This is a genomic window from Yoonia sp. JB2-21 (genome assembly GCF_055693545.1).
Map to the genome: position 1 here is coordinate 3,597,268 of NZ_JBVFUC010000001.1, position 55,656 is coordinate 3,652,923.

Below are 55,656 nucleotides of genomic sequence, written 5' to 3' on the forward strand. Positions count from 1 at the left end.
ACATGGACTTTGGGCCGCATCTATTGTCGACGCTTGCCGCCAAACGACAGGGCGGCGTGCATGTGATCTATCACGCGCCTGTCAAAGTGGCCGACTATGCGGGCCGCAAAGTGTTGGCGAAAGCAATGGAAGACCAAGTGCGGGCGGGGTTAATCCAGCATGGCGCGGCGTAGATCACCAAGCGCAGCCGCTGGGTTGTCGGCATTCCAAATCTCATCACCGATGCCGAAAAAGTCGGTATGTGGCGAGAGACTTTTGATGAGGACAGCATCCAGCGCGCCCTCTGCAACAACCGGCACCTCAATCATCATCGACCACCACTCAAAAAGCTCCAGTTCAGCTTGTCGTCCATCGCCAAGGGTCGTCTGTCCAACAGGACCGAAACTGACGTAGTCGGCCCCCAATTCCCCCGCCGTCATGCCATCATGGCGGGAGTTGGTGCAATAGCTGCCCACAATAGATTCATCGCCCAAATCCTTGCGCACTTGTCGGATCGAACGCGCACCATCAGCCAGATGCACGCCGTCGAGCCCCAACCGTTCAACCAGTTGGATATGGTTGTCGATGACCAATGCGACATCGCGCGCATGGGTTACTTCGCGCAATGCGTCTGCAGCTTTGGAAATCCGTCCCTCATCCGTTGTGCCAAGTGACAGGCGCACGCACCCTACCTCTGTGCTATCAAGGCAGGCCGCCAATTGGTCAGGGAAACTGGACAAGTCGAACTCTGACGGGCTGATCAGGTAGATTTGCGGGTGATCTTGGGCGTCCGACATGGGGGCGTTCCGGTCTGCTATAAGTGTTTGCGCGCTTTTAGCCGGGAAAATCCGGCTTGGCTATGGGGTTGCGGTTCTTGCCTTGCCAAATCACCCGGCGTATCAGGCAGCGACTTTGCAAAGGATTGCCCATGCCCAGCGCTCATCTTCAACCCGCATTTGTTTTGATCCGTCCACAGATGGGCGAAAACATTGGTGCGGCGGCGCGGGGGATGTGGAACTTTGGTTTGGATCGGATGCGAATTATCGCGCCACGCGATGGCTGGCCGAACCAGAAGGCCGTTGCGATGGCAAGCGGCGCGGGCAGGCTGTTGGACGAGGCCCAGATTTTTGATGATACGCCAAGTGCCATTGCTGATTGTGACTATGTCTATGCGACAACGGCGCGTCCACGTGGTCTGACAAAGCTTGTACAGACGCCAGAGGCCGCGATGCAGGATGCGCGTCGCCGCATTGCCGAGGGTCAGAAAGTCGCTGTGCTGTTTGGACCCGAACGGTCCGGCATGGAAAACGATGATATTGCCCGCGCCAACGCCATTATCTCGGTGCCTGTGAACCCGGAATTTCCGTCGCTGAACCTCGCGCAATGTGTTTTGTTGACCGGGTACGAGTGGCAGCGCGAGGCGGTTGAGGCGGCGTTATCGCGTGTCGATGCTGTTGGCGATTGGGCCACACAGGTCGAAGTGGAAAAGCTCAGCGATCACTATGAAGAGCGTTTGCAGAGCGCAGGTTTTTTCTATCCCGAGCATAAGGCCGAGACTATGAAAATGAACCTGCGCAATATGTGGTCGCGCATGCCAATGACCCGCGCGGATGTGCAGATGCTACATGGGATGCTGCGCCAGATGGTCCGCTGGAAAGAGCGGGGCTAGATAGGCGTAAGGTGGATTATGATCCACCTTACATGTGGCACCCTGACGCTTGCGGATCATGGCTCTGAGTTCTAGGTAAATGCCAAGATCCAAGTGGAGGCCATCATGGCGACCAAACGCAGTATTTTCGAAGACGTAGGCGATAGCCCAAAGCAGGTTGCAGCCCCCGGCGGGATTGATCGCGCGGGGCAGGGTGCGCGCGGTTTGATCCGTGGCTGGTTGATGGTGCTCTTTGCTCTTGTTGTCGTGATGATTGTGGTTGGTGGACTTACCCGTCTGACTGACAGCGGGTTGTCGATTACAGAATGGAAACCCGTGACCGGGGCGATGCCACCGATGTCGGCGGCCGCTTGGACCGAAGAGTTCGACAAATATCGTGCGATCCCCGAATACCAATTGCAGAATAAGGGCATGACGATGGCCGAATTCAAGGTGATCTATTGGTGGGAATGGGGGCACCGGCAGTTGGGTCGGTTTATTGGTCTGGTTTGGGCGGTTGGCTTTGTTTTCTTCGCGGCGACCCACAAGATACCAACGGGTTGGACACTCAAACTGTTGTTCATTGGTGCCTTGGGCGGACTGCAAGGGTTTATTGGTTGGTGGATGGTGTCGTCTGGTCTGGAAGAGGGGATGCTGGACGTTGCCTCTTATCGGTTGGCCACGCATTTGGGACTGGCCTTCGTCATCTTTGGTTTTATCGCCTGGTACGTTTATCAGTTGGGGCGCATTCAGGCGGATTTGTTGCAAGCGCGACGCAGCGGCGATCCTCGGCTCGCCCGTATGGGCACGGTTCTGATCGGCTTTGCCTTTCTTCAAATTATACTGGGCGCCTTAGTGGCAGGCATTGACGCGGGTCGCGCCTTTCCTGATTGGCCGCTGATGGCCGGTGGGTTCTTCCCGCCAGAGCCGTTGTCGCTTAACCCTGTCTGGAGGAACTTCTTTGAGGATGCCGGGCTGGTTCAGTTCATGCACAGAATTGCGGGGTATCTCCTGCTCGTCTTTACTGTCTTCGTCTGGGCCCGCGCGCGACGCTCGGCCAATGAACACACGCGGTTTACGTTTAATGCGGTTATGGCGGTGATGCTGGTGCAGGTCGTTTTGGGGATCGTCACTGTTATCTATTCCGCGCCTTGGCAGATTGCGATTGTACACCAACTGGTTGCCGTCATCCTCTGGGCGCTCATCCTGCGTAGCCGTTTCGTGGCGCAATACCCAATCGCGCAAACCATCAAGGGGGCCTGATCCAATGACCGCATACGATGACCTTATGGCATTCCAGCGCGAGACCGAAGCCTTGGGACAGGTTGCAGGTCGCCTGGGCTGGGATCAGGAAACAATGATGCCGGAAGGTGCGACACCGCAGCGCGCCGAAGAGCATGGCGCGATGGCCAACGTCCTTCATGCGCGCCGGATTGATCCCCGTGTCGGTGAGTGGTTGGCAAAGGCAGAAGCCAACGATCCGGTTGCCGCCGCCAATCTACGCCACATCAAACGCAGCTATGAACGCACCGCAAAGGTACCTGCTGCTTTGGCGGCTGAGCTGGCCAAGACCACATCGCTGGCGCATCGTGTGTGGGCGCAGTCGCGCGCGGATGAGGATGTCGCGGGTTTCCTGCCCATGCTGCAAAAAGTCGTTGATCTGCGGCGCGAGGAAGCCGCGGTCATTGCAGGCGATGCGGATCCCTATGATGCATTATTAGATGACTACGAACCCGGTGCGACGGGTGAAAGCCTGAGCGCGATGTTTGCGGCTTTGCGCCCGCGTCTTGTGGCCTTGCGCACCGCGATCCTTGCGCGCCCAGCGCCCGCGATACTCACGCAATCGTTTGATGAGGCGGGGCAACTGGTCCTGTCACAAAAACTCGCCTTGGCCTTTGGGTACACGTTGGCCAACGGCCGTATCGACAAGGCCGTGCATCCTTTTTCATCCGGTTCCGGCCTTGATGTAAGGATCACCACGCGCACAAACCCTGAAGACCCGTTCAATTGCTTTTATTCAACCGTCCACGAGGTTGGCCATGCGGCTTATGAACAGGGGATCGATCCGCAACATTTGCTGACACCCCTTGGTTCTGGCGTTTCGATGGGCGTGCACGAGAGCCAAAGCCGGATTTACGAAAACCAGTTGGGCCGGAGCCGGGCATTTACCGGGTGGCTGTTTGGCCAAATGCGCGATCAGTTTGGCGATTTCGGGATCCCCGACGCGGAGGCATTCTATGCCACCGTCAACCGTGTCAGCGACGGGTTCATTCGCACTGAGGCTGACGAGGTCCAATATAACTTGCACGTCCTGCTGCGGTTCGATCTTGAGCGGGCGCTAATGTCTGGTGACCTCGCCGTGAACGACCTTGAGGCCGCCTGGAACGACCGCTTTGCCGCCGACTTTGGCTATGCTGTCGACAAACCATCAAATGGTGTGTTGCAGGACGTTCATTGGTCCGAAGGGCTGTTTGGCTACTTTCCGACATATACTTTGGGCAATGTCTATGCGGGCTGCCTGCACGAAGCGATGCGCGCGGCCTTGCCGACGCTTGATGATGATCTGGCGCGTGGCGTGACGTCGAAGGCAACGGGTTGGTTGCGCCAGAACGTCCAGCAGTTCGGTGGGTTGCGTAGCCCGGTTGAAACGATCGCGCATGCGACAGGCAGCACCCCGACAGAAGGGCCGCTTTTGGATTATCTCGAACACAAATTCAGCGGCATTTATCAGCTGTAAGGGTCGGATTGCCTCCGGCGGAAGTTTGATTGGACATAGAAAATCTAGGACCAGTCAGGCGGGCGTTTTTCCAAGAATGCACTGATCCCTTCGTTGGTGTCGTCCACGAGCATGTTTTGCACCATGACGTCGCCCGCATACGCATAGGCCTGAGCCGTGGTCATTTGCGCCTGATTGTAAAACGCCTGCTTGCCAATTTTCACAGCACTTGGCAACTTGTGGGCGATGGTGCGCGCCAGTTCGCTGGTTTCGCGCGCAAGCGCATCTGCATGTACAGACCGATTGATCAAACCAACGTCCTGCGCCTCGCGGGCGCTGATAAAGCGGCCGGTCGTCAGCATCTCAAACGCCGCTTTACGCGGTATGTTGCGGGTCAGCGCAACCATTGGTGTCGAGCAGAACAGGCCGATATTGACACCATTCACGCCGAAGCGGGTCTCATCATTCGCGATGGCAAGGTCGCAGGTGGCGACCAATTGGCAACCTGCTGCTGTGGCGATGCCGTGCACCTGCGCGATGACGGGTTGGGGCATGCATTGGATGCGTTGCATCATGGCGGCGCACCGATCGAAGAGATCTTTGAAATAGGCTGCTCCGCCGTCGGGTGATTGGCGCCCGGCTTGCATTTCCTTCAGATCATGACCGGCGCAAAACGCCTTGCCTATTCCGCGTAGGATCACGGCACGTACGGTATTGTCCTGTGCGATGCGGTCAAATGTGTCATGGAGTGCGGCCAACATCTCATCTGAAAGCGCGTTCAACCGTTCAGGCGCATTCATCGTCAGGGTCGCGATGTGATCGCTGTCTTCGCGAAGCAGGATTGTCATTTCGGCCCTTTCCGTGTTGCTTAGGTTCAAGCTAGTGCAGAGAGAGGCAAGATGAAACCAAAGATGGATATTGCCGGGCTGGAAGCCTTTGTTGCAAAGCATTTTCCACAGTTGGGAGATGACTTCTCGGTTGAGACGCTCAAGGCTGATGGTGTTTCGGTTCGACTGAATGTGCAGGATCGTCACTTACGGCCAGGCAACACCGTGTCAGGCCCGTCTATTTTTGCGCTTGCGGATGTCGGGATGTATTTAGCGATCCTGGCCCGTATCGGACCGGTTGCGTTAGCTGTCACAACGAATTGCTCCATTGATTTCATGCGCAAGCCTGCGGCTAGCAAGGATCTGCTGTGTGAGACACGGGTGCTAAAGTTGGGTCGTGTTTTGGCAGTTGGCGATGCGCTGATTTATAGCGAGGGACAGGATGATCCCGTTGCACGGGCGTCACTGACCTATTCTATTCCACCAACCTAAAAAGGGGCCGGAACAGGTCCGGCCCAGTCAGGAAGTGGCAGGAGGGGTCTAGTCCTGCCAGAACGGTTTGGCGGCTTCTGCTTGGGCAGAAAGACGGCTCAGACCGATATCGTCGAGCAAGTGCGGCTCGAGGTGTTTTAACGCGCGTCGGGTTTTGCGGCGCGTGTCCCAAAGTGTCACAGCGACTGCAAATTTGACGGCAAGACCTGCGGCGACAGGCAGCTTGACTTGGGCGTTCAGTGCATTGAGATGCGCGGTGTGGAGCGCGTGTGACATGGGACAACTCCTTAAATTGTATTGACACAATGTAGAAAAATGCTACCCTGTACTGGTACAATGAGAGCTGGAGAGCGTCTACAAAATGATTGTATCCGATACAATTTGGCAGCCAAACCTCTCCAATGTCGGTAAATCTAAATACAAGGCACTTGCGCAAGCGATCCGCGACGGCATCGCTTCTGGTGGTCTGGCGGCAGGGACAAAGCTGCCGACGGTGCGTGATCTGGCATATCGTGTTGGCGTGACGCCGGGCACGGTGGCCCGCGCCTATAGTTTACTGACTGAGGAGGGCAGGTTGATTGCGGAAGTCGGGCGGGGGACCTATGTGGCAGGGGCTGTGCGTCGAGAGCAGACACTAGAGCCCCCTTTGGTTCATTTGGTCGATGAAAGCACGGCCGACTTTCGCAGCAGCCGTGTGCCGGATGTGGGGCAGGGGTTGTTGATTGATGACGCGCTGATCCGATTGGGTCAGTCACATCGACGGCGGCATATAAACTATCCCACACCAATCACCGATATCGAGGCGCGTGAAGCAGTCGTCGACTGGATCGGTCCGGTGCGGATCGGCAATTTCGATGCCCATCACGTCGTGCTGGGAAATGGCGCACAGAATTGCGTGATCATGGCGCTTCAAGCAGAATTGCATGGCACGCGACCAGTGATCTTAACCGAAGAACTGGCCTATCCCGGGGTCCGTCATGCCGCCCGACTGCTGCGGGCCGATCTTGTGGGGGTCGCAATGGACGACGACGGGATTATCCCCGGCGCCTTGGCGGAAGCGTATCGCACCCATGGTGGGCAGGTCTTGCTAACCTCGCCCGAGGTGCACAGCCCGACCGCGATTAAAACCAGCTATGCCCGCAAGAAGGAAATTGCTGCACTGGCCGAACGCTTTAACCTGACAATTATCGAGGACGATTGCCACTGTATCGCCCCGACGGAGGTGCCGGGATATCGCGCGATACTGCCCAAACAATCTTATTATATCTCATCCCTGACCAAAGGCGTCAGCGGTGCCCTGCGCTTTGGCTTTTCAGTGGCACCCGCGGGCCGGTACCGTGAACTGCGACAGGTGGCGCAAAGTTCGTTCCACGGAATTGCACAGCCTATGCTGGATCTGTGCGCAGATCTGCTTAGTTCTGGTGATGCAGGTCGCGTGCGTGACAAGGTCGTCACCCATACCGCCGAACGGGTACGGTTGGCTGTGAACCGTTTAGGTGGATGGGATGTGCGCTGGCGCGAGGATGCACCGTTTCTTTGGCTGCAATTGCCGCAAGGATGGCGGGCGTCCAGCTTTGCGCTGGCTTGCGAGAGGAAGGGGATTTCAGTGCGTCCGGCCGATGAATTTGTATTGGCGGATCAACGTGCACCGAATGCCGTGCGTTTGGCGGTGACAACCTGCGTATCAGAGCCGCGATATTTGCAGGCACTTGATGATATGAACATATTGCTCGCAAATCCCGCTAGAACGATGGAAAGTTGATGGGGTATTTTAATACCTAAATCATAACACATTGTTTTTGTTGTTTTTATATCTCCTTATGGCGCTTGACTGCGTTTGAACCCCCTATATAACGCCCCAATCGAATGACACGTGGTGCAAACCACTCCAAACTTTTGGTGTAATATGAAAACCTTTACCGCAACTCCTGCGGATATCGACAAGAAATGGATCCTGATCGACGCTGAGGGCGTTGTTCTTGGTCGTCTTGCCTCGATCATCGCGATGCGCTTGCGCGGCAAGCACAAACCTTCTTTCACGCCGCACATGGACATGGGCGACAACGTGATTGTCATCAACTGCGAGAAAGTGCAGATGACCGGCAAGAAGCGTGAAGAAAAATACTATTGGCACACTGGTCACCCCGGTGGGATCAAAGAAAAAACCAAGGCTGACATTCTTGAGGGCAAGAACCCCGAGCGTGTTGTCATGAAGGCCGTTCAGCGCATGCTGCCTGGTGGCAAGCTGTCCCGCCAGCAAATGACCCACCTGCGTGTCTTCGCAGGCACAGAGCATGGCATGGAAGCCCAAAAGCCTGAAGTTCTGGATGTTGCATCCATGAACAAAAAGAACACGAGGACCGCATAATGGCCGATCAAGTAAACTCGCTCGAAGAGCTGGGCCAAGTCGCTGAAGGTGTGGAAGCTGCACCAGAGGCTGTGGTCGAAACTGTTATTACGCGCGAGCCCGTCCGTGACGAGCTGGGCCGGTCATACGCGACCGGTAAGCGCAAAGATGCAATCGCCCGCGTTTGGATCAAGCCGGGTTCCGGCAAGGTCACCGTGAACGGCAAGGACATGGACACGTATTTTGCGCGTCCCGTTCTGCAGATGATCCTACGCCAGCCGTTTCAGGTTGCAGGCGTTGTCGATCAGTTCGACGTCATGGCAACGGTTGCCGGTGGTGGCCTGTCTGGTCAGGCTGGTGCGGTCAAGCATGGTGTATCAAAGGCGTTGCAACTTTATGATCCAACATTGCGCGCTGCATTGAAAGCCGCTGGCTTCCTGACACGCGACAGCCGTGTTGTTGAACGTAAGAAGTACGGTAAGGCGAAAGCCCGTAAGAGCTTCCAGTTCTCCAAGCGTTAATCGCTGGCTTGCAGAAATTGAAAAGGGCGGTCCAAATGGTCCGCCCTTTGTCGTCCTTACTGTATTGAACAGGTATAAATGCGCTTAGTCCAGCGGAATGGCATACCTGATCCCCAGCGTTTCCAAACCGGGGTTCAGAGGCTGCGTATCCGCGTTGGAACGGTGATCGAACAGCATGCTTATCGTCGCGCCATTGTCCAGCACGACCCCGGCGCCAAGGGCCGAGCGGAATTGCAAAGCACCGCCAATGTCCGGTCCATCACCCCGCACCTGAAAACCGGGCATCACAGATACTTCCATAAAGTAATCGCTGGCGTAGTGATGACGCGTCGTCCATTTGGCACCGGCGCCGACCCAGACGTCACCGTCGGCGGTCACCGATGCCCCATATGAGGGCTGCAACGGGCCATAGCGTGTGTCAGCGTCGTAACCAAAATAGAGCTCTTCGCCTACAACTTCCTGTTTGAAGATAACTGCACTGGCCTGAAAGCTATAGCGTTCTTCAACGTCACGGGCAGCAAAACACCCCGTGGGGCAGTCGTTAAACGACATATCTGCCACGGCTGCCACAATGGCAATAATCGCAAGAGTTGGATCCATAGAATTACGTCCTGTCGATGCTATCGGGCGGGATAAGGCCCAGTCCCCGCAGATATATCCCGATACCTGTTTCAAGCAAATCTTCGGGCGGGAATGGGCTTTGCGTCCCCGGGTTTGACCGGGCAAAAAGCTCGACCACGCCGTGGCTCATCGCCCAGATATGGGCGCTGAACATTTGCGGGGGCGGACGCTGATCCGCGGGGATATGTTGCGAAAGCTCTTCTGCTGCTTTTTCCAGCACGCCCATCGCGCGGGTGGCGACTGCGTTCAGTTCCGGTGTGCGATTGATGGAAATACCGGACTCAAACATCGCGATGTAATAGCCTGGGTATTTGCGGGCGAAAGCCAGATAGGCGCGGCCCGTCGCCTCAAACGCGGCCAGGGCCGACGGCTGGCCGTCGCCGTAGGCGTGTTCCATCAAATCGCCAAACATCTCATAGCCTTGATGGGCGGCGGCAGCGATCAGGTCTTCGCGACCCTCAAAATGGCGATAAACGGCGGCAGGGGTTACCCCTGCCTCGCGCGCGGCCTCGGACAGGGTAAACCCGGTGGGCCCACGCTTTTCGATCAGCGTCAGACAGCCGTTAATCAGCGCCTCGCGCAGATTGCCGTGATGATAACCGCGTTTAGGCATGCCAGAGGTCAGGACCCCCCAATACTTTATCGTCGATAGGCGCCAGCGCCTTGGGGTCATGGTGGTCGTAATCCAACTGGCTTAGGACGTGACGGATCACCTGCACACGCGCGCGGCGTTTGTCGTCAGAGCGCACAATGGTCCATGGGGCGTGGTCGGTATGGGTGCGTTCCAGCGTTTCGCCAATAGCGTCGGTATAGGCATCCCATTTGCCCAAGCCCTCAACATCAATCCAGCTCAGCTTCCATTGCTTGAGCGGGTCTTTCTCGCGGTCCAGAAAGCGCTTTAGCTGCGTCGCTCGCCCTACGTTTAGCCAGATTTTGACCAGCTTGATCCCTTCATTCACCAACATGTCTTCAAACTCTGGCGTCTGGGCGAACCAGCGTTCACGTTGGTCCGGCGCGCAGAAGCCAAAAACATGCTCAACGACGCCGCGATTGTACCAACTGCGGTCAAAGATGGTGATTTCGCCCTTCGCAGGCAGATGCGCGATGTAGCGTTGGAAATACCATTGCGCAGCTTCGACATCCGTGGGTTTGGACAGCGCCACAAGTTTCGCGCCACGCGGATTAAGATTTTCACGCAACCGCTTGATTGTACCACCTTTTCCGGCGGCATCGCGGCCCTCGAAGACAATCGCGATGCGCTGGCCCGTTTCACGCGCCCACGCCTGCATGCGCACCAACTCAATCTGCAAGGCAGCCAGTGCCTCTTCGTATTCGCCGCGCTTCCAACGCGTATCGTAGGGATAGTCAGGATTGATAATATCGCTTTTGCCGGCCGATTTCACCAAAGCGCGTACGTCATCCGGGGCGTCCTCGTTGAAATAGCGGCTGATCCCGCCATCAAAGGGTAAATCCATGAAAACTCTCCCGAATGTCTTGGACAATATATGGGGGCTATTGGGGCAAAGCGCAATTCATATGCGGTTGGTGCTATTTGGTCGCTTGGAAGGCGCGGTCAATCGCATCAACGACAGCCTGAGGATCCGCATGATGCGGCATATGACCCACGCCCGGCAAACGGGTTGTATTTACTTGTGGGACGATCTTCTCGATCTCTTCGGCGTGCACGGTGATAGGGACGGTTGTATCGGCCTCACCGTGGACGATTTCAATTGGCAGTCTCAGTTCTGGATAGCGCTGCGAGAGTTCGACGACTTGCGGATATAAGGTGTTCACCTGCCGAATGTTTGCGCGCATGCTGTCCACCCGCAAGGTCAGCCCAATCCCGATGTAATCGGCATAACCGTCGGGCGGGCTTTGTGGGGCAAATGTCCCTTGCAGGCCGTCTTGAATGGCGCCATCTGGCGCAAAGGCAGAAATCAGCGGGATCGTCACAATTCCACCCAACAGGCTGCCATTTACTGTATAATATCCCCCTAGATCACCCGGCCAAGGCATGGTCACACCCGCCAAAGATACAACGGCGGATGCGTTGACGGGGCTGTCCTGATCAAGCCCCGCAACGGCCCAAGCATAGCTGACAATCCCACCAAAGCTGTGGCCAACAACAATCGGGGCTTCGATGCCGAGTTGTGTTGCCGCATCGCGCAGCATTGTCGCTTGATCTTGTGGGCTGTCGCCTTCGGTTGTGAATGGGCCGGTTGCCACACCGGGCACCCGGTCGCTGTAACCCAAACCGGGGCGATCAAAGGCGGTAACCGTATAGCGATCAGACAAGCGCCCAACCAGATCAAAGGTGAATTCACGCAGATTGCCGCCAGCGCCATGCAGCAGCACCACATCCGGTCCGCTGCCTTCTTGAACGTAATGCACCCTGCCGCCATCGACCTCGACAAATGCGCCCAAAGGCGGGTAGGCGGCCTCTGCCTTTTGGGCCAAGCGGCTTGTTGTGCAGCCGGTCAGGACTGCGCCCAGACCGATTGCGGCGGCGCAAAATGTAATTGCCTTAAGTGCCAATTTTATCCATCTCAAAATGTGTGGTCTGGTAAATTTCGTTTATCCAGTTGCCATATAGAAGGTGCGCGTGGCTTCGCCACCTGTTCTGAGGGTTTTGTGATGGATCGTCAGCGGGGTAGTAGTTCATCGGCACGTTAATCGGCGTGCCATTGCTGATATCGCGGTCATATTCCTGCTTGAGCGTGCCGCTGTCATATTCAAAGTGGTTAAAGATATAGAGCGCGCGATGCGCCTTATCCTCAACCAATGCGGGGCCCGCCTCATCGCTGGTGATCAACGTGGTCAGCCCGCCTGCGGCGTCAATTTCATCCTGTCGCATCTCGGTCCAGCGGCTGACAGGGATCACACAATCATCAGAGAAGCCACGCAGATAGGGCGAAGCCGGTGCGGTGTTCCGGTGCCGGAAACAGCCAAAGGCTTTGTGATCCAGCAGGTGTTTTTTGACGCCATGGAAATAGTTGATCATCGCCATCCCGCCCCAGCAAACCCCAAAGGTGGAATGCACATGGGTTTGGGTCCAGTCAAAAACCTGCGTCAACTCTTGCCAATAGGTGACATCTTCAAACGGCAGATGCTCAATCGGCGCACCGGTGATGATCAGACCGTCAAATTTCTCGTCCTTCACGTCCGAGAACGGGCGATAGAACTCCTCCATATGCGCGGCGGCAGTGTTTTTAGTCTGATGTTCGGACATGCGCACCAAAGACAGCTCAATCTGCAAAGGCGTGGCCCCGATCAGGCGCGCGAACTGGTTCTCGGTCTGGATCTTCTTGGGCATCAGGTTCAGCAAAGCGATCCGCAAGGGGCGGATATCCTGACGGGCGGCGGTATCTTCATCCAGCACCATGACGCCTTCGTTCGAAAGAACGTCAAATGCTGGTAGGGCGGCGGGTAGTTTGATGGGCATCGGTTTTATCCAGAGTAAGAGGGCAGAGATAGGCAGCTTAGCTGCGCATCTCAAGGGCGTCAGCGATCATGCTGACAAACCCTGCGGTATCTTTGACCTTCTCGACGGCCTTATGCGACACGGTAATGCCCCAGTTCTCGGCCATCGCCTTGTAGCGCGGTTGACGATGCGCCAGCGCCTTTGAAAATGCCCAGCGAATAAAGTTATCCGGGTTCACCTTGTCCGGTGCGACGTTGAATTCAGTCAAATAGGCATGCCAGGTTGCCACCAAAAAGGCTGGATCATACGACATCGGCTTTGGTTCCGCGTCAAAGCGGCGTATCAACTCGGCAGTATGTGTCTCTGAGCCTTCAATCCAAACCATCAGGGTCTTGGCGGATAGGTCAGTCAGGATCGGATCATTGGGATCATGGGCATCAACCCATTCACAGATTGACCCGCCCGTATCGCAGACGAAATGCGGATATTGATAGAGATCGACGGAACGGTCGATGAAGTAGCTTGTGTCGCGCAAGGCAGCGACTTCGGCCTGTTGGAATTCATCTTGGCGGCGGGTGTATTCATCCCATTCCAGACCACCCAATGCGGGATCCCCGGGTTTGCCCAGATATGACGACATCGGTTTTAGATCATCAAAAGAGATGTTCGAGCCAATATAGATTGAATTTGAGCGCAAAAGATCACGCAAGAATGGGACCTTCATCGCCTCACGCTTGGCGTTGTCAGCAATCTTTTCGCCCATGTAACGCGTGCCGATCCGATAATCGATTGAGTAGTGAAACCAGTCGCCACTGCTCCGCAGCATGTTGGACAGGTAGGTCTTACCCAAGCCCGACATGGCAAAAAACAGAACACGTTTTTGCGGCGCGTTGCGCCACTCTGATGCAGATGCGTAGATCATGGGACTTTGGGTAACGGGCCGTTTTGATTTGTGCCAGTGCTTTTTGCACCATCGGCTTTGTTGTGTGTCACTTGTGTGGAGACCTTTGAAGCCAGGCAAATGCCTGCGCGAGAATCGCCTTTCCATCGGCGCGGACCGGATCACCATGTGCCAGCAGAATGCGCTGCGTCGGCCAGTCAAAGACCTTTGCTAATTGCTCGCGCGCTTTTTTGCGATTGGCAAAGCCCAACCGAAACTTGCGCGGTACATTTGGCCGAGTTCCAATCATCAGATCAAGTTGCGCGATCACCTTGCGAAATCCGCGATGCCAGCCGTCGGGAAACTGCTAGATCAGGTCTGTAAATATGACGGTTCTGCTTGGCTTATGAAAGAAGACAACTTCGCGGGTGATAAGGTTGTCTATAGTCTGCTGGTCAAGGACATCCATCCAATCTGGGTTGGCCGCCGGCTCAAGCAATCCATCAAATTCAAGATCGGCGCGTTTGTCACGAAGTCCCGGCAAGCCAAACAGCTTTGCATTGGGGTATGCGATCTGCCACTGGTCAATAAACAGGTGGTGAAGATGATTTGGCGCGATCAAATGCGTTACCGGCCCTATTTCCGCGATCGCAACCTTGAGCGCGGACGAGAGCGTAACAGGCGACCAAATCAGCAGTCCACCATCTGACAATTTGATGACCGCACAGCGCGTAGCGTAACGAAAGCCAAGCACAAAAAGGTCAGTGCCATCGGCAGTCCAAATGTCTTCTGCAAAACGGGTGAGTGGCATAATGACACCAAAAATGGACTGACGCTGTTGTCGTATATCATATGCGCAGGATCAAGTCCGCAGCCATGCCAAAGCGGATTTAGGCCAATACACTTGGCCAGTTGGCGTCGCCGGCAGCGATATTGCCCGGTATGTCACGCTCCCAGCGGCGTTGCACCCGGCGCGAAAAGTTAAGGTACAGCTTGTCGTCTACGATGCTCCACGCCTCGGGAACAGTGGACGCCGTGTAGCCGCGGCTCACGGCAAATGCGCAATAGCCGCCGTATTGGGGCGCGTATGCCACAGGGTCTGCGGCAAAGAGATCGCGATTGTCTGCGGACGTAAAACGCCAAGTGGCACCCATATAGTCATATGTAATGGCTGCATCACCCGGCATGGGTGCGCCTTGTGTAAAGTAGGCCACTGCGTCTGTTCCATCAATCGCGATGCCACTCTCGGCATATATCTGAGGCGTTGCGGCCCGTGCGCTTGGGGCAAAAGCGATAGCGGCCGGGACCGAGGCCGCAATGGTCAGGAGATGGCGACGCGTGAGCTGCATGATGTCCTCCGAAAAGACGCGGGGTTAGACAAGTGTGCGGACGCCTTGTCAGAAGAAAGCCGTCCGCATGTTGTTTATGTTTAAGCCAAAACGCCCGGCCAGTTGGCGTCAGCACGTGCGATGTTGCCAGGAATATCCTGCTGCCAGGTTTGGCGCACATTCAACGAAAAATTGAGGTAGAGCTTGTCATCAACAATCGTCCATGCTTCTGGCGCGGTTGGTGCGGTTGCACCCTTGCTCACCGCAAATGCGCAATAGCCGCCATATTGCGGTGCATATGCTGCGGGATCGGCCGCAAAAAGATCGCGGTTTGCCTCTGACGTGAAACGCCAAGTGGCGCCCATATAATCAAACGTAATGGCTTCATCGCCCGGGATCGGGGCGCTTTGTGTGAAATAGGCCACTGCGTCGGTGCCGTCGATGGCAATGCCATCTTCGGCGTACACTTCTGGGGTGGCGGCCATTGCGCTTGGAGCAAAGGCAGCGACAGCAGGGGTCGCGACCGCGAGGGTCAAGAGGTGGCGGCGAGTGAGTTGCATGGTGTCCTCCGGGATCAGGTTGCGTGTGTCTGAAACCAAATGGGACAAGTCGTGGTGCAAAAGCTAGAGGTCACACAGACATGTGAGACTTGTTGCAAACAATATTATGCACCGCGCCAGATCCATCCCCCACCCAAAACACGGCTACTTTCAGTATCGTAGAAGACGCAGGCTTGCCCCGGTGATACACCCTGTTCAGCGACAAGCAGTTCGACTTCAGCTTCCGTATCTGAAATCGGCCGCAGGATCGCATCCGTGGGCGGACGCGTCGACCGCACACGAACAGCGATATGCCGTTCACCCTTGTCCATCAGCTTTCCGTCACCAATCCAATTGATCTCTCGGATCGGCACGCGGCGTGTGGCAAGCAGATGTTTTGGTCCAACAACAACCTGTTTGGTCGCCACATCCAGCTTCACAACATAAAGCGGATCGGCCAAACCACCGATTCCCAGTCCCCGGCGTTGACCGATCGTGTAGTGAATCACGCCCTTATGTGCGCCAAGAACTTGGCCGTCGGTATCGACAATGTCACCGGGTTCCGCCGCACCGGGGCGCAGTTTTTCGATCACGGCCGCATAGTCGCCATTGGGCACAAAGCAGATGTCTTGGCTGTCGGGCTTGTCCGCCACGCTCAAACCATATTTGCCAGCCAGGGCGCGTGTTTCTTCCTTGGATGCATGGTGCCCCAAGGGGAACCGCAAATATTCCAACTGTTCCTGTGTCGTTGAAAACAGAAAATAGCTTTGATCCTTCGCCGGATCAGCCGCCGAATGCAGCTCTGCGCCCTCTGCGCCAACTTTGCGCTGGATGTAATGGCCCGTCGCCATGCAGTCGGCGTCCAGATCTTTGGCCGTTTCCAAGAGATCCTTGAACTTTACACGCTCATTGCAGCGAATGCAGGGGACGGGCGTCGCACCGCCCAGATAGCTATCAGCGAATTCATCCATCACCGCTTCACGAAAGGTGTTTTCATAGTCGAGCACATAATGCGGAAAGCCCATTTCTTCTGCGACGCGGCGCGCGTCGTGGATATCGCGGCCTGCACAGCAGGCACCTTTCTTCGCCAGCGCTGCCCCATGATCATAGAGCTGCAAAGTCACGCCAACCACATCGTAACCTTCTTCTGCGAGCTTGGCCGCAACGACAGAACTGTCCACGCCGCCGGACATGGCCACGACGACACGCGTTTGCGCAGGTGGCTTTGCAAAGCCGAGTGAGTTCAGCGGCGTATCAAGTGACATGACGTTTCCAATTAGGAGGGTTTCGCCATGAAATATAGGAAAATGTTAGGTACTCTCAAGGGCCACTTATACCTCTCGTTAAATCCTGCGTCCCATAATCGGTGGTGGAGTGAAAGAGATGTACTTACGAAAAGTCGAAGGGCCAAGGTCGGTGACATTACCAGATGGATCAATCATGACGCGTGCCGATTTGCCGTGCCAGAAAACGCGTCGCTGGGTTGCGTCGCGCAAGGCTGCGGTTGTGCGGGCCGTGACCGCGGGGCTGATACTGCGAAAAGAAGCGTTGGAACGCTATGCATTGTCCGATGAAGAATTTTCCGAATGGGAAACTGCGGTCGGCTTGCATGGTGAGGCTGCACTGCGTGCGACATCCTTACAACGCTATAGACAACCCTAGGTAGAAATGCAATGTAGGTTGCGGGTGGTAACGTGTGGTTAACCTTTATTCGTATAGGTTGAACCCACCGAACTGAAAGCGGAGTGCCACAATGCGAGTCTTGCTAGTTGAAGACGACCCAACCACATCCAAAAGCATCGAACTGATGCTGACCCATGCGAACCTGAATGTTTATGCAACGGACATGGGGGAAGAGGGTATCGATCTGGCAAAACTCTATGATTACGATCTGATCTTACTCGATCTGAATCTACCTGACATGAACGGACATGAGGTGCTGCGACAGCTGCGCCTAAGCCGCATTGATACGCCTATATTGATCCTTTCAGGGGACGATGGGACAGAGAGCAAGCTAAAAGGCTTTGGTTTTGGTGCAGATGACTATCTGACGAAACCCTTCCACCGCGAAGAACTCGTGGCGCGTATTCATGCAATTATCAGGCGCTCCAAAGGGCATGCGCAATCGATAATCAAAACCGGGCAGATATCTGTGAATCTGGACGCGAAAACCGTGGATGTCGAAGGCAGTACCGTGCACCTGACTGGCAAAGAATATCAAATGCTTGAACTGCTTAGTCTGCGGAAGGGAACAACCCTGACCAAAGAGATGTTCTTGAACCACCTGTATGGTGGGATGGATGAACCTGAACTGAAAATCATTGATGTGTTTATCTGCAAACTGCGCAAGAAGCTGAGTGAGGCCACGCTGGGCGAGAATTACATCGAAACAGTTTGGGGACGAGGGTACGTTTTGCGTGACCCCGAGCCGGTGAGTGTTCCTGAAAAGATCGCGATTGGCGCGTAAGGGTTCCGGCGCGCGTCTATCCTATCGCGTGATGATATCAAACAACTCGACGCTGGACGCCGCGCAACAGCCCGCTTAATTATGACGACAATTCCCTCAGGGGCGTCAAAAAAGCGGGGCCACGGTGGTGCAAAATAGTGTAGCGGAACAGCCCGATAGCAGTGAACTGGCGGTTGATCGTCTAACGACTGACCAGGCGCAACGCGAACTCGCTTGGCTTGCCGCGCAGCTGAAGGCGGCGAACACCGCGTATCATACGGATGATGCACCAGATATCTCCGACGCTGCCTACGACAGCCTTAAACGACGTAATGCCGCGATAGAGGCACGTTTTCCCGCACTGAAGCGCAAAGATAGCCCGAGCGACGCGGTCGGCGGGGCAGTTGCAGAAGGCTTTGGCAAGGTGCAACATGTCGTGCGGATGCTATCGCTTAGCAACGCATTCAATGACGACGACGTCACCGAGTTTGACCAACGCATTCGCAAATATCTTGGAATGGATCCGTCTGCGTCGTTGGTCTACACGGCCGAACCAAAGATTGACGGCTTATCGCTTTCCTTGCGCTATGAGGCGGGAGCACTGGTTCAGGCGGCAACACGCGGAGATGGCGAAACCGGAGAGAACGTCACGGCGAATGCCCGGACGATCAAGGATATACCTCAACATATTGTCAATGCGCCGGATGTCTTGGAGGTGCGCGGCGAAGTCTATATGAGCCATGCGGATTTTACGGCCCTGAATGAACGTCAGGTTGCGACGGGTGGCAAAACCTTTGCCAATCCGCGCAACGCGGCAGCGGGATCACTGCGACAACTGGATGCGACAATCACAATGGCGCGACCGCTGCAGTTTTTTGCTTATGCGTGGGGTGATCTGTCAGCCCCATTGGCAGACACCCAATCAGGAGCGATTTCGCAGCTGGCCGCCTTTGGCTTTGCGACCAATCCACTGACACAGACGTGCGCGGGCCCAGCTGAGATGATCGCGCATTACAAGATGATCGAAGAACAACGTGCGACACTCGGCTACGACATTGACGGCGTAGTCTACAAAGTGGACGATCTGGCGCTGCAACGCCGTTTGGGGTTCCGCTCGACCACTCCGCGTTGGGCCATCGCCCACAAGTTTCCCGCAGAACTCGCGTGGACGGCGCTGGAGGCAATCGACATACAGGTCGGACGTACCGGCGCCCTCTCCCCAGTTGCACGCCTGCGCCCGGTCACCGTCGGTGGCGTCGTTGTGTCAAACGCCACGCTCCACAATGAAGACTATATCGCAGGTCGGGATGGTAATGGTGCACCAATCCGCGAAGGGCGCGACATACGTGTCGGCGATTGGGTCCAAGTGTATCGTGCCGGTGACGTCATTCCAAAAATAAGTGATGTTGATTTGGCGCGGCGTCCGGCAGGAACAGAAGCCTATGTGCTTCCTGACAAATGCCCAGAGTGTGGATCAGATGCCATCCGCGAAGAGGGCGACGCCATCCGCCGCTGTACCGGGGGGATCATTTGCCCGGCGCAGGCGGTTGAGAAGCTTAAGCATTTTGTGTCGCGCGCGGCATTCGACATTGAGGGCCTTGGCGCAAAACAGGTCGAACAGTTCTACGCAGACGAATGGATCGCGACGCCAGCGGACATTTTTACGCTGCGTGCGCGGTTTGGCGAAGGTTTGCAAAAGCTCAGGAACCGCGAAGGATGGGGTGAGAAAAGTGCGTCCAATCTATTTGATGCGATCGACGAGAAACGCAGCATTGGCCTCGCGCGGGTCATCTTTTCTTTGGGCATTCGTCACGTCGGTGAAAACAGCGCAACACTTCTGGCCAATCACTATACCTCTTGGGACGCATTTGAGACGGCAATGACAAGAGCGCGCGTCGGTGAAGGTGCAGCATGGGAGGAATTGACGAATATTGATGGCGTCGGTGCGGTGATGGCCACGTCATTGATTACAACGATGCAACAAGTCGCCGAGCGTGCATCAATTGATCGCCTTATCGCCGAGCTTGACGTGCAAGATGTAGAAGTTCGTGTCGACGATAGCCCCGTCGCAGGCAAAATCGTGGTCTTCACTGGCACATTGGAGCGTATGACGCGGGCAGAAGCCAAGGCGCGAGCCGAAAGTCTGGGCGCAAAAGTTTCTGGATCGGTCAGCACGAAAACAGATATTCTGGTGGCAGGCCCCGGTGCCGGATCCAAGGCCAAGAAAGCGGCAGACCTTGGCGTCGAAACGATGGACGAAGACGCCTGGTTGGCCCTGATCGGCGACGCATGAGCGGCCGACCCGAAGTTCTCTTTCCGCTTTTTGGTGCTTTGACCAAACTTGATGGTGTTGGACCAAAGTCGGCAGCAAACCTTGAATGCGTCGGGGTGGTCAAACCGTTGGACATGCTTATGACGCTGCCGTTGTCAGGCGTTGATCGCCATCGCCGGGCCAGTATTCGCGAAGTCGTAGCCCCCAGCGTGGCAACGGTCGAAGTGACAGTCGGCGATCATCACCCGCCCAAGGCAAGGGGGCGTCCGTATCGGGTGCATGTCGAAGATGCCGAAACGTCATTTCAACTGGTCTTTTTCCATGCCCGTGGCGATTATTTGCAGCGATTGCTGCCCACAGGGCAAAAACGTGTTGTGTCCGGGAAGGTCGAGATTTTTGACGGCATCGCCCAAATCGTGCACCCCGACCACGTTCTGCCAGCAGCAGAGGCCGACGAGATACCAGCCTTTGAGCCGGTCTATCCTTTGCACGCCGGGATTACCCAGAAAGCGATGTGGAAAGCGACGCGTTCGGCGTTGACGCTGATGCCTCAATTGCCTGAGTGGATCGACGCCAGTCTGAAAAAACGCGAAGGCTGGCCAAATTGGAACGATGCAATGCAGGCCGTCCATAGTCCGCAATCGACGTCAGATTTGTCGCCGCATGCACCGGCACGCGAGAGATTGGCCTATGATGAACTGTTGGCACATCAGCTGACGTTGGCGCTGGCTCGTGCGGCGACACGGCGGGCAAGAGGGATCGCCTCGGTGCCAACTGGTGCCTTGTCGGACAGGGTGCTTGCGGCACTGCCGTATCAGCCGACCGGCGCGCAAACACGTGCGGTTTCCGACATTGCCGCCGATCTGGCGGCCCCGGTACGTATGAACCGCTTGTTGCAGGGTGATGTTGGGTCCGGCAAAACTCTGGTCGCACTGATGGCGCTATTGGCCGTGGTCGAGGCGGGCGGACAGGGCGTTATGATGGCGCCCACTGAGATTTTGGCGCGCCAGCATTTGGACGGTCTGCGCCCATTGGCTGCGAGCGCGGGCATTGTCCTTGATATTCTGACGGGTCGTGACAAAGGAACTGCACGCGCGGCAAAGCTACAGGCGCTGGCTGATGGAGAGATTAACATACTTGTCGGCACGCATGCGGTGTTCCAAAAAGACATTGTCTTTAAAGACTTACGTCTGGCCGTGATCGACGAACAACATCGTTTTGGCGTGTCACAACGAATGGAGTTGGGTGCAAAGGGACAAGCCGTTGACGTATTGGTGATGACCGCCACGCCCATACCGCGCTCGCTCGCGCTTGCGCAGTATGGCGATATGGATGTTTCGGTCCTTGATGAGAAACCGCCAGGCCGCACGCCGGTTCAAACCGCACTTGTGTCTGCGGGGCGGATGGATGAAATTGTTGAAAAGCTACGCAATGCCGTTGCAGCGGGGCGGCAAGCCTATTGGGTCTGTCCGCTGGTCGAGGAAAGCGAAGTCGTTGACATGACAGCGGCCGAGGAACGATTTAAGCGGCTGCGGGCCACCTTGGGTGAGGGCGTTGTCGGATTGGTGCATGGACAAATGCCCCCCGCAGAGAAAGACGCAGCCATGGCGCGGTTTGTGGCGGGTGAAACAAAGGTGCTGGTCGCGACCACGGTTATCGAAGTCGGCGTCAACGTGCCTAACGCTTCGATCATGATGATTGAACATGCGGAACGCTTTGGTTTGGCGCAGCTACATCAGTTGCGGGGCAGGGTGGGGCGCGGGGCCACTGCATCTACATGTCTGCTGATCTACCAACCACCATTGGGCGAAACGGGGCGTCGCCGTTTGGAAATTCTGCGCGAGACCGAAGATGGTTTCCGCATATCGGAGGAAGACCTCGCAATGCGGGGCGCGGGCGATGTGATCGGCACTGCGCAATCGGGGATCCCAAGGTTTCGCATTGCCGACCTTGAGCGGCAGGCCGGGCAGATGGCCGTGGCTCAAACCGACGCGCGTGCGCTGTTGAATGATGATCCAGAGCTGAAATCAGAGCGCGGCCGTGCGGCTAGAACATTGCTTTGGTTAATGGAACAGGACAAGGCAATTCGTTTGATATCAGTGGGTTAAGGTGTTATTTCCAAAAATGTTCTCAAATGTTCCTAAAAAGTTCTTTACATGGCGTTAACCATATGAGAACAAAGTGGCAACAGAACATTAGAGGAACAAATGCCATGGCAGATGAAATCAAATCCGTAATCGCGCGTTCACGCGACACGATTTTTGCTGATGCTTTAGGTGTTGCCGCCTTGATGGTCATGCTTATCGTCGGATTAGCTTTGCCCGGGCTGATCTGATTTGCCGAAACGCTCTGACCTGGTCCAACACATTGCCCTGTCCCAAGAATGCAATGTTTGATGACCTGCCTGTCTGACGTCCAAAGCGGGGGTTTTGCCTCTCCCCATTGAACAACGGATCAGGTCAGATCGTTTTTACTTACCGCCGCCATCCTGCCCGGGGTGTGCGGCGGCTTTTTATGCTGTCGCTTGTTTGGCGTGGAGGGCATCGAGGGTTGCATCAAACGCGAGCATGATGGACGCATGGCGGTTCTTGTAGTCCTTGGCCGGCTGAAGCACCTCCAACCCGTCAAATGGGGCGGCAGGTACCGGGCCATCTGTCTTCAACATCGCAAAAAGCGCATCGCGTCCGGCTTGCACCTGATCCAAAGTCAGGCCGATGATATTGCCACCGACAATTGCTGCCGCGGCTTGTCCCAACGCGCAGGCTTTCACGTCCTGGCCGTAACCGGTGATAATCCCGTCACTGACATCTACATCAACGGTGACCGTTGAACCGCAAAGAGGCGCACGCTTTTTCGCTGTCCCAGTTGGATTTTCAAGACGCATGGTGCAGGGCATATCAGCCGCCAAAGCCAAAATACGGCCAGAGTACAGTTTGATCAGATCGTTTTCGGCTGACATTACGTTGCCCTTTTGACTATGCCCCCTTAGATAGTGCCGACCGCCCCGCTTGCAAAGGTTTTTGATATGTCTTTTGACCCCGCGACGCTTCGCTACAATGACGCTGGTCTCATACCAGCAATCGCGCAGGATGCGATGAGCGGCGAAGTCCTGATGATGGCATGGATGAATGCGCAGGCCGTGGCACAGACGCTGGAAACCGGTCAGGTGACCTACTGGTCGCGGTCACGGCAAGAGTATTGGATCAAAGGCGCCACAAGCGGACATACGCAAGAACTGGTGGATTTCCGGGTGGATTGCGACCGCGATTGCCTGCTGGTCACCGTAACTCAAACGGGCCCTGCTTGTCATACGGGCCGCCGAACCTGTTTCTACACAGAAGTGCAGGACGGCCAAGAAATCGAAGTCGTCAAACTTCCCTCAGACCGACCAAGCGCCTGATATCATTGGGCGTGGCCCCTTCGGCCCGGAATTTTGTCAGGGCGCGTGCGTCATCACGTTTGGCAAGCCGTTTTCCACTGTCATCGCGGATCAAGCGATGATGATGGTACGTGGGTGACGGCAGCCCCAGCAACCTTTGCAAAATGACATGGATCGGGGTGGCATCAAACAAATCCGCGCCGCGGATAACGTCTGTTACACCTTGTGCGGCGTCATCGACGACAACGCTTAAATGATAAGACGTCCCCATATCGCGCCGTGACAGAACGACATCACCAATCGCGCGGCGCATATGGTCGCCGGTCACGGTGATTACACCAGGCGTGTTGTAAAGCGCCTCATCAAAGTCGATCCGGTCCGATGCCGTCCGGCGCGTTGCCCGATCCATATCCAGCCTCAGCGGAACATTCGACGGGCGCGCACCGGGCGCGTCAGGATCAACTGATCCTGCACAGGTTCCGGGATATATAATCCCATCAGGTCCGAATGTGACGCCTTCTTGGGGCGCGCTCGCTGCCATCTCGATATCTCGTCGCGAACACTTACAAGGGTAAAGCAACCCGTCTTGCCACAACCGATCCAAGGCGGTTTGATAGCTGTCGAGCCGATCAGACTGGCGCGTCACGGACTCTTGCCAGCAAAGCCCCAACCAGCGCAAATCATCGTAAATCTGGGCCTCCCATGTGGCGCGCGCGCGCGATTGATCAATATCCTCGATGCGCAATAGAAACGTGCCGTTGGCCGCCATCGCCATATCATAGGCCAGCATTGCCGAATAGGCATGACCAAGGTGTAATGGCCCCGTGGGCGAAGGCGCAAACCGCGTAATCACAGGCGACGCAAGATGATAACGTCAGAGCCCATGCCGACATCGTCCAAATGTGGTCCGTGTTCGCGAAATACGACCTCGACACGGTTTTGCAACACTTCGGTTGATAGGGCCTCGGCGTAGCTTTCATCGGCCAAGGTCGGATCGTTGAACGACAGCGCCAAGACACCACCCGCATCTAATTTCGCCACCAGCGGTGCAAGTGTGGTGGCCGGTGCCGCGCCGAGGCTGACAACTCCGACCGCTGCAATGACCGGGTAAGCGCCGGTATCAAATTCCATGTCCTCGGGTGTGCTGAGCCACGTTTTGCGATATATGTTGCGCTTGACAGCCTGCTCTAGCATCTCTGCTGTCACATCGGTGCCATCTATATTGACATATCCCGCGCGCCGCAACGCGGCTCCGCCGATGCCTGTTCCGCATCCGAAATCAAGGATACGAACATCTTGATCCGCGACGGTCGACAACGCAGCCGCCAAGCGGTCGGGGGTGCGGTAACCGCGCGCCGACACCTCAGCATCATAGTTGTCAGCCCAATCTGCATAGACGGCAATCGTCTCGGCAACGGGGCGTTGGGTCCATAGGGATGGGCGCAGAACGTCTTTCTTGTCTGTCATGCTGCCAATCTAGAAGGAGCAGTCAGGCCGCGTCCAGTGCTGTCTGACCAAGCCAATTCTGCCAATCAGCCTTGGCGCGATCTGTATAGGCTTTGTACCTGTCCTTGCGGTTGCGCCGCCCGCCTTTGACACCCTCCAACGGGGGAAACAAACCAAAGTTAACGTTCATTGGCTGAAACGTTTTGGCATCTGCACCACCCGTAATGTGGGTGACAAGTGCGCCCATCGCCGTTGTATTCGGTACGGGTTCGAAGGCATGACCGGCGATTTCCGCGACCGCCATCCGTCCTGCAAGCAGACCCATTGCAGCGCTTTCAACATACCCTTCGACACCTGTAATCTGACCTGCAAAGCGAATGTTCGGCCTGCTGCGAAGACGCATTTGATCATCCAACAGGGTAGGTGAATTGATGAACGTGTTGCGATGAATGCCGCCCAGACGCGCAAACTCTGCATTCTCAAGCGCAGGTATTGTTTTGAAAACAGCCTTTTGCGCGCCATATTTCATCTTGGTCTGAAATCCGACAATATTGAACAAAGTGCCTAACGCGTTGTCGCGCCGCAGTTGTACGACAGCGTAGGGTTTATTTTCTGGATCATTGGCGTTGGTCAGGCCAACGGGCTTCATCGGGCCAAATCGCAAGGTTTCGCGACCACGTTCTGCCATGACCTCGATGGGCAGACATCCGTCGAAATAGCCCGCTGTCTCGCCTTCTTTGAAGACTGTTTTCTCAGCAGCGAGAAGCGCATCAATAAAGGCTTCATACTGTGCCTTATTCATTGGGCAGTTGAGGTAAGCCGTACGTTCCTCTTCGGTTTCGCCCTTGTCATAGCGCGACTGCATCCATGCGATATCCATGTCGATGCTGTCATGATAGACAATCGGAGCAATAGCATCAAAAAACGCCAATGCCTCCGCCCCAGTCTCGGCCTGAATGGCCTGTGCAAGCGCACCAGAGGTCAGAGGACCAGTTGCAACGATCCAACTACCGCCATCAGGAAGTTCCGTAATCTCTTCATATGACACAGAAATATTAGGGTGTGCTATTAGGGCAGCCGTGACGCTTTCAGCAAAAGGGTCACGGTCGACGGCAAGCGCACCGCCCGCCGGGAGGCGGTGTTGATAGGCTGTTTTCATAATCAGACCACCGGCCTGCATCATTTCCCAATGCAGCAAACCAACGGCATTCTGCTCGTGATCATCGGATCGGAACGAGTTCGAACAGACCATCTCGCCCAGGTTGCCTGTGCGATGCGCGAAGGTTTCAACCTTTGGTCGCATCTCATGAATGACCACCTGAAGCCCCGCGTTCGCGGCTTGCCAAGCAGCCTCTGATCCGGCCATTCCGCCGCCGATGATATTGAGTGTATCTTGCATGCTGCTGATTTAGTTCCCTGTCACACAAAAGAAAAGGCCCACACCGATGTGCGGGCCTCTATTCCTAAGGTGCGTTCGAGATTCAGAAACCAAACGCCGTCAACGTACGTGGATCAAACAGCGCGCCGCGACCAAATTTATATTCGGCGCCAACTGCGATGTAGTCAGAGTCGTCGAAGGTTGTGAAGTTGTCATCACCAAAACCCTGGATACGCCCGATTTCGGCATAGGCAGAAGCACCTTCAAGAAAGCTATAGCGTGCAACCAAAGACGTGTCAGAGACCGTGAGGTCGACAAGCTCTGATGTGTCGACATTAAAGCCAAGGTCTTCAACCGTGTATGAATCATAAGCCAGCCCCAAAGAAAAGCCGTTGGCGACGCCAAACTCAAATTCAAAACCAGCAACTGACAGAACGTCTCGTTCCCCAAACAAATCTGAGTCTGGGCTGCCATAGTACACCTGATAAGACAGGCTTTCGGACGCGCCACCAAATTCAATACCAAATGTAGTTGTTTCAAAGTCGCCCTGCGTATCAACAGCATAGAAAAGGCCAGCTGCCGAGGTCGGAGAGAACGCATAGTTTCCGCGCACGGTCGCATTGAAAAGGTTGTCATCAAAGTCATCGCTGATGATGCTTTCGATACTGCCACCAATGGCAAACGACGAGCCAATGCCAAAATCAAGCCCGCCATTCAAGCTGGTGACTGCTGCATCAGCGCTATCCTGATCTGCATTGATATCTTGATAAAACACGCCAAGCGTGGCGCCTGTGACTTCTTGTGAGATTGCGGGGCCAGCCGACGCTGTCACCATGGCAATGAGTGGGAGAATGCAAGTTTTCATGAATACATGTCCAGTTTTTGTTGTACCGGATCACTAGCCCCAAAGTTGAATTTCCGCAAAATGCAATTTTTCAAAAGAATAAGATGTGACTCAATCACAACAACGCGCCTGTCCGCAGCTGTAGGTATGGAAAAAAGGCATTTACCGAGAATAAAGCCCCGCCAATAGCGGCGGAGCTTTTTCGCAACCGTGCAAACGAGTTAGTCCGACAGCGGGCTCGCTTTGATCGCCTCATATGCGCCGCGACGCCCAAAGGTTGTGCCGCCATTGGGGCCCAAAGCAATGCTCGCCTGAATACCAAAGGTTGTTTCGTCGGTGTTGCTACCGTCTTCGTCGATGCCAATCTGACCGATAGTTGCGCCGAACTTTGGTCCCTGATCCATCGTATAGAAGCCACCAACCTCAATGGCGGACGCGGAAAAATCATCGCCGCGGTAGCCATCGAAATTACCACCCAACGCAAAGCTGGGCCCAAGGTTATATGTCGCACCCGCACCAAAAATGCTGATGTCGCGACCGATACCGTCTTCGGCACTCCCCAAATAACCTTCTGCGACGCCACTACCATAGTCATATGCGACCTCGGCACCAAACACGCCGCTGTTGTCACCGTCCGCGAAATCGCTGCCGATGAACAGGCCCACGTCCGTCGACGGGTTGAGGTTGTAGAAGATATGCGCTGTCAGGTTTCCGATACCCGACGGCCCGATGTCGAAGTCATAGCTCGTGGCGTCCAGGCCGATAGAAACTCCATAAAACGCGTCAAATTCCGCGGACCCGAAATAGGTCACGCTACCAAAATCTTCGCCATCCAGTACATCGCGAAATTCAATGCCAAGCTCGGCGCCGGTGAAACTCTGCGCAAGTCCAACGGTGGTGTTGCCAGCGACCAAAACGGTCGACAAAAGTAAGGTCTTCATCATGCTCGATACCTCATATGTTAATTGATGGGGCATTTTGCCCCGATTTATTGGGCCGTTTTGGCCATTGTTCTGCGAAGGCTCTGCTTAGCCGTCCACAGTGTCGTCTTCTTCATCGTCTCCTTGGTCGGCGATCCACGCCACACTCACGACCGTTTCGCCTTTGCCTGTATCAAAGACTTTCACGCCGCCTGCACCGCGTGAACGGAATGAAATCCCTTCGATGGGAACGCGGATAGACTGACCCGTCGAGGTGACGAGCATAATCTGATCGGACAGATCCACCGGGAATGATGTGACCAAAGGCCCACCCCGCATGGCCTTGTCCATGGCTGCCACACCCATGCCGCCGCGACCCCGAATAGGATAGTCATGGCTGGACGACAGCTTGCCAGACCCCTGCGCCGTGATCGTCAGGATCAGGTTCTCAGCCGCCGACATTTCGGCATAGCGTTCCTGGCTGATCGCACCGGCGACGGTCTCTTCTTCGTCATCAACTTCAGCATCATCAGCCAGTCCTGCCATCGCACGGCGCATTTTCAGATAGGCGGCGCGTTCTTCGGCCTCGGCCTTAAAGTGGCGGATGATCGACATGGACACGACCTTGTCGTTGCCTTGCAGTTTGATGCCACGCACCCCAACAGAGCTGCGCGAGTTGAACACACGCACATCTGTGGCCGGAAAACGAATGGCGCGCCCGCTATCCGTCACCAGCATCACGTCGTCATCATTTGACGCGATGCGTGCGTTGATCAGTGTGGTCTCCGCATGTTCATCCTCGAACTTCATCGCAATCTTGCCGTTGCGCATGACGTTGGTGAAATCCGACAGCTTGTTGCGGCGCACCGTCCCGGCAGAGGTGGCAAAGACCACTTGCAGGTCGTCCCATTCTTCCTCGGGCCGGTCGACAGGCATGATGGCGGCGATCGAGACTCCCTGCGGAATAGGCAGAATATTCACAAGGGCCTTGCCCTTGGCCGTGCGACTGCCCAGCGGCAGACGCCATGTTTTCAGCTTGTAGACCATGCCGTCGGTCGTGAAGAACAACAGTTGCGTATGAGTATTGGCCACGAAGAGGGTTGTGACCACATCCTCCTCCTTCGTCGCCATTGACGACAGACCTTTGCCGCCACGTCGTTGCGCGCGAAAATCGGCAAGAACTGTGCGTTTGATATATCCGCCAGAGGTCACGGTCACGACCATGTCTTCTTTTTCGATCAGGTCTTCGTCTTCCATGTCGCCGGACCAGTCGACAATTTCCGTACGGCGGGGGACAGCGAATAGCTCGCGCACCTCATGCAGCTCATCGCGGATGATCTGCATGATGCGTTCACGAGAGCCTAGAATTTCCAGGTATTCGCGGATCTTACCTGCCAGCTCCTGCAACTCATCCGTGACTTCCTTGACCCCGATCTGGGTCAGGCGTTGCAGGCGCAGTTCCAAAATGGCACGGGCTTGGGTTTCAGACAGGTTATAGGTGCCGTCTTCATTGGCGGTATGGGTCGGGTCATCGATCAGCTTGATATATTCAAGGATCGCCTCGGCAGGCCAGCGGCGTGACATCAGGCTTTCACGGGCCTCCGCCGCATCAGCAGACGACCGAATGGTCGCAACAACTTCGTCAATATTGGTGACAGCGACGGCGAGACCACACAGGATATGGCTGCGTTCGCGGGCCTTGCGCAACTCAAACGCGGTGCGGCGTGCGACAACCTCTTCCCGGAAGGTGATAAAGGAATTCAGAAAGGCATAAAGGGTCAGCTGTTCGGGCTTGCCGCCGTTCAGCGCCAGCATGTTGCAGCCGAAATAGGTTTGCATCGGGGTAAAGCGGAACAGCTGGTTCAGCACGACCTCAGCGGTGGCATCGCGCTTGAGTTCGACGACCACACGCACGCCGTTGCGATCAGATTCGTCCTGCACGTGGGCGATGCCCTCGATCTTCTTGTCGCGCGCAGCCTCTGCGATTTTGTCGATCATCGCGGCCTTGTTCACCTGATAAGGGATCTCATTGATCACAATCGCATAGCGATCCTTTCGCAATTCTTCGACTGCGGTTTTCGCGCGAACGATAACGGAACCACGACCTTCGATGTAAGCCTTACGCGCGCCGGACCGCCCAAGGATGATCCCGCCGGTCGGAAAATCAGGGGCAGGGATGTACTCGATCAACTCCTCAATCGACATATCCGGGCTGTCGATCAGGGCGAGCGTGGCATCAATGACTTCACCCAGATTATGGGGCGGAATATTGGTGGCCATACCCACAGCAATACCACCGGCGCCATTGACCAGCATATTGGGGAAACGGGAGGGCAGAACCGACGGTTCGCGTTCCTTGCCATCGTAATTGTCCATAAAATCAACGGTGTCTTTCGACAGATCGTTGGTCATATAGGCCGCGACCTTATCCAGACGCGATTCCGTATAGCGCATCGCGGCCGCACCATCGCCATCCATGGAGCCAAAGTTGCCCTGACCGTCGATCAAGGGCAGCGACATGGAAAAATCCTGCGCCATCCGCACCAGTGCATCATAAATCGCGCTGTCACCATGCGGGTGGTAAGAACCCATCACATCGCCCACGGATTTTGCGGATTTCCGATAAGATTTGTCGGCTGTGATCCCCTTTTCATACATCGAATAGATGATGCGGCGGTGCACAGGTTTCAGACCGTCGCGCAGGTCAGGAATGGCCCGCGACACGATGACGCTCATCGCGTAGTCAAGATAGCTGGTCTTCAACTCGTGTTCGATTGTCACCGAAGGGCCATCATACGCAGGACGCATGGACGGCATTTCTTCATCGTTTTCAGGTGTTTCTGGGGTGTTGTTCACGTGATCCGCCTGTCGAATTTGAGACTGCTATATTTGGTTGTGAACACTCTATCAGACACTTGATATGGGGTGCAACGGCGGATGCAGGTCCCGTTTAGCAGCCAGCCATGTGTGATGCTAACACTCTGTTTTTATTGACAGAAATAATCTTGTCACGCTCATATTATTGCAGTGCAATCGAGCGAGAGGAAAATCAATGTCTTCGGAAACCGAAATGATGCTGGCGGGATTTGGGCTGACTACGGCGGAAATGTTCTATCATATGCCCGATCACCCGCATGTTCTGAACACGTTTGTTTGGCAGGACTACGACCGCGCACCGGACCATGATAAGCTATTGAACTTTATCAGCTTTTGGCACGAAGAATTGGACGGTCCGCTGCATTCGGTTCGTTTTGTGCATCGTAAGATGATCAGCCCAGGCGAATGGCGCAACGTAACAGGCGAATTCAACTATCACTAAGCCCTAGAATTGGCCCGGCGTTGGCTGCGGGATCAGGGGAATATTGCTGGGCGTTGGCGCACAGGCCGCGAGTGTCAGTAAGGTGATGATAACAATCAGTGTTTTTTGCATTTGCTTACCTATGTCTTCTACGGTGCAAGTTAGCCTGATGGCCGGGGATAGCAAATAGGTTACCTGGCGTTCATTTGTTTCTGCTTAACGGGCCCGCTTGATCATCCCGAACAGGTCGCGGGGGTCATCAGGGTCCGCGATCAGGTCAAGATCACTGTAAAAGGGGGTCTCTTTGATGCGCTGGTGGACGTAACGCAATGCGCTGAAATCTTCGATCGCAAAACCAACACCGTCAAACAACGTGACCTCACTTGCAGACTGACGACCAGTCTGCGCGCCGGTGATGACCTGCCAAAGCTCGGTCACGGGGTGATCTTCGGGCATTTGCTGGATTTCGCCTTCGATCCGGGTTTGCGGCGGGTATTCGACAAAAACCGATGAGCGCGCGACAATATCGCGATGCAGTTCCGTTTTGCCGGGGCAATCGCCACCAATCGCGTTGATATGCACACCTGCACCGACCATGTTGTCGGTCAAGATCGTTTGCATATCTTTGTCGGCCGTGGCGACGGTGACGACATCTGCGCCCTCAATCGCCTCTTCTGGCGTGTTGCACGGGGTGATCTGAAACCCCAAACCAGCCAGGTTTTTCATGCATTTCTCTGTGGCAGCGCCGTCGATGTCATAAAGCCGTATGTTGTCGATCCCGCAGACCGCCTTAATCGCCAGACATTGAAACTCCGACTGCGCGCCATTGCCGATCATTGCCATGGTTTTGGCGCCGGGTGAGGCAAGGTGTTTGGTGGCTACCGCTGACATCGCTCCGGTCCGCAGAGCCGTCAGGATTGTCATTTCAGAAAATAGGATGGGATAGCCGCTGTCCACATCCGACAACACCCCAAAGGCCGTCACCGTTTGCAGACCTTCTTTCATGTTTTTGGGATGACCGTTGACGTATTTGAACCCATAAAGCGCCCCGTCTGACGTCGGCATCAGTTCGATCACACCCACGTCTGAATGGCTGCCTACGCGCGGTGTTTTGTCAAACATCTCCCATCGCGCGAAATCAGCCTCAATCTCGGCCGCCAGATCGGCCAGAAAGGTTTCGATCCCGATATGATGCACAAGGCGCATCATGTTATCGACGCTGACGAATGGCACCATAGCCAGTTTGGATGCTTTCAGGCTCATTGTTTGTCCCTTGTTGGGCGGTCGAACACGCGGCGACCAAGAAGTGAGGCGGTCAAATCGACCATCAGGTTTGCAGTCTTGCCGCGATCATCCAGGAATGGATTCAGTTCGACGAGGTCGAGGGATGTGACCAGATCGCTGTCTGACAAGATCTCCATCACCAGATGCCCTTCGCGGACGGTAGCACCACCGGGCACTGTCGTGCCGACAGCAGGGGCGATGGAAGGGTCCAGAAAATCGACGTCGAGCGACACGTGCAGCATGCCGTTTTCGGCTTCTACACGTTCAAGGAAGGCTTTCAGCGGTGCGCTGATCCCTTCTTCGTCAATGCGGCGCATATCAACCAGCATCACATCAGCGTCAGAGAGTATCGCATGTTCGGCGGCATCCACCGACCGCAGGCCAATCATACAGATGTTTTGGGTTTCGACCTTGGCGGGCAGGGGCGGGAAGGCCTCAAACCCCGGACGGCCAATGACATAGCCTACCGGTGTGCCGTGCAGATTGCCGCTGTCTGTGGTGTCCGGCGTATGAATATCGCTATGGGCATCCAGCCACAGCGCAAAGAAGGGGCGCCCTTCTTTTTGCGCGTGGGCGGCCATGCCAGCGACGGTGCCAGCGGCCAATGCATGATCACCACCCAGAAAGATCGGCATGCCGCGCGGTGCCGTATCTTGTGCTGCGGCCATCAGCGTATGCGCCCAGCCCACATTCTCGGCCAGTTTATGCACGAGTGGGTTGGTTCGTTCCGCTATGGTCACATCCTTGGGGGCTAGATTGCCCAAATCCTCGACCGTATGCCCCAGCTTCGTAATCGCCTCAGCGATCCCGGCAGTACGGTAAGCGTCAGGGCCCATCAAGCAACCTTGGCGGCGTTTGCCACAGTCGACGGGCGCGCCAATCAATATGCAGTGTTTTTGTGTCATGGGCGTAGTGTTGAACAAAAGAAGGGGTGGGTTAAGCATGCAAATTGTGCGAAATGTTCATAGATTACCCAAAGAGAGCGGTCAAAATGGACAAAACGGACACTCACCTGATTGCTGCCCTCAAACGGAACGGACGTGCATCCTTGTCTGAACTGTCAAGCCAGCTTGGTATCACCCGCAGCACTGTTCGCGTGCGTCTTGATAAGCTCGTTCAAGGGGGCGAGATTGCAGGCTTTACCATACTCACCCGCTCGGACGTCCGACCTGACGCGGTGCGCGGGTTAATGATGCTCGAGATCGCGGGACGCGGCGCGGAAAAAACCATGAAGCAGCTGCAACGGATGCCGCAGGTACAGGCGGTTCATTCAACAAACGGCACTTGGGACCTGATTGCTGAAATAGGCACTGCCACGCTGGAACAGTTTGACGCCACATTATTCGCGATCAGGCGACTAGAAGGTGTCACACGGTCCGAGACGAACTTGCTGTTGTCGACCCGGCGCTAAGGCGTGCCGCGACAATCCAACCGACCATCAGGCCAAATGACCAAAGCGCGTTCCAGCTTGCCATCGACAGGCTGAGGAACTCCCAGCTGACCTGATCACACATGACCACACGCGGGCCGGTGATCGTCAATAGATCTGCGCCGCTCAACCCCTCAAGACTGCCACCACCAGTACAGCTACTCGGTCCTTCCCAATAGCCGCGTTCGACACCGGAATGAAAAACCCCGATTGCAGCGGTTGTAGCCGTAGCCAAAGCCCCCATCAGAGGCAGAGCAGAGCCCTTTATGCGCAAGGCGACAAGCCCGATGATGATCGCGGCGACATGCGGCCACCGTTGCCAAAGGCACATCGCACAAGGTGGATATCCAAGGGCCTGAAACAGATAGGCGCCCGCCAGCAATGCGGCGGACCCACCAGCAGAGAGTGTGATCAACAAGGTCCGGGTCATAGCAACCCAATCATAGCAAAGCCGCCAATTAATAGCACACAAAAGAGGATAAACATTAGCCCAAGGCGTTTTTCGATAAAGTCACGAATTGGCTCGCCGAACTTCCACAGCAATGCAGCAACCAGGAAAAAGCGCAGGGCGCGTGCAAAAATAGAGGATACGACGAAAACCCCCAGCGAAAGCCCTGTAGCCCCCGACAAAATCGTCACAACCTTGAACGGCAGGAAGGTCACGCCTGCCACCACGACGGCCCATGCGCCATATTCGTTAAACACGGCCGACATCTCTGCCACGCTCTCGGTCTTGCCATAAAAGTCGAAGATGGGCTGACCCAATGTCTCCATCAAGGCCGCCCCGATGTAGTATCCAAACATGCCGCCCAGCACAGACGCTACGGTCGCCACGCCCGCAATCAGGAACGCCCGTGATGGTCGCGCAATAATCATGGGGATCATCAAAACATCCGGTGGGATCGGGAAGAAAGAGGACTCCACAAAAGATACGATCGCCAATGCCCACAAGGCATGGGGCGATTGCGCCAGTGAGATAGTCCAGTCATACAGCCTGCGTAACATACTCTGCCTTTGATGTTTCTGCTGCTTAGGCCATGTGGCGCGCGCACCGTCAAGCTTGTGTTGCCGACTATTGCGCTTAAACTGATCGCTATTCTTGTGTGGGGACAGACGATGAAGTGGCAGGGCAGACGCGGTAGTAGCAATATCGAAGACAGGCGGCGGCGTGGCGGCACGCGCCGGGCAGGGGGCATCGGCGGCATCGCAGGGGTGCTCATCTTGCTTGCCGGGCTCTATTTCGGTGTTGACACAAGCCAGTTCGTCGATCTAGGCGGTGGCGGGTCCGTACAAAGCAGCGGATCGACAGAGATTACACCCGCAGATGAACGCGCAGCGCAATTCGTCTCGGTCACGCTGGCAGACACCGAAGAGGTTTGGGCCGATATTTTCGCGCGACAGGTCGGAGAACCCTATCAAGCGCCAACGCTTGTCTTATTCAAAGGACAAACACGTTCGGCATGTGGTGGAGCGTCAGCGGCAACCGGACCATTCTATTGCCCGCCGGAACGTAAGGCGTTTCTTGATACCGAATTCTTTGTCACCCTTGAAAACCGCTTGGGCGCAGCTGGCGATTTCGCTGCGGCCTATGTCGTTGCACATGAGATCGCACATCACGTTCAAAACGAACTGGGAATTCTGGGACAGGTGAACCAACTCCGCTCACAGATGAGCGAAGCAGACTCGAACGCGATGTCCGTAAGGGTTGAACTTCAGGCTGATTGTTTTTCCGGGATTTGGGCGCGGGCCGCCCAACAGCGGTTCAACAGCCTTGAACGCGGCGACATCGCCGAGGCGCTCAATGCAGCCGCGCAGATTGGCGATGATACACTTCAGCGCAACGCAGGACAGCGTGTCAGACCACATACATTCACACATGGGACCAGCGAACAGCGGCAGCGTTGGTTCCGCCGTGGCTTCGAAAGCGGGAACCTGACGGACTGCGATACATTTTCGACAAACCGTTTGTAGCAAATCGCGATTGACGCGCCTTGGCATGCACATTAGGAGATGCGCTGTTGCCGATGTGGCGGAATGGTAGACGCAGGGGATTCAAAATCCCCCGATAGCAATATCGTGAGAGTTCGAGTCTCTCCATCGGCACCACAGGTTTTTCCAAACCTGTTTCGATCCTCTGATCAAGACGCACCACCGTTCCGTAAAAGCGCAGTTTGTGGCCAATCAAGCCGTTGTAAGTGATCTGGACGTGGCCAGCGGCACTTATAACGCAGCTTTCCCCTTGCAAAATTAGAGGTCGGTTGTATCGAAATAGTTAGCGCATGCTTTATACAAGTATGCAAAGGTCGCCTTGCGAGGCCAAATAGATCAAGTAGGTGTGTATCGACACATGCACAGAAGAAAAGAACGGCTGAATAGATATGACTAGAATGTCCGTAGCTGAGTGGGAATGAAGAAGCGCACATCTCATCAGGCGTCAGCCAGCCGTCAGGCAAGAACGCGACTTGAGCGGTTGAATGTGCTCGGGGCAGACATCGACTTCGTCACACCCGATAGCGATGATGCAGATGCCGGTGTAATCAGTTTTACCGATGGCGCTACCTTGCCCTTAGCACAGATTGATCGTGTGGTTCCCTGTTTCACGCCGGGCACAGCAATCGCGACACCGAAAGGTGAGGTCGCCGTTGAGGCACTCAAAGTCGGTGATCGGGTCCTGACCCGTGATAACGGGATTCAAACGATCAATTGGATCGCGCAAAAGCGGCTGGACCATACCCAGCTGAAGGCAATCCCGCAGCTACGACCAATACTGATCAAAGCGCGGTCACTGGGTGACGGACTTCCAGAACGTGACATGCTGGTTTCACCAAGCCATCGGATGTTGATTGTCTCGAACTACGCTGAACTTTATTTTGGCCAGTCCGAGGTGCTGATCAGCGCCAAGCATATGATCGCGATGGACGGGGTCGAGATATCCAACCAGCCCTATATTACCTACATCCATTTCATGTGCGACAACCACGAGATCGTTCTGGCAGACGGCGCTTGGAGCGAAAGCTTTCAGCCTGCGGATTTCAATCTCAAAGGCTTTGATGCCGATCAACGCACAGAATTGTTTCAACTGTTCCCCGAACTCGAAACCCCTGAAGGAGTTGCGGCATACGGTGCAGCACGACGAACGCTCAAAAAGCGCGAAGCAAAGCTGTTGTTTACCGGCTAAGATTGCGCCATGCGGCCCAGTCTTCCGGCGTATCCAGATCAAGGCGCGCGCGCTGATCGGGCAAACGCTGCAAATAGGTCTGATTTTTGAACGGTTTCACTAGGTCTTCACCGCCACCATCGCCACTGAGCGCGTCAAATTTGGGCCTTATACTGGCGTCAAAGATAACCGGATGCCCCGGGGCTCCATCGTTTGTTGCACCGCGCCAGATCACATAATCCGGGTTGGCGACACGTGCCGCGAAGATCGCGTTTATGTCCGCACTGCGCAATTCGACAAGATCGGCCAGGACAATCATAAATGCAGGGGCCTGCGGTAGTTGTGCAATAGCACCGCGCATGGTGCCTGACATACCCTCCACTGATTGCGGCACCGTCAATAGCGTCGCAGGAAGGTCCTTAATCACCCGCGCGCGCGGGTGTGCAGCGTCTGGCAAGGCGACAAAGACCGGATGGCCGGTCGACACCGCCAACCGTGTCTGGCGGTGAAGCAAAGGTTCTCCGCCGACATCCTCCAGCAGTTTGTCGGCCCCCGCATCCGCGAAGACTGGCCTGCTGCAAGGATCAGGATCGGGATCACGACCGCATGACCTTGCCATCAGGATCGAACAATGGCGTCATAATGCGACGGGCAGGGCGCAACTTTCCCATAATTTCTATCTCGACCTCTAGCGTATCCGCCGCCAAAGCGCGCGGGATCAAGGCGAGCGCAATCGACGTCCCCGCATGATGTGAATAGCCGCCAGATGTGCAGAACCCTTGTACTTTTCCATCAATGAACACGGGCTCATATGCCACGACGTCGGCATCCTCGGCGTCGACTTCGAACACGACTGAAATGCGGACAGGGGCTTGGCGCGCTCTGCTTCTGCAGCAGCGCGACCGATAAAATCGACATTCTTGTTAAAGTGGATAAAGCGATCCATCCCCGTTTCCGCCGCCGTATAGTCCGGTGAAAATTCTGACAGCCAAGACCCAAAGAACTTGTCCAACCGCAGTGACATCATCGCCCGCATCCCAAACGGAGCGAGGCCAAATGGCTGACCCGCCTGCCACAATGTCCACCAGAGTTGTCTTTGATCGACCGGGTCACAATAGATTTCATAGCCCAGATCGCCGGTATAGCTGACACGTTGCACAATGCAGGCAACCTGACCGACTGTCAGCTGGCGCACATCCATAAATTTGATACCACCGATGTCGGCACGCGTGCAGGCTGCAAGGAGTGCGCGAGCTTGCGGACCCGCAATCTGGAACCCGGTGCGTTTGTCCGAGATGTTTTCAACTGCGGCATCGGTTCTTGCATTGTGCATAAACCACCGATGGTGAATGTCCTGCGCACCATAGCTTGCCGTGATCTGGAACTCTGTTTCCGATAGGCAGGAGACAGTGAAATCGCCCCACAATCGGCCTTTGGGCGACAACATTGGCGTCAGCGACATGCGGCCAGGCTGCGGAATACGACCCGCCATGATCCGGTCCAGCCAATCCCGTGCACCTGTGCCAGTGACCGCGAACTTGCCAAAGTTGTGGACCTCGTTAATTCCAACGCCACCACGCACGGCGGCCACCTCGCGGGCGGTAGCCGCAAAGGCGTCTGACCTACGAAATGTTGGCGTTTCATAGGTTGGGTCGCCATCTTGCGCGAAATAGTTGGCAACTTCGAGCCCGAATTGATGCCCCCAGACCGCGCCAAGGTCGGTGAAGATATCGTACATCGGTGTCGTGCGATGTGGTCGTGCCGCAGGAAGCTCTTCATTGGGATAGCTGACAGAAAAACGATTTTGATAATTTTCGATCACCTTGGGCCGGGTGTAGCCGGGGGTGATCCACTTTCCGTAACGCCCCACGTCCATCGCGGTCACATCACGCTCGCATTCGCCTGATGTCATCCATTGCGCAAGCATCAGGCCGACACCGCCGCCTTGGCTGAAGCCGGCCATGACCCCGCAAGCAGACCAATAGTTTTGTAAGCCCGGCACAGGGCCCACCAACGGATTTCCGTCAGGGGCGAATGTAAAGGGGCCGTGGATAACAGATTTGACGCCTGCGGTCTCGAGAACAGGAAAGCGCTGATACGCGAACGCGATCGACGCTTCTATTTTATCAAGGTTGTCGGGTAACAACTCATGCCCGAAATCCCAGGGCGTTCCGTCAACAGCCCACGGCTGGCAGGGCTGTTCATAGAACCCGATACACAAACCACGTCCTTCTTGCCGCAGATAGCTTTCGCCGGCAGGGTCCATGACATGCGGATGCTCTGCGTCACGCTCATAAATCTCGGGCAGGTCGTCGGTGACGATGTATTGGTGCTCCATCGGATGCAACGGGACATAGGTCCCCGCCATGGCCGCAACTTCGCGTGCCCAGAGCCCGGCCGCATTAACCACATGTTCCGCATGAATGATCCCTTTGTCCGTCACGACATCCCACGTGCCATCGGCGCGCTGGTTGGTTTCAACGACTTTGGTATGGATCTCAATCACAGCCCCGCCCATGCGCGCGGCTTTTGCGTAGGCATGGGTGGTGCCAGACGGGTCCAGATGGCCGTCCAGCGGGTCATAAAGCCCGCCAACGATCCCATCGAGATTTGTAATTGGTGCGATTTTTGCGATCTCTGCGGGGCCGACAATCTCTGTCTCTAGCCCCATGTACCGGTGCTTTGCACGTTCTGCGACCAGCATGTCAAAACGATCCTGATTGTCCGCCAAAGTCACTCCACCCACATGGTGCAGACCGCACGACATGCCAGTGATCTCTTCCAGTTCGCGATAAAGCTTGATCGTATACCCCTGCAGCGCGGCCATATTGGTGTCGCCATTCAGCGTGTGGAAACCGCCTGCCGCATGCCAGGTTGATCCGGATGTCAATTCCGACCGTTCGACCAGCATTACGTCCGACCATCCCAACTTTGTCAGGTGGTAGAGGACCGACGTGCCAACAACGCCGCCCCCAATAATCACGGCTCTGGTGTTGGTTTTCATGCAATGAGCTCCTGTCGTTTTGGGCACTATGCCAACGAAAATCGGTCAGGCGGTTCTGGAAACGACATCTCGTGTCGCCCCGAGGCTATCCTTGTCATCCAGCATTGCCGACGCTGGAATTGTCAGCAAGCGAAAGGTCCCCTGATGCGTACCCATGCCCAAGCCGTTGTCATCGGGGGCGGCGTTATTGGCTGTTCGATCCTTTACCATCTGGCGAAACTCGGTTGGAGCGATGTTGTTCTTTTGGAACGCGACGAATTAACATCGGGGTCCACATGGCATGCAGCTGCAAATATACACGGCCTGCATGACAGCACCAACATCAGCCGCATTCAGCATTACACGATGAACCTCTACAATGCGCTGGAAGAGGAAACCGGCCAGTCGTGTGGTGTGTTTCAGCCTGGCTCACTCTATCTGGCGCAAACCGAAGAGCGCGAGCATCAGCTCCGGCTCCAAGCGGCAAAAGCCAAATTTTACGGGATGAATTTTCATGAAGTGGACCGGCCAGAGGCCGAGCGCCTACATCCCCTCGTTAACTATGACGGCATTCGTTGCATTATGTTCGAACCTGACGGCGGCAATGTCGATCCGTCCGGGGTGACAAACGCCTATGCCATCGGTGCGCGGCAACGCGGCGCAGAGATACACCGTTTTACGCCTGTCACAGCAACGGTGCCAAAACCGGATGGGACGTGGACTGTTGAGACACCCAACGGCAACATTGAAACCGAATGGATCATCAATGCCGCAGGGCTTTGGGGGCGCGAGGTTGCACGGTTGGCCGGGATTGAGCTGCCGCTATTGCCAACCGAACACCAGTATTTCGTGACGGAAACGATAGCCGAAATTGCGGCAATGGACCGTCGCTTGCCATCTGTCGCCGACCGTGACGGAGAGTATTATCTGCGCCAAGAGGGGCAGGGGTTGCTTGTCGGCGCCTACGAAAAAGACGTCCGTTTCTGGGCCGAAGACGGGACGCCGCAAGGCTTCGGGCATGAGTTGTTCGCCGACGACCTGGAGCGCATTGAAGACAACATCATGCGTGCGATTGATCGCGTGCCAGTCGTCGGCGAGGCGGGCATCAAACGGGTTATCAATGGCCCGATGATCTGGTCGCCGGACAGTAATGTCCTATACGGCCCGCACCCTGATCTGCGCAATTATTTTTGCTGCAACGGCATTATTCCGGGGTTCAGCCAATCGGGCGGCATGGGGTTGATGGCGGCGCAATGGATCATCAACGGCGAAAGCGACTATGATATGTTTGCGTGGGATGTGGCACGCTTTGGCCCTTGGGCTGATGCGAAATTCACAAAGGCAAGGGTCGGCGATCAATACGCGAAACGTTTTGCAATCCATTTTCCGAACGAAGAACGCGCGGCTGGCAGGCCGGTTCGCGTCCGCCCGGCCTATACCCTACAAAAGAGTATGGGTGCGGTGTTTGGGTTGAACTACGGCTGGGAACACCCGCTTTGGTTTGCAGATGTACCGGGTACAGAAGACACCAACGGGTTTACGCGTCAAAACTGGTTCGAACCGGTGGGGCGTGAAGCGCGAATGCTGCGCGAGACAGCCGGCATCATCGATATCTCAAACTTTGCGAAATATATCTGCATCGGGGCGGGGGCTGCGGAGTGGCTGAACGCTATCTTCGCCAATACCATGCCAACGGCCGTTGGCCGGTCCTGCCTGACGCCATTGATTGGCGTGAACGGTGGGATCGCGGGTGACTTCACGGTCACAAGGCTGGCTGAGGATGAGTTCATGATCATCGGTGGCGGTGCTGCAGAACGGTATCACCAGCGGTTCTGGAAAGAAGTGCCGCTGCCCGAAGGGACAAAATTTGAAAGCCGCACCGACGCTATGTGTGGCTTCAACATTGCCGGTCCACAATCACGTGCGCTGCTATCACGGCTCACAAATACCGACCTCAGCACCGAGAACTTTCCTTTCATGCGATCACAAAAGATCGCGATCGCCGGCATCGACGTCGTCGCACTTCGGGTCTCCTTCACTGGGGATCTTGGCTGGGAACTGCATTGTGCCGTTGATGACCAACTGCCACTTTACGAGGCATTACTCCATGCCGGACATGCCATGGGTGCAGGGCCGGTCGGATCACGCGCGCTCATGTCCCTGCGGATTGAGAAAGGATATGGGAGCTGGAGCCGCGAGTATTCCCCCGAATATTGGCCACAAGAGGTAGGATTGGCAGGATTAGTCAAGTTCGATAAGGATTTTTTGAATAAAAACAGCTACTTGAAAATCAAAGATAATGCGCCACGTGAGGTGCTGTCAGTCATTGAGGTGCAGCAGGTTCAGAATGCGGACGCGACAGGTGGCGAGCCCATTTTTCTGACTGACGGCACACCCGTTGGCCGCGTGACCTCCGGTACTTACGGCTACAGCGTGCAAAAGTCGCTGGCACTTGGGTATCTCAGGGGTGTCGCACCCGGAACAGCCGTCGATGTGATGATCCTTGGCAAGCCACATCGCGGTGTTGTTCTGGCGGAGCCACCCTTTGACCCCGCCGGAAAGAGGTTGCGCGCTTAAGGGATGATGCGCGTGTATTTGGTGCCTTCCAAGGTAGCTCCGATGCGCAGGCCGGTTTGACCAAAGACCACCGCAATAACAGGGGACAGCGACGTTGTCGTCTCAGCGCGCAACATCTCGCTGCGTTCGCTGATCGCATATTCGATATCTGCACCCGCAGCCCAGCCGGGGGACCTGCGGAATTCAACCAGTGCTTCTGATGTCATGAAAAACAGCACATGGCTGAACTGCTGCGCCCCAATCTGCAACCCTGCACTCCCCGAGGCAGCGGCATAGTAGTCTACCGTCGAAGGACCAACCCGTAGGGCACCGCGCCCATAGGAGCCACCAAGCCCCAAGCCCACTTCGGTGATCAAGGGCATGACCAAAACACCTGCCGCCCGCGACGCAAGGTCCCGCGTGCCGGGAAATTGGGTGTACATCCCGTTCAATGTGCTTTCAACTCGTGCATCGATGGTCGCGGCGCCAGCACCCCCGATACCATTGCCGCATGCTGCGAGTGACGTCGCCGCAAGCGTGCCGAGCGCAAAGCTACGCCGTGAAAATTCTGTCATGTGATATCCGCCTATTTGCCTGTGTTAAGGCGTTTTCCGCCTTTTATGCATGTAGGTATAAGCAAGTTCCGCTGCCGTGTCACGTGGTAAGGCCACAACGAACCTCCGACCCGCAACGGTAGACATTGCTTGTCAGGCATGAGTTCCTGCGATTGGTACGCGCGCTTCGCGCTAAGACTTGCCGACCATAGCGTCGGCCAAGCGCACCGTTTCACTTGCGGCCATTTCGATTATTTCAGTACGTTCTGGTGACATGAGCCCTTGATTGGCTGAGCGTTGAAAAATCCCATGGATTGGAAATGCGTTGACTTCGTTGATCAGCGGGCCCGCCTCGCACAAGATGATATCAAAGCCCAAAATACCATGGTGCGGAAAGAAACTATGTGCGGTCTTGCACAGCGCGACAGCCTTCGGAACATCGGGAAGTACATACCCCGCCAGCTCGACGTCGCCAAAGGCTGACTTATCAAGGGCGTTGACGTTCATATACCCCATGTCTTGAGCGCGCTTAATTGCACCTGTCTGTTCGTCGACCCAACACATCGCGTTAGAACCGCTACTGGCAAAGCCATCGGTCATCGCGCCAACAGGCGGTATTTTCTGCACCGTATACAGACATTGAATTTCGGACCGGTGCCGCACGGTGACGACACGAAGCGTCGCGGCAACTGGCCCTGTAATCATTTGTAGACGATGGTGGGGCACTAGCGTCCGCTGAAAAAGATAACCGTTTGAAAAATATGTGATTATCTCCTCAGCCAGACCTTCTTCAGGAACCGATCGACCGTCAGCTAACGCAACAAAGCCGTCAGCGAAATCAACAAGACTGACCGCACCAATGCTACGCGAGAGGTTGAGTGGCTTGCCAAAACAAGGGTAATTTTGACGGTCACGGAGAAATGCCAGCAGATCAGGTTTCGAACTCAAACACTTGACCCGTCCAAAGGACCGTTCAGGGTGATAGACCGCAAGATCTTCAGATGTCGGAAGCCCGTGAGACCGCAATAGCCCACCGGTTAAAACTTTGTCGTTAAAGAAGCCGTGTAGGCTGTTTGGACCAAATGGCGACAGCCTCAGGCACAGCTTGTGTGATGCCTTCTTTGATAGATAGGGTTTTGCCGTCGCCATCGGATCCGTCGCGGCATACAAGGCGTACAGATAGTATTCGCTGGCACTAAAATTCCATTTACGACCCAGCCGAACCAAATCCAAAAGTTGGCGCACGCGATCACGATAGCCGTGCTTTTGAACCCAATCCATATATTCGGCAACATTCAAGTCTCGGTTCGGCAGCGCCATCGTGAGGATGGTCATATGAGCCCTCGATGCCTATGCAAAGCCATAGTCCAGAATTTCTCTAGTCCGAAAAAAATGAAGGATGCAAAAAATGCATCCTTCCAACGAAAATTTTCGTGTGCCCGACTTATTCGACGTCGAGTGCTGGCGCTGGCTCTTCTTCGTCGTCGTCATCATCATCTGCAGCAACAGCTGCACCAATCAGAAGGGCCGCAAGCACACCGAGAACGATGTAAGTTGGGTTTATCGATGGTGCAGCTGGTGCCGCAACCATATCATCCATGGGTGGTTGTTCATCAATTGCTGGAGACAGCCCACCAGCATAAGCAGATGTCATACCGAAGGTCGCGGCAATAGTTGCCATAAGGGTGTTCATACGCATTAATCTTATCCTTTACTAACAGTGCAGCCGCGCTGAATGGACTTACACGCAACTAGGAGTGGACTGCGGGAGTAGCATTTGTCAACTATGTCATTGCCCTTAGGTCAAGTAAGGGCAATAAAACTAGGTGTTTGTGTGATATATCACGCGACTTGGTTAACGAGGAATCTCGGATGGACGAAGATATTTTGAAACAGGGCTTTACCTCTTCGAAAGGTAAATTTCATTTCGCCCGTTGGAGTGTTCCCATTTGCATGAACGTGATTGGCACCCAAGAACGTCAGAGGGCAGCGCTCGAAGACGCTCTTGAACAGGTCTGTGGTTGGAGCGGTCATCAACGCGTTGGCGCTGGGGCCACCGACGTGCCCAACAGCCTTTTTGTTTTCGTGAACGGCTGGGAAGAGCTTGCAGAGCTGCAACTGGGTCTCAATGAAACAGTTCGCACGATCCAGCTGGCCCAGAGTCTCAAAAAACAAGGGGCGTCGCAGTTTCGAAGGTTCATTTACGACGACCAAGGCGCCATTGTCATGAGTTCTAGGTGTTTATGACATGCAGAGCCGTCTCAAGGCGTATGCGGTTGAGCGCATTGCATTGGCGCAGTGCATCTTGACACATTTGAATTTCACCACGGGTATTCTGAAACTGCCCGTCGTAGAAGAGACACCCAATGGTTGGCAACCTGGCGCGGACCTTCTTCAGCTGATCAAAGCCGCGTATGACCAAGACATCCCACCTGTGTCACGCGATCAGTCCACCGCCAAATCAATCATGGACAAGCTGAAGCCTGCGGCGGCTTAGGCCGAAACCGCTCAGCCAAAGTTAGATCAAACTAACCGTTCAGAATGCGTGCCGCTGCGGGCGCGAAATATGTCAGGATTCCATCACATCCGGCGCGTTTGAACGCTAGCAAGCTTTCCATCATGACCTTTTCACCGTCCAGCCAGCCGTTCTGCGCAGCGGCCTGCAACATCGCGTACTCGCCGCTGACCTGATAGGCATATGTCGGCACACCGAAGGCATCCTTTACGCGACGGCAAATATCAAGATAGGGCATGCCGGGCTTGACCATGATCATATCCGCACCTTCGCGCAAGTCCCTCTCAACAAGGCGCAATGCCTCATCGCTGTTACCTGGATCCATCTGATAGGTGTTTTTGTCGCCCGTCAGTGCAGATGATGCCCCGACAGCATCGCGGAACGGGCCATAAAAGCTGGAGGCATATTTCGCAGTATAGCTCAGGATGGTGACATTCTGATGCCCGCTGGCTTCCAACGCATGTCGGATCGCCCCGATGCGGCCGTCCATCATGTCCGACGGCCCAAGAATATCGGCTCCAGCCTCTGCTTGCGCCAAAGCCATCTTTACAAGCGCATCGACGGTCCGATCATTCACGATCTCACCATTTTCAACAAATCCGTCATGGCCATTGATGTTGTAAGGATCAAGCGCAATGTCGGTCATCACCGCGATATCCGGGGCCACATCCTTGATCGCGCGGATCGCCTGATTGGTCAGATTATTTGGGTCCCATGCCATTGCGCAATCTTCGGTGCGGGCGTCCATTCCGGTGTAGGGAAAGATACAGATCGCGGGGATCCCGAGCGATTGCGCTTCTTTTGCTGCCACAGCGACCCGATCAACAGTCCGCCGGACCACCCCGGGCATTGATGCAACCGGCGTTTCCTCATCTTTGCCGTCCATCACAAAGACGGGCCAAATCAGATCATCCACAGTGAGCGTGTTTTGACGTGCCAAGGCGCGCAGTGCGGGACTTTGGCGCATCCGTCGCAATCGGGTCGCGGGGAAGGGGGCAAGGGTTGGTTTCATGTTCAAAGGCCCATCAATAAGCAATGAATTCTTGGTGGCATGTATTTTGCGTCATCACAAGGCTGGGCAACCCAGCGCGCGCGCGCTAGGTTCCGCGGCAGGAAGACAATCATCAACGGAACCACAGGCTTGGACTGGACCGAAGCAATCGCGCGGCTGATCGCGCTCAACACCTTTACGAGTGTGTGGTATTGGCTGGCAGTCATCGTCACATGGGCCATTGCCAGCAACTGGTTGATCGGCGTGCCGTTTGATATGTTATTTCGCGCGCGCAAATGCGCACCCCAAGAGATTGCCGATCTGGAAAATCTGGTCGACATAAATATCAGACGTATCGTTGCGACGAACGCAGTCTTTGGTATGGCGATCACAGGTCTTATCGGGTTCGGCCTCAGCGTGTTGGCATTGCTGAGTTTTTACTACGATCTGGAGCTTGCTAAGGGGCTGTTTATATTGACTGCTCCGCTCACTTTGATCGTTGTCATCAATATGCGATTGGCACATCAACTGCATGACGCGCCACTATACGGCAAAGATCTGGTGCGACGTCTGTTTATCGTGCGTCTGTGGACGCAGATTGTTGCGATGGTATCGCTGTTTTTCACGGCGATGTACGGCATGTACACAGCAATTTCGGCAACACAATTCTGGTAAGCGGTTGACACGAGACATGCGCCAAGTAGGTCAGCGTCATGGCTGATCCCAAACATCTTACCGTCAGCGGTGCGCCCGAAGGCTATGACGCGCAACTCGTCCTGGCTGAGCTTGGTAAGGGCGCGCCGGTCTTGCATGTCGCGCGTGATGACAAGCGGCTGGCCGCCATGCAAGCCGCATTGGCGTTCTTCGCCCCTGATGTGCCCGTCTTCGTGTTTCCAGCATGGGATTGCCTGCCATATGACAGGGTGTCGCCGAACACCGACATCTCAGCCACGCGCATGGCCACGCTCGCGGGTCTGGTGCATGGCATGCCGGATCGGTTCGTCCTGCTGACTTCGCTGTCCGCTGCAAGCCAACGCGTGCCCGCTCGTGGCATGCTGCGCGGCGCCGCCTTTAAGGCGACAGTAGGGCACCGCATGGATGAAGATGCGCTGCGCCACTTCCTTGTCCGCATGGGTTTTGCCCAAAGCCCCACGGTCATGGAACCGGGCGACTACGCCATTCGCGGGGGTATCATTGATATCTACCCACCGGGGCAAAGCGGTCCGGTGCGTCTGGATCTTTTTGGTGATGTTCTGGACGGCGCGCGGCGCTTTGACCCGGCGACCCAACGCACGACAGAAAAATTGACCGAAGTGGAACTTGCACCAGTCTCCGAGGTGGTTCTGGACGAGGCCGCGATCACCCGTTTCCGGCAGAACTACCGCTTGGAGTTTGGTGCCGCCGGTACTGATGATCCGCTTTATGAGGCGGTCTCTGCAGGGCGTAAACATGCCGGCGTTGAACATTGGCTGGGCTTCTTTCAGGATGATCTGGAAACGCTGTTTGACTATCTGCCCGCCGCGACGGTCACGCTTGATGATCAGATGACACCGATGCGCATTGCGCGGTGGGACAGCATCGCCGATCAATATGGCACCCGCATGCATGCGCTTAGCCAAAAAGGGCGGATGGACAGCGTCTACAAACCTGCGCCACCCGAATTGCTGTATCTTGACGATGCGGCTTGGGAGGCCGCGATGACGGACCGGCGCGTCATGCAGTTTTCGCCGCTGAAACAAGCAACCGGCCCGGGTGTCATTGATGCCGGCGGGCGGATCGGGCGCAATTTTTCACCTGAACGACAGCAGGAACATATCAGCCTTTTCAGCGCCTTGGCCGATCATGTGAAAGTGAAGCTACATGATGGTCCGGTCGTTATTGCGTCATACTCCGAAGGTGCGCGGGAACGTCTAGAAGGGCTGATTGAAGATGAAGGCATATCAGAGACCATCGCGGTCTCGGACTTCAGCCGCGTTGGCAAGCGAGGCTTGCATTTGGCTGTCTGGCCGCTTGATCATGGGTTTGAGGCCCCGGGGCTGACGGTTATCTCCGAACAGGACGTCCTCGGTGACCGGCTGATCCGGCAAACCAAACGTAAGCGACGCGCTGAAAACTTCCTCAGTGAAGCCAACAGCCTCAGCCCAGGAGATCTGGTGGTGCACGTCGATCATGGTGTCGGACGCTATACGGGTATGGAAGTCGTGACCGCCTTGGGTGCGGCACATGAATGTCTTCTGTTGGAATATGCCGAGGAATCAAAGCTTTACCTACCGGTAGAGAATATCGAACTGTTGTCGAAATACGGTCACGAGACGGGTCTGCTCGACAAGTTGGGCGGCGGCGCATGGCAGGCGAAGAAGGCAAAGCTGAAGGAACGCATCCGCCAGATCGCGGAACGTCTGATCCGTGTGGCCGCCGAACGTGAGTTGCGCACAGCACCGGCGCTGGACCCGCCAGATGGGCTCTGGGATCAGTTTCTTGCGCGTTTCCCCTATGTCGAAACCGACGATCAGCTTTCTGCGATAGAGGACGTGCTGGCCGATTTGGCCTCAGGCAAGCCAATGGACCGGTTGATCTGCGGCGATGTGGGTTTTGGTAAAACAGAGGTCGCGATCCGCGCTGCATTTATCGCAGCACTTTGCGGTGTGCAGGTGGCGATCATTGCGCCGACAACGCTTCTGGCCCGGCAACACTATCAGAACTTTGCGGAACGCTTCCGGGGCTTTCCCGTCAACGTCGCGCCACTGTCACGTTTCGTATCAACCAAAGATGCCAATCTGACACGGGATGGAATCACCAAAGGAACGGTCGATATCGTCGTTGGCACCCACGCTTTGCTGGCAAAGGGCGTCCGGTTCAAGAACCTTGGTCTGTTGGTCATTGATGAAGAACAAAAATTTGGGGTGCAGCATAAGGAGCGTCTGAAACAGTTGCGCACCGATGTGCATGTCCTGACGCTGACGGCAACGCCCATCCCCCGAACATTGCAACTGTCACTTTCGGGCGTACGCGACCTATCCATCATCGGCACACCACCCATCGACCGGTTGGCGATCCGCACATATGTCAGTGAATTTGACACCATCACAGTGCGGGAGGCGTTACTGCGTGAACACTATCGCGGCGGGCAATCCTTTGTTGTGGTGCCGCGCATTTCCGACATGGCAGAGATGGAGGATTTCCTCAAACGCGAGGTGCCGGAAGTCTCCTACATCTCCGCAACTGGGCAGATGGCAGCCGGCGAGCTCGATGACCGGATGAACGCCTTCTACGATGGCAAATATGATGTGTTGTTGGCCACCACCATCGTTGAAAGCGGTCTGGATATTCCGACGGCCAACACAATGATTGTCTGGCGTGCGGATATGTTCGGCCTCAGCCAATTGTACCAAATTCGGGGCAGGGTGGGCCGCTCCAAGACCCGCGCCTATGCCTATCTCACGACAAAACCACGCCAGAAACTAACGGATACCGCACAAAAGCGTCTGCGTGTGCTGGGGTCTATTGATACGCTCGGGGCCGGGTTCACCTTGGCCAGCCAAGACCTTGATATTCGCGGTGCGGGCAATCTGTTGGGCGAGGAGCAATCCGGGCAGATGCGCGAAGTGGGTTATGAACTCTACCAGCAAATGCTGGAAGATCAGATCGCGGCTATCCGCTCGGGTCAGGCCGAAGGGATCATTGATGACGGGCAATGGGCGCCACAAATCAATTTGGGTGTGCCGGTCTTGATCCCAGAAGATTATGTCCCTGATCTGGACGTGCGGCTGGGGCTGTATCGTCGCCTGTCAGAGCTGACAACCAAGGTTGAACTGGAAGGTTTCGCAGCGGAACTGATTGACCGTTTTGGCAAATTGCCACGCGAGGTGAACACCTTGATGTTGGTTGTCCGCATCAAGGCCATGTGCAAGCGCGCTGGGATCGCCAAGCTGGATGCAGGGCCGAAGGGCGCAACGATCCAGTTTCACAACGATAAATTCGCCTCGCCCAAAGGGTTGGTGGAATTTGTGCATGCCCAAAACGGCATGGCCAAAATCAAAGACAACAAGATCGTCGTGCGACGCGATTGGGCGAAGGAGCGCGACAAAATTCAAGGCGCGTTTAACATCGCCAGAGATCTTGCCCAGAAACTCGCGGAAGAAAAGAAGAAGGCGGGTTAGGGCGCCGACGCGCGAACCGGTCTACGTTTCGCCGGGGCGTTTGATCATCGTCGTCAGCCACAGCGCCAAAGACGCCATACCCAAGGTTCCAATCGCCATCGGCAAGGGTGTCCCGTCAAACTGCAACGCAATCGGCACCGCAAGAAAGACAGCGCCGATGGTCGCAACAGCCGCGATCACGGACGCCGCAAGACCCGCGATATGGCCCATCTCTTCCATCCCCAAGGCGTTGAGATTGCCGATCGTCAAACCCGCTTGGAAAAAGTTGGCCGTGACCCAGATGACATAGGCCGGAAAGCCCAGACCGAACGGACTTCCAGCGACAAGAACAAGCACGAAGGTCAGTGTGATCGCAATCTGGGCGGTGTACATTGCCTTGATGATCGCCCGCATCCCCAAACGCACCACCAGACGCGCATTAAGAAACCCCGAAGAAGCCGCAACAACGGCGATGCCACCAAACCAAAGATGAAAGACGTCGCCCTGACCATAAGTAATATCAAATACCTGCTGTGTGGCCGATAAGATGCTGAAAAGCATGCCGAATGTCAGGGTTTGAATGAATATGGAAAGGCGGGCCGTTGGATGTGAAAACATCTCCACCACCGCACTCCATAATGCTGCCACACTCAACGGGCGGCGGTTTTCGATGGTCAATGTTTCAGGCTGACGCAATAGCAGCCAGACGGTTGTCACCAACGAAAACAGTATGAAAGACACAAAGATCGTCGGCCAGTCAAAGGCGACAACGATATAGTGGCCGATGGTCGGTGCGAGCGCTGGAACAAGGGCAAAGACAATCATCACAAACGATAGGATGCGTGCCATGTCGGGCCCGGCGTAAAGGTCGCGTACCAATGCCATCGCCACGACCCGTGGACCCGCAGCACCCAAACCTTGCACCACACGTGCCGCAAGCATCACCTCAAGCGTTTGCGCTTGCCACGCGACGGCACAGGCAACAATATACACAACCGCGCCCCCGATCATCACAGGTTTGCGGCCATAGGCATCCGACAATGGTCCTGTGAAAAGGGTGCCAACCCCCATACCCAAAACAAAACTGGTGATAATCAATTGCGCGTGGTTCAGGTTGTCCGGGGACAAAGCTTCTGCCATTTCGGGCAACGCGGGTAGCATTGCGTCAATTGAAAATGCGACCGTTGCGGCAACCATCGCCATTAGTGCGATGAACTCCGTTTGAGGTAACGGTTTGAGGCTCATTCAGCGGCGTCGATCTGCTTCATGATGTCCTCGATCACGCCGACCCACATTTCCGGCGGTTGCGCACCGGGTACGGCATGTTGTTGCGCCACGATGAATGTCGGCACAGATTTCACGCCCATGTCCCGACTGTGCGTGTCGCGTGCGCGCATATCGTCGATGTCTGAATCAGAGGCCAACAGTTTGGTCACCATCGCCGCATCCATTTCGGCAGTGTCGGCGATATCGGCCAGAACCTCATGATCACCAATATCGCGGCCATCAACAAAATAGGCCTTGAACAACAGATCGACAACGAAGGACTGGCGATGCTCAATCCCGGCCCAATGGATAAGGCGATGTGCATCGATGGTATTGGGTGTCTTCTTGATTGCATCAAAGTTGATATGGGCGCCTGATTTTTCGGCATGCTCAACGACAGGGGCATAGGCCTTAACGGCGCCCTCCTTGCCGCCAAACTTACCCTCAAGATAGGCGCGCCTGTCCATGCCCCCGGCAGGCATGTCGGGGTTCAACTGGAATGGATGCCATTCGATGGTAAACGGGTGGTCGGGGAACTGCACCAGCGCTTTATCAAGGTTTGTCTTACCAATGTAACACCAAGGACAGATCGGGTCGGAAATGATATCAAGTTTGACCATGTGCGGTCTCCCATTCATCGCGCAACTTGCGGCGTAAAAGTTTGTTGTTGGCCCCGCGGGGAAGTGTCGCGCAGGCGACCCAGAGGCGTGGCGTCTTATAGGACGCCAGTCGCGCGGCGGCAAAACGGAGAAGTTCGCCTTCCTCTATCACGTCTGCGGCGACGTAAAACCCCGCAATTACCCAAACATCTGTGCGCACTTGCACAGCGCAGGCTGCGGCCTCTTGGATCAGCGGATGAGCAGTCAATACCTCTTCCACCTCAATCGGGCTGACACGATACCCGCCAGCGTTCATCATGTCATCGGCGCGCCCCGCATAGGTGATGGCACCATCGGCATCCATTGTGGCAAGGTCCCCGGTCAGGAACCAGTCACCCTGCATGCGCGCTGCGGTCTCATCGGGTTGGTCCAGATAACCCAGCATCAGGCCGGGGTCATCCTTGTGCACCGCGATCATGCCGACGTCGCCCCGCGGAACGGGCCCATCCGTCCCAACCAAGGCGACATTGCGCCCCGGTTGGATGCATCCAGCCGTACCATCAAGAGCAGGAGCCGTGGGTGAAGCCGAGATGAAGGTTGAACATTCAGACATACCGAAGGCTTCATAGACTGCTGTACCGGTCTTTTGCTGCCATTCTGCGTGGACTGAAGCGGCTAGCTTCTCACCCGCTGATAGCCCATGCCGCAGATCAGGCAGCGCAAGGATATCCGTGCGCAGTAACCTGCGATAAATGCCCGGTGCAGCGGCAAAGATCGTAGCCCGATGCGCTGCCATCAGTTCCGGCAACTGATCAGACGCCACATCGTGATCAGGGATCAGCGCGGTCGCCCCAATGGACCAAGGGTCCATCAACCCGGTGCCCAACGTATAGGTCCAGTTAAACGCGCCTGCATGCATCAAGCGGTCGTCCTCGCGCAGCCCATACCAGCCATCCCACATCATGCGACGCGCCCATATGGCCCGATGCGCATGGACAACAGGCATTGGGCGTCCAGACGTCCCCGACGTGTAGATGATATATCCGGGACGATTTGGGTCACCATATTGGACTGCGGCCGGCGGCAAGCCCCAAAAAGTCCGCAACGTCCCGAACGGCAGTGTATCATGTCCAAAGTGCTGTTCGCAGGCCCCGCGAAGTTCCAGTGCAGGGGCGATGTCTTTCCGGATATTTTGATACTCTAACGCGCTCAGATCGCTGGACAGCAACACTGGTACAATTCCGGCGGCAATTGCCCCGAGGTACGCGATGGGAAACTCAGGCGTATTGCCAAGCTGCAGGATGATGCGTTCACCCGGCTTTACCAATGCGCTCAGGCCATTTGCGGTGCCCAGTACCGCCCGTTTCAAAAACGCATAGTCAAAACTGTCGCATCCACCATTGGCGTCCAGTATTTCAAGCGCGACCTTGTCGCCAAGCCGATCCGCATGCGTCAGAACATATGCCGCCAGATTGAAATCCGCCGGGGCAGGCGGGAAGGGGTCAGATTGCACAAACGACAGCATGCAGTATCGCTATCGGGGACATGGCCCGGTTGCAAGATCGCGGGGGCTGACTATGAACAGGGCATGGCTGACAATGACCCTGAAAACCTGATCCGCATCGCTCGTGAAACCGGCGAAACCAGCGTGGCTGAACCGCTTGATCTGGGTGTGCGTGTGCGAGAATTGCGCAAGGCACGCTCCTGGACGCTCGAACAGGCCGCACAGCAGGCGGGGCTGGCTCGGTCGACTCTCTCGAAGATTGAAAACGGGCAGATGTCGCCAACGTATGACGCGCTGAAAAAGCTCGCCGTGGGTTTGGAAATCTCGGTCCCGCAACTGTTCACGCCGCCCTCAAAGGGGCAAGTGAACGGCCGCATGGCGGTGACGCGCAATGGCGAAGAAGCTGCGAAAGTCACGACCACCTATGAACACGCACTATTGGCTGAAACACTCACCACCAAAAAGATGTTGCCCTATCGCACCCGCGTCCGTGCCCGCAATATCGAGGATTTTGACGGCTGGGTGCGCCATGATGGCGAAGAATTCCTCTATGTGCTGACGGGCCAGATCCGGCTCTATACAGAGTTCTATGAACCCGTCGAACTCAAGCGCGGTGACAGCGCGTATTACGACGCTGCGATGGGGCACAATGTTGTGTCGATCAGCGCCGAAGATGCGACAATTCTTTGGGTCACATCGCTGAGCTAGCCTTGGGGAACAGTCTGGGCAAAACAAGTGCTGCGACGCCGACACCCACAATCTGCATCACAATGAACATCGGAACATGCGCGGGATTGATCCCGGCAAATGTGTCGGTCAGGCCGCGGGCAATCGTCACTGCCGGATTGGCAAAACTGGTGGACGAGGTGAACCAATACGCCCCGGTGATATACAGGGCCACCAAAGTCGGCACCGCGTCAGGTCGGCTTTTCAACCCGCCAAAGATCACAAACAAAAGGCCAAAGGTCGCGACACCCTCAGAGAACCACTGCGACACACCTGTGCGATCGGTCGTCGAGGTCTGCAAAATGCTCAGGTCAAACATCATATGCGCGGCCCATACCCCCAAGATGCCCCCGACGATCTGAACCAACGCATAGGGAATGGCATCGGCTACCGTAATTTCACCTCGCAACAGAAACGCCAGCGTGACCGCTGGATTGAAATGCCCGCCTGAGATCGGCCCAAGTGTCGTGATAATCACATAAAGAATACAACCCGTTGCAATTGCATTGGCGAGCAACGCAATCGCAACGTTTCCGTCGGACAGCGCCGCCCCCATGATGCCAGAGCCCAAGACACCAATCAGCAAAAATGCGGTGCCAAGCCCTTCAGCGAGAAGTTTTTGCATGGTATTGGTTCGCCCGGCTTAACAGG

At 55.7% G+C, this 55,656-nt stretch carries 58 protein-coding genes, 1 tRNA gene and 1 pseudogene (1 of these 60 only partly in view); 25 read left to right on the top strand and 35 right to left on the bottom strand.

From position 1 onward, the window contains the following. Positions 1-173, top strand: partial view of a lyso-ornithine lipid O-acyltransferase gene (gene olsA / locus ACZ1G5_RS18135; protein ID WP_472734160.1) — the 3' portion only. The gene continues 658 nt to the left of window position 1, outside the view; the window shows 173 of its 831 coding nt (coding positions 659-831); its start codon lies beyond the left edge, outside the window; the stop codon is at positions 171-173. On the opposite strand, the gene ACZ1G5_RS18140 is transcribed toward olsA, so the two are convergent. Further along, positions 150-776 carry a thiamine phosphate synthase gene (locus ACZ1G5_RS18140; protein ID WP_472734161.1) on the bottom strand — a complete coding sequence of 209 codons (627 nt, stop codon included), beginning with the start codon at positions 774-776 and terminating at the stop codon, positions 150-152. The genes olsA and ACZ1G5_RS18140 overlap by 24 nt on opposite strands. 131 nt (positions 777-907) lie before the next feature. Here ACZ1G5_RS18140 and ACZ1G5_RS18145 point away from each other — a divergent pair, with 131 nt between their 5' ends. From ACZ1G5_RS18145 to ACZ1G5_RS18155, 3 genes are all read left to right on the top strand, one after another. After that, complete coding sequence (locus ACZ1G5_RS18145) at positions 908-1,648, top strand: RNA methyltransferase (RefSeq protein ID WP_472734162.1); 741 nt, start codon at positions 908-910, stop codon at positions 1,646-1,648. A 105-nt stretch (positions 1,649-1,753) separates the two neighbouring features. Further along, positions 1,754-2,890, top strand: coding sequence for a heme A synthase (gene ctaA, locus ACZ1G5_RS18150; protein ID WP_472734163.1), 1,137 nt, complete (start codon positions 1,754-1,756; stop codon positions 2,888-2,890). 4 nt (positions 2,891-2,894) lie between these two features. After that, positions 2,895-4,364: a carboxypeptidase M32 gene (locus tag ACZ1G5_RS18155; RefSeq protein ID WP_472734164.1), complete on the top strand. Its 1,470-nt coding sequence runs from the start codon at positions 2,895-2,897 to the stop codon at positions 4,362-4,364. Positions 4,365-4,408: 44 nt separating this feature from the next. On the opposite strand, the gene ACZ1G5_RS18160 is transcribed toward ACZ1G5_RS18155, so the two are convergent. Then, positions 4,409-5,221 carry an enoyl-CoA hydratase gene (locus ACZ1G5_RS18160; protein WP_472734165.1) on the bottom strand — a complete coding sequence of 271 codons (813 nt, stop codon included), beginning with the start codon at positions 5,219-5,221 and terminating at the stop codon, positions 4,409-4,411. Between the two features lie 21 nt (positions 5,222-5,242). Between ACZ1G5_RS18160 and ACZ1G5_RS18165 the strand changes: the two genes are divergently transcribed. After that, entirely contained in the window at positions 5,243-5,662 is a 420-nt protein-coding gene (locus ACZ1G5_RS18165) for a PaaI family thioesterase (RefSeq protein WP_472734166.1), read from the top strand. A 48-nt stretch (positions 5,663-5,710) separates the two neighbouring features. Here ACZ1G5_RS18165 and ACZ1G5_RS18170 read toward each other — a convergent pair whose 3' ends face one another. Continuing rightward, positions 5,711-5,938 carry a DUF1127 domain-containing protein gene (locus ACZ1G5_RS18170; RefSeq protein WP_472734167.1) on the bottom strand — a complete coding sequence of 76 codons (228 nt, stop codon included), beginning with the start codon at positions 5,936-5,938 and terminating at the stop codon, positions 5,711-5,713. Positions 5,939-6,023: 85 nt separating this feature from the next. Here ACZ1G5_RS18170 and ACZ1G5_RS18175 point away from each other — a divergent pair, with 85 nt between their 5' ends. The 3 genes from ACZ1G5_RS18175 to rpsI all read left to right on the top strand — a co-directional run bounded on the left by ACZ1G5_RS18175 (position 6,024) and on the right by rpsI (position 8,530). Further along, positions 6,024-7,424 carry an aminotransferase-like domain-containing protein gene (locus tag ACZ1G5_RS18175; protein WP_472734168.1) on the top strand — a complete coding sequence of 467 codons (1,401 nt, stop codon included), beginning with the start codon at positions 6,024-6,026 and terminating at the stop codon, positions 7,422-7,424. Between the two features lie 144 nt (positions 7,425-7,568). Next, a complete protein-coding gene (gene rplM / locus ACZ1G5_RS18180) occupies positions 7,569-8,030 on the top strand; it encodes a 50S ribosomal protein L13 (RefSeq protein ID WP_472734169.1) in 462 nt (153 codons plus the stop codon). Further along, complete coding sequence (rpsI, locus tag ACZ1G5_RS18185; RefSeq protein WP_472734170.1) at positions 8,030-8,530, top strand: 30S ribosomal protein S9; 501 nt, start codon at positions 8,030-8,032, stop codon at positions 8,528-8,530. The genes rplM and rpsI overlap by 1 nt, the downstream gene beginning before the upstream one ends. Positions 8,531-8,614: 84 nt before the next feature. On the opposite strand, the gene ACZ1G5_RS18190 is transcribed toward rpsI, so the two are convergent. The 11 genes from ACZ1G5_RS18190 to mnmA form a co-directional block, all read right to left on the bottom strand. Beyond that, on the bottom strand, positions 8,615-9,130 hold the full coding sequence (locus ACZ1G5_RS18190) for an acyloxyacyl hydrolase (protein ID WP_472734171.1): 516 nt from the start codon (positions 9,128-9,130) through the stop codon (positions 8,615-8,617). A 4-nt stretch (positions 9,131-9,134) separates the two neighbouring features. After that, a complete protein-coding gene (locus ACZ1G5_RS18195) occupies positions 9,135-9,764 on the bottom strand; it encodes a TetR/AcrR family transcriptional regulator (RefSeq protein ID WP_472734172.1) in 630 nt (209 codons plus the stop codon). Further along, positions 9,757-10,626, bottom strand: a complete 870-nt coding sequence (gene ppk2 / locus ACZ1G5_RS18200) for a polyphosphate kinase 2 (RefSeq protein ID WP_472734173.1) — start codon at positions 10,624-10,626, stop codon at positions 9,757-9,759. The genes ACZ1G5_RS18195 and ppk2 overlap by 8 nt, the downstream gene beginning before the upstream one ends. Positions 10,627-10,699: 73 nt before the next feature. Then, on the bottom strand, positions 10,700-11,686 hold the full coding sequence (locus tag ACZ1G5_RS18205) for an alpha/beta fold hydrolase (RefSeq protein WP_472734174.1): 987 nt from the start codon (positions 11,684-11,686) through the stop codon (positions 10,700-10,702). After that, the gene (gene metA / locus ACZ1G5_RS18210; protein WP_472734175.1) at positions 11,676-12,593 is read right to left on the bottom strand and encodes a homoserine O-acetyltransferase MetA; all 918 of its coding nucleotides are present in this window, start codon (positions 12,591-12,593) and stop codon (positions 11,676-11,678) included. The genes ACZ1G5_RS18205 and metA overlap by 11 nt, the downstream gene beginning before the upstream one ends. Positions 12,594-12,630: 37 nt before the next feature. After that, positions 12,631-13,494: an ATPase gene (locus ACZ1G5_RS18215; protein WP_472734176.1), complete on the bottom strand. Its 864-nt coding sequence runs from the start codon at positions 13,492-13,494 to the stop codon at positions 12,631-12,633. 67 nt (positions 13,495-13,561) lie between these two features. After that, positions 13,562-13,783 carry a hypothetical protein gene (locus ACZ1G5_RS18220; protein WP_472734177.1) on the bottom strand — a complete coding sequence of 74 codons (222 nt, stop codon included), beginning with the start codon at positions 13,781-13,783 and terminating at the stop codon, positions 13,562-13,564. Between the two features lie 36 nt (positions 13,784-13,819). Continuing rightward, positions 13,820-14,263: a DUF4336 domain-containing protein gene (locus tag ACZ1G5_RS18225; RefSeq protein ID WP_472734178.1), complete on the bottom strand. Its 444-nt coding sequence runs from the start codon at positions 14,261-14,263 to the stop codon at positions 13,820-13,822. Positions 14,264-14,342: 79 nt separating this feature from the next. Beyond that, on the bottom strand, positions 14,343-14,801 hold the full coding sequence (locus tag ACZ1G5_RS18230) for a YHS domain-containing (seleno)protein (RefSeq protein WP_472734179.1): 459 nt from the start codon (positions 14,799-14,801) through the stop codon (positions 14,343-14,345). Positions 14,802-14,881: 80 nt separating this feature from the next. Continuing rightward, positions 14,882-15,340, bottom strand: a complete 459-nt coding sequence (locus tag ACZ1G5_RS18235; protein WP_472734180.1) for a YHS domain-containing (seleno)protein — start codon at positions 15,338-15,340, stop codon at positions 14,882-14,884. Positions 15,341-15,444: 104 nt separating this feature from the next. Beyond that, complete coding sequence (gene mnmA / locus ACZ1G5_RS18240) at positions 15,445-16,584, bottom strand: tRNA 2-thiouridine(34) synthase MnmA (RefSeq protein ID WP_472734181.1); 1,140 nt, start codon at positions 16,582-16,584, stop codon at positions 15,445-15,447. 118 nt (positions 16,585-16,702) lie between these two features. Between mnmA and sciP the strand changes: the two genes are divergently transcribed. The 5 genes from sciP (at position 16,703) to ACZ1G5_RS18265 (ending at position 22,372) form a co-directional block, all read left to right on the top strand. Then, entirely contained in the window at positions 16,703-16,981 is a 279-nt protein-coding gene (sciP, locus tag ACZ1G5_RS18245; RefSeq protein ID WP_472734182.1) for a CtrA inhibitor SciP, read from the top strand. A 91-nt stretch (positions 16,982-17,072) separates the two neighbouring features. Beyond that, positions 17,073-17,786, top strand: a complete 714-nt coding sequence (ctrA, locus tag ACZ1G5_RS18250; RefSeq protein WP_472734183.1) for a response regulator transcription factor CtrA — start codon at positions 17,073-17,075, stop codon at positions 17,784-17,786. 166 nt (positions 17,787-17,952) lie between these two features. Beyond that, positions 17,953-20,058: an NAD-dependent DNA ligase LigA gene (gene ligA / locus ACZ1G5_RS18255; protein WP_472734376.1), complete on the top strand. Its 2,106-nt coding sequence runs from the start codon at positions 17,953-17,955 to the stop codon at positions 20,056-20,058. Beyond that, positions 20,055-22,145: an ATP-dependent DNA helicase RecG gene (recG, locus tag ACZ1G5_RS18260; RefSeq protein ID WP_472734184.1), complete on the top strand. Its 2,091-nt coding sequence runs from the start codon at positions 20,055-20,057 to the stop codon at positions 22,143-22,145. The genes ligA and recG overlap by 4 nt, the downstream gene beginning before the upstream one ends. A 104-nt stretch (positions 22,146-22,249) precedes the next feature. Continuing rightward, positions 22,250-22,372, top strand: a complete 123-nt coding sequence (locus ACZ1G5_RS18265; protein ID WP_472734185.1) for a hypothetical protein — start codon at positions 22,250-22,252, stop codon at positions 22,370-22,372. Positions 22,373-22,549: 177 nt separating this feature from the next. On the opposite strand, the gene ACZ1G5_RS18270 is transcribed toward ACZ1G5_RS18265, so the two are convergent. After that, complete coding sequence (locus tag ACZ1G5_RS18270; RefSeq protein WP_472734186.1) at positions 22,550-22,996, bottom strand: iron-sulfur cluster assembly scaffold protein; 447 nt, start codon at positions 22,994-22,996, stop codon at positions 22,550-22,552. A 66-nt stretch (positions 22,997-23,062) separates the two neighbouring features. On the opposite strand from ACZ1G5_RS18270, the gene hisI reads away from it, so the two are divergent. After that, the gene (gene hisI / locus ACZ1G5_RS18275) at positions 23,063-23,437 is read left to right on the top strand and encodes a phosphoribosyl-AMP cyclohydrolase (protein ID WP_472734187.1); all 375 of its coding nucleotides are present in this window, start codon (positions 23,063-23,065) and stop codon (positions 23,435-23,437) included. On the opposite strand, the gene gluQRS is transcribed toward hisI, so the two are convergent. The 6 genes from gluQRS to gyrA all read right to left on the bottom strand — a co-directional run bounded on the left by gluQRS (position 23,406) and on the right by gyrA (position 30,860). After that, a complete protein-coding gene (gene gluQRS, locus ACZ1G5_RS18280; protein WP_472734188.1) occupies positions 23,406-24,269 on the bottom strand; it encodes a tRNA glutamyl-Q(34) synthetase GluQRS in 864 nt (287 codons plus the stop codon). The two genes, hisI and gluQRS, sit on opposite strands and share 32 nt — an antisense overlap. Further along, entirely contained in the window at positions 24,266-24,883 is a 618-nt protein-coding gene (locus ACZ1G5_RS18285; protein WP_472734189.1) for a class I SAM-dependent DNA methyltransferase, read from the bottom strand. The genes gluQRS and ACZ1G5_RS18285 overlap by 4 nt, the downstream gene beginning before the upstream one ends. A gap of 22 nt (positions 24,884-24,905) precedes the next feature. Continuing rightward, positions 24,906-26,261 (bottom strand): methylenetetrahydrofolate--tRNA-(uracil(54)-C(5))-methyltransferase (FADH(2)-oxidizing) TrmFO, encoded by a 1,356-nt coding sequence (gene trmFO / locus ACZ1G5_RS18290; RefSeq protein WP_472734190.1) that lies wholly within the window; start codon positions 26,259-26,261, stop codon positions 24,906-24,908. 82 nt (positions 26,262-26,343) lie between these two features. Beyond that, positions 26,344-27,105: a hypothetical protein gene (locus ACZ1G5_RS18295; RefSeq protein ID WP_472734191.1), complete on the bottom strand. Its 762-nt coding sequence runs from the start codon at positions 27,103-27,105 to the stop codon at positions 26,344-26,346. A gap of 200 nt (positions 27,106-27,305) precedes the next feature. After that, positions 27,306-28,028 (bottom strand): porin, encoded by a 723-nt coding sequence (locus ACZ1G5_RS18300; RefSeq protein WP_472734192.1) that lies wholly within the window; start codon positions 28,026-28,028, stop codon positions 27,306-27,308. Between the two features lie 84 nt (positions 28,029-28,112). After that, the gene (gene gyrA, locus ACZ1G5_RS18305; protein WP_472734193.1) at positions 28,113-30,860 is read right to left on the bottom strand and encodes a DNA gyrase subunit A; all 2,748 of its coding nucleotides are present in this window, start codon (positions 30,858-30,860) and stop codon (positions 28,113-28,115) included. 196 nt (positions 30,861-31,056) lie between these two features. Between gyrA and ACZ1G5_RS18310 the strand changes: the two genes are divergently transcribed. Then, positions 31,057-31,323, top strand: coding sequence for an usg protein (locus ACZ1G5_RS18310; RefSeq protein ID WP_472734194.1), 267 nt, complete (start codon positions 31,057-31,059; stop codon positions 31,321-31,323). Between the two features lie 195 nt (positions 31,324-31,518). Here the strand turns inward: ACZ1G5_RS18310 and ACZ1G5_RS18315 are convergent, their stop codons facing one another. Together ACZ1G5_RS18315 and rocF are read right to left on the bottom strand one after the other, a co-directional pair. Then, positions 31,519-32,565, bottom strand: coding sequence for an ornithine cyclodeaminase (locus ACZ1G5_RS18315; RefSeq protein WP_472734195.1), 1,047 nt, complete (start codon positions 32,563-32,565; stop codon positions 31,519-31,521). Further along, positions 32,562-33,491: an arginase gene (rocF, locus tag ACZ1G5_RS18320; RefSeq protein WP_472734196.1), complete on the bottom strand. Its 930-nt coding sequence runs from the start codon at positions 33,489-33,491 to the stop codon at positions 32,562-32,564. The genes ACZ1G5_RS18315 and rocF overlap by 4 nt, the downstream gene beginning before the upstream one ends. Before the next feature lie 86 nt (positions 33,492-33,577). Here rocF and ACZ1G5_RS18325 point away from each other — a divergent pair, with 86 nt between their 5' ends. Further along, positions 33,578-33,997: an Lrp/AsnC family transcriptional regulator gene (locus tag ACZ1G5_RS18325; protein ID WP_472734197.1), complete on the top strand. Its 420-nt coding sequence runs from the start codon at positions 33,578-33,580 to the stop codon at positions 33,995-33,997. On the opposite strand, the gene ACZ1G5_RS18330 is transcribed toward ACZ1G5_RS18325, so the two are convergent. After that, positions 33,954-34,445, bottom strand: a complete 492-nt coding sequence (locus ACZ1G5_RS18330; protein WP_472734198.1) for a disulfide bond formation protein B — start codon at positions 34,443-34,445, stop codon at positions 33,954-33,956. The two genes, ACZ1G5_RS18325 and ACZ1G5_RS18330, sit on opposite strands and share 44 nt — an antisense overlap. Then, positions 34,442-35,020, bottom strand: coding sequence for a YqaA family protein (locus tag ACZ1G5_RS18335; RefSeq protein WP_472734199.1), 579 nt, complete (start codon positions 35,018-35,020; stop codon positions 34,442-34,444). Before ACZ1G5_RS18335 ends, ACZ1G5_RS18330 begins: the two co-directional genes overlap by 4 nt. 111 nt (positions 35,021-35,131) lie before the next feature. On the opposite strand from ACZ1G5_RS18335, the gene ypfJ reads away from it, so the two are divergent. The 3 genes from ypfJ to ACZ1G5_RS18350 all read left to right on the top strand — a co-directional run bounded on the left by ypfJ (position 35,132) and on the right by ACZ1G5_RS18350 (position 37,193). Further along, positions 35,132-35,986, top strand: a complete 855-nt coding sequence (gene ypfJ / locus ACZ1G5_RS18340) for a KPN_02809 family neutral zinc metallopeptidase (RefSeq protein WP_472734200.1) — start codon at positions 35,132-35,134, stop codon at positions 35,984-35,986. 49 nt (positions 35,987-36,035) lie between these two features. Then, a tRNA-Leu gene (locus ACZ1G5_RS18345) sits at positions 36,036-36,121 on the top strand. Between the two features lie 301 nt (positions 36,122-36,422). Then, complete coding sequence (locus ACZ1G5_RS18350; RefSeq protein WP_472734201.1) at positions 36,423-37,193, top strand: Hint domain-containing protein; 771 nt, start codon at positions 36,423-36,425, stop codon at positions 37,191-37,193. Here the strand turns inward: ACZ1G5_RS18350 and ACZ1G5_RS18355 are convergent. Both ACZ1G5_RS18355 and ACZ1G5_RS18360 read right to left on the bottom strand, forming a co-directional pair. Further along, on the bottom strand, positions 37,183-37,791 hold the full coding sequence (locus ACZ1G5_RS18355; RefSeq protein WP_472734202.1) for a nucleotidyltransferase family protein: 609 nt from the start codon (positions 37,789-37,791) through the stop codon (positions 37,183-37,185). The genes ACZ1G5_RS18350 and ACZ1G5_RS18355 overlap by 11 nt on opposite strands. After that, positions 37,769-40,176, bottom strand: a pseudogene (locus ACZ1G5_RS18360) (GcvT family protein). The gene ACZ1G5_RS18355 and the pseudogene ACZ1G5_RS18360 overlap by 23 nt, the downstream one beginning before the upstream one ends. Positions 40,177-40,320: 144 nt before the next feature. Here ACZ1G5_RS18360 and ACZ1G5_RS18365 point away from each other — a divergent pair. Next, entirely contained in the window at positions 40,321-42,732 is a 2,412-nt protein-coding gene (locus tag ACZ1G5_RS18365) for a GcvT family protein (protein WP_472734203.1), read from the top strand. On the opposite strand, the gene ACZ1G5_RS18370 is transcribed toward ACZ1G5_RS18365, so the two are convergent. The 3 genes from ACZ1G5_RS18370 to ACZ1G5_RS18380 form a co-directional block, all read right to left on the bottom strand. Beyond that, entirely contained in the window at positions 42,729-43,286 is a 558-nt protein-coding gene (locus ACZ1G5_RS18370) for a lipid-binding SYLF domain-containing protein (RefSeq protein WP_472734204.1), read from the bottom strand. The two genes, ACZ1G5_RS18365 and ACZ1G5_RS18370, sit on opposite strands and share 4 nt — an antisense overlap. A gap of 171 nt (positions 43,287-43,457) precedes the next feature. After that, complete coding sequence (locus ACZ1G5_RS18375) at positions 43,458-44,600, bottom strand: sugar-transfer associated ATP-grasp domain-containing protein (RefSeq protein ID WP_472734205.1); 1,143 nt, start codon at positions 44,598-44,600, stop codon at positions 43,458-43,460. A gap of 109 nt (positions 44,601-44,709) precedes the next feature. Then, complete coding sequence (locus tag ACZ1G5_RS18380; RefSeq protein ID WP_472734206.1) at positions 44,710-44,964, bottom strand: hypothetical protein; 255 nt, start codon at positions 44,962-44,964, stop codon at positions 44,710-44,712. A 173-nt stretch (positions 44,965-45,137) separates the two neighbouring features. Here ACZ1G5_RS18380 and ACZ1G5_RS18385 point away from each other — a divergent pair, with 173 nt between their 5' ends. Next, the gene (locus ACZ1G5_RS18385) at positions 45,138-45,512 is read left to right on the top strand and encodes a hypothetical protein (protein ID WP_472734207.1); all 375 of its coding nucleotides are present in this window, start codon (positions 45,138-45,140) and stop codon (positions 45,510-45,512) included. 1 nt (position 45,513) lies between these two features. Further along, positions 45,514-45,762, top strand: coding sequence for a hypothetical protein (locus ACZ1G5_RS18390; protein WP_472734208.1), 249 nt, complete (start codon positions 45,514-45,516; stop codon positions 45,760-45,762). Positions 45,763-45,793: 31 nt separating this feature from the next. On the opposite strand, the gene hemB is transcribed toward ACZ1G5_RS18390, so the two are convergent. Next, the gene (gene hemB / locus ACZ1G5_RS18395; RefSeq protein WP_472734209.1) at positions 45,794-46,792 is read right to left on the bottom strand and encodes a porphobilinogen synthase; all 999 of its coding nucleotides are present in this window, start codon (positions 46,790-46,792) and stop codon (positions 45,794-45,796) included. Between the two features lie 129 nt (positions 46,793-46,921). On the opposite strand from hemB, the gene ACZ1G5_RS18400 reads away from it, so the two are divergent. Next, positions 46,922-47,446, top strand: a complete 525-nt coding sequence (locus ACZ1G5_RS18400; RefSeq protein ID WP_472734210.1) for a hypothetical protein — start codon at positions 46,922-46,924, stop codon at positions 47,444-47,446. Positions 47,447-47,484: 38 nt separating this feature from the next. Then, positions 47,485-50,931, top strand: coding sequence for a transcription-repair coupling factor (mfd, locus tag ACZ1G5_RS18405; RefSeq protein ID WP_472734211.1), 3,447 nt, complete (start codon positions 47,485-47,487; stop codon positions 50,929-50,931). Between the two features lie 21 nt (positions 50,932-50,952). Here the strand turns inward: mfd and ACZ1G5_RS18410 are convergent, their stop codons facing one another. From ACZ1G5_RS18410 to ACZ1G5_RS18420, 3 genes are read right to left on the bottom strand one after another with little or no spacing between them, the layout of a single operon-like run. Further along, positions 50,953-52,155, bottom strand: a complete 1,203-nt coding sequence (locus tag ACZ1G5_RS18410) for a multidrug effflux MFS transporter (RefSeq protein ID WP_472734212.1) — start codon at positions 52,153-52,155, stop codon at positions 50,953-50,955. After that, positions 52,152-52,796 (bottom strand): DsbA family oxidoreductase, encoded by a 645-nt coding sequence (locus ACZ1G5_RS18415; RefSeq protein WP_472734213.1) that lies wholly within the window; start codon positions 52,794-52,796, stop codon positions 52,152-52,154. The genes ACZ1G5_RS18410 and ACZ1G5_RS18415 overlap by 4 nt, the downstream gene beginning before the upstream one ends. After that, positions 52,783-54,300: a class I adenylate-forming enzyme family protein gene (locus ACZ1G5_RS18420; protein ID WP_472734214.1), complete on the bottom strand. Its 1,518-nt coding sequence runs from the start codon at positions 54,298-54,300 to the stop codon at positions 52,783-52,785. The genes ACZ1G5_RS18415 and ACZ1G5_RS18420 overlap by 14 nt, the downstream gene beginning before the upstream one ends. A gap of 63 nt (positions 54,301-54,363) precedes the next feature. On the opposite strand from ACZ1G5_RS18420, the gene ACZ1G5_RS18425 reads away from it, so the two are divergent. Then, the gene (locus ACZ1G5_RS18425) at positions 54,364-54,987 is read left to right on the top strand and encodes a helix-turn-helix domain-containing protein (RefSeq protein WP_472734377.1); all 624 of its coding nucleotides are present in this window, start codon (positions 54,364-54,366) and stop codon (positions 54,985-54,987) included. Here the strand turns inward: ACZ1G5_RS18425 and ACZ1G5_RS18430 are convergent. After that, the gene (locus ACZ1G5_RS18430; RefSeq protein WP_472734215.1) at positions 54,971-55,630 is read right to left on the bottom strand and encodes an aquaporin; all 660 of its coding nucleotides are present in this window, start codon (positions 55,628-55,630) and stop codon (positions 54,971-54,973) included. The two genes, ACZ1G5_RS18425 and ACZ1G5_RS18430, sit on opposite strands and share 17 nt — an antisense overlap. Between the last annotated feature and the right edge of the window lie 26 nt (positions 55,631-55,656).

Coding starts and splice junctions, on each gene's coding strand:
- ACZ1G5_RS18370 (WP_472734204.1), bottom strand. CDS start 43,286: ATGACAGAATTTTCACGGCGTAGCTTTGCGCTCGGCACGCTTGCGGCG.
- ACZ1G5_RS18195 (WP_472734172.1), bottom strand. CDS start 9,764: ATGCCTAAACGCGGTTATCATCACGGCAATCTGCGCGAGGCGCTGATT.
- ACZ1G5_RS18430 (WP_472734215.1), bottom strand. CDS start 55,630: ATGCAAAAACTTCTCGCTGAAGGGCTTGGCACCGCATTTTTGCTGATT.
- ACZ1G5_RS18385 (WP_472734207.1), top strand. CDS start 45,138: ATGGACGAAGATATTTTGAAACAGGGCTTTACCTCTTCGAAAGGTAAA.
- recG (WP_472734184.1), top strand. CDS start 20,055: ATGAGCGGCCGACCCGAAGTTCTCTTTCCGCTTTTTGGTGCTTTGACC.
- ACZ1G5_RS18235 (WP_472734180.1), bottom strand. CDS start 15,340: ATGCAACTCACTCGCCGCCACCTCTTGACCCTCGCGGTCGCGACCCCT.
- ACZ1G5_RS18295 (WP_472734191.1), bottom strand. CDS start 27,105: ATGAAAACTTGCATTCTCCCACTCATTGCCATGGTGACAGCGTCGGCT.
- metA (WP_472734175.1), bottom strand. CDS start 12,593: ATGCCCATCAAACTACCCGCCGCCCTACCAGCATTTGACGTTCTTTCG.
- ACZ1G5_RS18350 (WP_472734201.1), top strand. CDS start 36,423: ATGAAGAAGCGCACATCTCATCAGGCGTCAGCCAGCCGTCAGGCAAGA.
- ACZ1G5_RS18415 (WP_472734213.1), bottom strand. CDS start 52,796: ATGGTCAAACTTGATATCATTTCCGACCCGATCTGTCCTTGGTGTTAC.
- ACZ1G5_RS18270 (WP_472734186.1), bottom strand. CDS start 22,996: ATGTCAGCCGAAAACGATCTGATCAAACTGTACTCTGGCCGTATTTTG.
- rpsI (WP_472734170.1), top strand. CDS start 8,030: ATGGCCGATCAAGTAAACTCGCTCGAAGAGCTGGGCCAAGTCGCTGAA.
- ACZ1G5_RS18390 (WP_472734208.1), top strand. CDS start 45,514: ATGCAGAGCCGTCTCAAGGCGTATGCGGTTGAGCGCATTGCATTGGCG.
- ACZ1G5_RS18190 (WP_472734171.1), bottom strand. CDS start 9,130: ATGGATCCAACTCTTGCGATTATTGCCATTGTGGCAGCCGTGGCAGAT.
- ACZ1G5_RS18315 (WP_472734195.1), bottom strand. CDS start 32,565: ATGAGCCTGAAAGCATCCAAACTGGCTATGGTGCCATTCGTCAGCGTC.
- ACZ1G5_RS18300 (WP_472734192.1), bottom strand. CDS start 28,028: ATGATGAAGACCTTACTTTTGTCGACCGTTTTGGTCGCTGGCAACACC.
- ACZ1G5_RS18215 (WP_472734176.1), bottom strand. CDS start 13,494: ATGATCTACGCATCTGCATCAGAGTGGCGCAACGCGCCGCAAAAACGT.
- ACZ1G5_RS18170 (WP_472734167.1), bottom strand. CDS start 5,938: ATGTCACACGCGCTCCACACCGCGCATCTCAATGCACTGAACGCCCAA.
- ACZ1G5_RS18325 (WP_472734197.1), top strand. CDS start 33,578: ATGGACAAAACGGACACTCACCTGATTGCTGCCCTCAAACGGAACGGA.
- ACZ1G5_RS18380 (WP_472734206.1), bottom strand. CDS start 44,964: ATGCGTATGAACACCCTTATGGCAACTATTGCCGCGACCTTCGGTATG.
- ACZ1G5_RS18230 (WP_472734179.1), bottom strand. CDS start 14,801: ATGCAGCTCACGCGTCGCCATCTCCTGACCATTGCGGCCTCGGTCCCG.
- ACZ1G5_RS18375 (WP_472734205.1), bottom strand. CDS start 44,600: ATGACCATCCTCACGATGGCGCTGCCGAACCGAGACTTGAATGTTGCC.
- ctaA (WP_472734163.1), top strand. CDS start 1,754: ATGGCGACCAAACGCAGTATTTTCGAAGACGTAGGCGATAGCCCAAAG.
- sciP (WP_472734182.1), top strand. CDS start 16,703: ATGTACTTACGAAAAGTCGAAGGGCCAAGGTCGGTGACATTACCAGAT.
- trmFO (WP_472734190.1), bottom strand. CDS start 26,261: ATGCAAGATACACTCAATATCATCGGCGGCGGAATGGCCGGATCAGAG.
- ACZ1G5_RS18355 (WP_472734202.1), bottom strand. CDS start 37,791: ATGGCAAGGTCATGCGGTCGTGATCCCGATCCTGATCCTTGCAGCAGG.
- ACZ1G5_RS18365 (WP_472734203.1), top strand. CDS start 40,321: ATGCGTACCCATGCCCAAGCCGTTGTCATCGGGGGCGGCGTTATTGGC.
- mnmA (WP_472734181.1), bottom strand. CDS start 16,584: ATGTCACTTGATACGCCGCTGAACTCACTCGGCTTTGCAAAGCCACCT.
- mfd (WP_472734211.1), top strand. CDS start 47,485: ATGGCTGATCCCAAACATCTTACCGTCAGCGGTGCGCCCGAAGGCTAT.
- rplM (WP_472734169.1), top strand. CDS start 7,569: ATGAAAACCTTTACCGCAACTCCTGCGGATATCGACAAGAAATGGATC.
- ACZ1G5_RS18285 (WP_472734189.1), bottom strand. CDS start 24,883: ATGACAGACAAGAAAGACGTTCTGCGCCCATCCCTATGGACCCAACGC.
- ACZ1G5_RS18310 (WP_472734194.1), top strand. CDS start 31,057: ATGTCTTCGGAAACCGAAATGATGCTGGCGGGATTTGGGCTGACTACG.
- ppk2 (WP_472734173.1), bottom strand. CDS start 10,626: ATGGATTTACCCTTTGATGGCGGGATCAGCCGCTATTTCAACGAGGAC.
- ACZ1G5_RS18410 (WP_472734212.1), bottom strand. CDS start 52,155: ATGAGCCTCAAACCGTTACCTCAAACGGAGTTCATCGCACTAATGGCG.
- ACZ1G5_RS18425 (WP_472734377.1), top strand. CDS start 54,364: ATGGCTGACAATGACCCTGAAAACCTGATCCGCATCGCTCGTGAAACC.
- ACZ1G5_RS18165 (WP_472734166.1), top strand. CDS start 5,243: ATGAAACCAAAGATGGATATTGCCGGGCTGGAAGCCTTTGTTGCAAAG.
- hemB (WP_472734209.1), bottom strand. CDS start 46,792: ATGAAACCAACCCTTGCCCCCTTCCCCGCGACCCGATTGCGACGGATG.
- rocF (WP_472734196.1), bottom strand. CDS start 33,491: ATGACACAAAAACACTGCATATTGATTGGCGCGCCCGTCGACTGTGGC.
- ACZ1G5_RS18335 (WP_472734199.1), bottom strand. CDS start 35,020: ATGTTACGCAGGCTGTATGACTGGACTATCTCACTGGCGCAATCGCCC.
- ACZ1G5_RS18420 (WP_472734214.1), bottom strand. CDS start 54,300: ATGCTGTCGTTTGTGCAATCTGACCCCTTCCCGCCTGCCCCGGCGGAT.
- ACZ1G5_RS18225 (WP_472734178.1), bottom strand. CDS start 14,263: ATGCCACTCACCCGTTTTGCAGAAGACATTTGGACTGCCGATGGCACT.
- ACZ1G5_RS18155 (WP_472734164.1), top strand. CDS start 2,895: ATGACCGCATACGATGACCTTATGGCATTCCAGCGCGAGACCGAAGCC.
- ACZ1G5_RS18145 (WP_472734162.1), top strand. CDS start 908: ATGCCCAGCGCTCATCTTCAACCCGCATTTGTTTTGATCCGTCCACAG.
- ypfJ (WP_472734200.1), top strand. CDS start 35,132: ATGAAGTGGCAGGGCAGACGCGGTAGTAGCAATATCGAAGACAGGCGG.
- hisI (WP_472734187.1), top strand. CDS start 23,063: ATGTCTTTTGACCCCGCGACGCTTCGCTACAATGACGCTGGTCTCATA.
- ctrA (WP_472734183.1), top strand. CDS start 17,073: ATGCGAGTCTTGCTAGTTGAAGACGACCCAACCACATCCAAAAGCATC.
- ACZ1G5_RS18140 (WP_472734161.1), bottom strand. CDS start 776: ATGTCGGACGCCCAAGATCACCCGCAAATCTACCTGATCAGCCCGTCA.
- ACZ1G5_RS18175 (WP_472734168.1), top strand. CDS start 6,024: ATGATTGTATCCGATACAATTTGGCAGCCAAACCTCTCCAATGTCGGT.
- ACZ1G5_RS18265 (WP_472734185.1), top strand. CDS start 22,250: ATGGCAGATGAAATCAAATCCGTAATCGCGCGTTCACGCGACACGATT.
- ACZ1G5_RS18330 (WP_472734198.1), bottom strand. CDS start 34,445: ATGACCCGGACCTTGTTGATCACACTCTCTGCTGGTGGGTCCGCCGCA.